Below are 57,671 nucleotides of genomic sequence, written 5' to 3'. Positions count from 1 at the left end.
GCCGAAGAAAACAGAGAAACCCATAAAAAGTTAGCATTAACAAAAGAAAATGTTACCTATAACGAAATAAATTCTGTACATGGTCATGATGCATTTTTAATCGAATATGATCAACTACAGAAAATAATAGAACCTATATTCAATAAAGATTATAGTGCAAAAAAGATGAAAGTAATAAAGTTTGGTGGCAAATCTTTAGCCAACGGAAAAGGATTGCAAAACACCATAGAAATTATTTTAGACAAACATAAAAAAGGCGAAAAGTTTACGGTAGTTGTTTCTGCTAGAGGAACTACAACCAACGATTTGGAGGCTATTTTAGAAAAAGCGGCTAAAAAAGAAGCGTATAAAACAACTTTAGATGCTTTAAAAGCTTATCAACAAGAACCAAGTAAAAAAGTAGATTTTAGTAAAGAATTTAAAACCTTAGAAACTATTTTCGAGGGTGTTTCTTTATTAGGAGATTATAGTAATAAAATTAAAGATGAAGTTTTAGCACAAGGCGAATTATTATCAACAAAATTAGTTGCTAGTTTACTTGAAGAAAAGGGTGTTGTAGCAAAATTTGCAGATACCAGAAATTTAATTATTACCGATGAAAACTTTGGTAATGCACAACCTATTCATGCCTTATCTTCAGAAAATATAATTGCATATTTTAACGAAAATACTAAACCTGTACACATTCTTTCAGGTTTTATTGCATCTAATGAAAAAGGAGAAACCACAACTTTAGGAAGAAATGGCAGCAATTATACTGCTGCTTTAATTGCCAATTATTTAGATGCAGATGAGTTACAAAACTACACGCATGTAAGTGGAATTTTTACTGCAAATCCTGATTTAGTGGCTGATGCTAAAAAAATAGAAAAATTATCTTTCTCAGAAGCCAATGAATTGGCAAATTTTGGAGCAACTATTTTACATGCAAAAACCATTATTCCGTTATTAGAAAAAAATATCAATCTACGTATTTTAAACACTTTTCAAAAAGAAGATAAAGGCACCTTAATTACTGCAGAATCCTCCGAAAAAGGAATCAATTCTATCTCTACAATTAACAATGTTTCTTTGTTAAATTTCGAAGGAAGAGGTTTGTTAGGTAAAGTAGGTGTAGATGCACGTATTTTTAAAGCTTTAAGCGAAAAAAATATAAGTGTAAGCATCATTTCTCAAGGTTCTTCAGAAAGAGGAATTGGTTTAATAATTGACGGAAATCGAGCAAATGAAGCTGTTTTAGCACTGGAAAGAGAATTTGAAAACGATTTTTATGCGCAAGATGTAAACCAGATTTCTATTGTTGACGATGTTGCAGTAATTTCTATAATTGGGCAAGATTTAAGTGAGTTTCATTTACCATACAATGCCTTAATTAAAAACCAAATCACTCCTGTATTATTCAATAATACAGTTACCGGTAAAAATGTGAGTTTGGTAGTTAAAAAAACCGAATTGCACAAAGCAGTAAACGTAATTCATGGACAAGTTTTTGGAGTCGCAAAAAAAGTAAATATTGCCATTTTTGGGAAAGGTTTAGTTGGTGGTACTCTAATACATCAAATTATAGAAAATGCACCTTCTGTTTTAGAGCGTAGAAAAATTCAATTAAATGTTTTTGCAGTGGCAAATTCTAAAAAAATATTGCTAGAAAAAAATGGTGTTACCAAAAATTGGGAACAAGATTTAGAAGAAAAAGGCGAAGATACAACTAATGTAAATGATATTATAGAGTTTGTAAAAACACATCATTTTGAAAATTTAATTGCGGTAGATAATACGGCAAGTGTTTCATTTGTAGAAAATTATATTCCGTTAATAGAAGCCGGTTTCGATTTGGTTTCTTGTAACAAAATTGCCAATACACTGTCTTTTGATTTTTACAAAGAAATACGTTCTAAATTAAAAGAATATAAAAAACAATATCTATACGAAACCAATGTTGGTGCAGGTTTACCTTTAATTGATACCATTCGTTTATTACATGAATCTGGAGAAAATATCACAAAAATTAGAGGAGTTTTTTCTGGAAGTTTAAGCTATTTATTCAATACCTTTTCTGAACAAGATGTTTCTTTTTCAAAAGTTTTAAAAGACGCAATCGAAGCTGGTTTTACAGAACCAGACCCAAGAGAAGATTTAGGGGGTAATGATGTAGCTAGAAAATTATTAATTTTAGCGAGAGAATTAGAATTAGAAAATGAGTTTGAGGATGTGAATATTAACAATTTAATTCCAGAAAATTTAAGAGAAGGTACGGTTGATTATTTTTTATCTAATTTAGAATTGATGAACGAAGAATATCAACAGCTAAAAGAAAATCAACAAGAAAACTACGTTTTACGTTACATTGGAGAGTTAAGTGGAGATTTATCAAAAGAAACAGGAAACTTAGATGTAAAATTGGTTTCTGTTTCTAAAAATTCACCTTTAGGCTCTTTAAAAGGTTCAGACGCAATCTTCGAGATTTATACAGAATCTTATGGAGAGCAACCAATTGTAATACAAGGAGCAGGAGCAGGAAATAAAGTAACAGCAAGAGGCGTTTTTGGTGATATTTTAAGATTGGCAAAACATAATAATTAGTTTTTTATTGATGGTTTTTCGTGGTTAGTTAGCACCAAAATCCAACAACCAACAACTAACAACCAATAACGAACAACGAACAACCAAAATGTACAAACATTTCGAAACAGAAGCCATAAGAATTCAAACAGAAAGAAGTCAGTTTTCAGAGCATTCTACACCTTTATATGTAACCTCTAGTTTTGTTTTTAACGATGCAGAAGAAATGAGGGCTTCTTTTGCAGAAGAAAAAGAACGTAATTTATATAGTAGGTTTACAAATCCAAATACCACTGAGTTTGTAGATAAAATTGTACACATGGAAGGTGCAGAAGCTGGTTATGCTTTTGCAACAGGCATGTCTGCAATTTTCACTTCATTTGCTGCCTTATTAAATGCAGGAGATCATGTGGTTTCTTGTAGATCTGTATTTGGTTCTACACATTCTATGTTTACCAAATTTTTACCAAAATGGAATATAGAAACTTCTTATTTTAAAGTAAACGAGGTAGATTTGGTAGAAAGTTTAATTCAGCCAAACACCAAAATTTTATACATAGAAACACCTACAAACCCTGCTGTTGATATTTTAGATTTAGAATTGATTGGTAAAATTGCTAAAAAACATAATTTAATTTTTATTGTTGATAATTGTTTTGCAACACCTTACATACAACAACCTATTAAGTTTGGTGCAGATTTGGTAATTCACTCTGCTACTAAATTAATTGATGGGCAAGGTCGTGTATTAGGGGGTGTTACAGTGGGGTCCAAAGATTTAATGCAAGAAATTTATTTGTTTGCAAGAAATACTGGGCCAGCAATGTCTCCTTTTAATGCTTGGGTTTTGTCTAAAAGTCTAGAAACGTTGGCTATTAGAGTAGAAAAACATTCTGAAAATGCGCTGAAAGTTGCACAGTTTTTAGAGGAAAATGAGCATGTAGAATTAGTAAAATATCCTTTTTTAAAATCTCATCCGCAATATGAAATTGCAAAAAAACAAATGAAAATAGGAGGTAACATTGTAGCTTTTGAACTAAAAGGAGGTATAGAAGCAGGTAGAAAATTTTTAAACCATATTAAAATGTGTTCTTTATCTGCAAATTTGGGTGATACTAGAACTATTGTTACGCATCCATCATCTACAACGCATGGGAGATTGTCTGAAAAAGACAGGTTAGAAGTAGGTATTACAAAAGGTTTGGTTAGGGTTTCTGTAGGTTTAGAAAATATTGTAGATATTATTGCAGATTTAGAACAAGCACTAAATGCGTAAATAATTAAATTTGCGTATTTTTGAAATATGCTTTCTAAAAAAACAAAATACGGTATTAAAGCACTTACTTTTTTGGTAAAACAAGAAAATAAAGTGCCTGTGCAAATTGCTACCATATCTAAAAATGAAAATATCTCCTTAAAATTTTTAGAAAGTATTTTACTTACTCTTAAAAAAAACGGAATTTTAGGCTCTAAAAAAGGAAAAGGTGGTGGCTACTATTTACTAAAAGATGCCTCAGAAATTCAAATGACTACCATAATGCGTGTATTAGAAGGTCCAATTTCTATGGTGCCTTGTGTGAGTCTAAATTTTTATGAAAAATGTGATGATTGCCCAGACGAAAACACCTGTGCAGTGCATAAATTAATGTTGCAAGTAAGAGACAATACATTGCAAATCTTTAGAAACACCTCTTTGGCAGATTTATGCCAGTGATAATCCCATAGTTCTACTTTTTTATTCTTTAACTTTTAGTTTATTCATTTTTATATTAATAATAAAACCTTCTTATTTTTATTAATCTATTAAATCTATAGGGTAATAAGAAAATAATTTAATTTTATACCTATAAGTTCCATTTTATAAAGTATGTTTGTAATCCCTACTAAAACAGTAGGGTTATTTGAATTGTTTATTAAATATTTATGATTTTAGATCAAATGATTTTTAGTAAAAAAACACAAAGCAAAGGTTTTGAAGAGGTTAGGGTCTCCGAAAAACCTTTGCGTAGTGTTATAAAAGCATTAAGTTGGAGACTTATAGGGACTCTAGATACCTTGGTGGTTTCCTATATTTTAACAGGAGAAATTGCACTAGCAACTTCTATTGCTTCTATAGATTTTTTAACAAAATTGGTGTTGTACTTTTTTCATGAACGAATTTGGAATAAAATAAAATGGGGAAAATAATGAACTTGAATATTGAAGAAATTAATGATTTTTTATCTGATAAAAATCCTTTAGATATTGTAAAATGGGCAGTTTCAATAGCAGAAAATCCTTTAATTACAACCAATTTCAGACCTTATGAAGTAGCTATTTTAAATGCAGTAACAGAAGTAAAAAAAGATATTAAGGTAATTTGGTGCGATACAGGTTATAATACTGTACAAACTTATAGACATGCAGAAGAGCTTATCGAAAAATTGAATTTAAACATCCATTTATTTGTGCCTAAGCAAACTGTGGCCCATAGAAATGTGGTGTTAGGAGTTCCATCTATAGATGATAAAAAACATGCACTGTTTACAAAACAAGTAAAATTAGAACCATTTTCTAGAGCAATGAAAGAACATCAACCAGATGTTTGGTTTACCAACTTAAGAAAAGGGCAAACCGCTTTTAGAGACAGTATCAATATTGTATCGAAAAGTAATGATGGTGTTCTAAAAATAAGCCCATTTTATCATTGGACAGACAAAGATTTAGACACATATTTAGAGCAATACAATTTGCCAAATGAGTTCAAATATTTTGATCCTACAAAAGTAGAAAGTAACAGAGAATGTGGTTTGCATATCTAAAATACACAATTATGAATCAAAGAACATTACAGGCAGATGCTTTAGAGAGCGAAGCTATTTATATATTAAGAGAAGTCGTTGCGCAATTTGAAAAACCTGTTTTATTATTTTCTGGAGGAAAAGATAGTATTACGTTAGTAAGACTAGCCCAAAAAGCATTTTATCCAGCTAAAATTCCGTTTCCATTAATGCACATAGATACAGGTCATAATTTTCCTGAAACGATAAAATTTAGAGACGATTTAGTTAAAGAATTAGGCGTTGAATTAATTGTAAGAAACGTACAAGATAATATCGATTCTGGGAGAGTAAAAGAAGAAACGGGTAGATACGCAAGTAGAAATATTTTACAAACAGAAACCTTGTTAGATGCTATAGAAGAATTCGGTTTTGATGCTTGTATAGGTGGTGCAAGAAGAGATGAAGAAAAAGCAAGAGCCAAAGAACGTATCTTTTCTGTTAGAGATGATTTTGGTCAATGGGATGAAAAAAATCAACGTCCCGAATTGTTTGACATGTTAAACGGAAAAATAGATTTAGGGCAAAATGTTCGTGTTTTTCCAATTTCAAATTGGACAGAATTAGACGTTTGGTCTTATATCCAAAAAGAGAATATCGAAATTCCGTCTATCTATTTTGCACACAAGAGAAAAACCTTTTTAAGAGATGGTTTTATTTGGTCGGCAGATGATGATGTGGTGTACAGAGATAAAGAAGAAGAGGTAGTAGAAAGAATGGTTCGTTTTAGAACGGTTGGTGATATGAGCTGTACAGCAGCAGTATTATCTCATGCAGTAGATATCCATAAAGTAGTAGAAGAAATTAGAGATTCCTCCATTTCAGAAAGAGGTGCAAGAATAGACGATAAACGCTCTGAAGCTGCAATGGAAAAGCGCAAACAACAAGGGTATTTTTAAAAGCCCCCTCAATCCCCCAAAGGGGGAAGTCAGCAAGTTTGAAAACAAAAAAATATTAATTATCAATAAAAAGTAGCATTTTTCACAAGAATGTTCCTTCCCCAAGTCTGCATTGAGCGCAGTCGAAATGGGAAGGTTAGGATTTAATTATGAATAGCAATAAAACACAAACAAACTCAACTCCTTCTCCTTTGGGGAAGGTTGGGTTGGGGCACTTAAAAATAGCAACAGCAGGTAGTGTAGATGATGGTAAAAGTACCTTAATTGGGCGTTTATTATTTGATACAAAATCCTTAACAGACGATAAATTAGAAGCTATTGAAGAGAAAAGCAAACAACGTGGTTTCGATTATTTAGATTTTTCTTTAGCAACAGATGGTTTAGTTGCAGAACGTGAGCAAGGTATTACCATTGATGTTGCACATATTTATTTTTCTACAAAAAAGAAAAGTTTCATTATTGCAGATGCTCCAGGGCATATAGAATACACAAGAAATATGGTTACTGGTGCTTCTACAGCACAAGCTTCTATTGTTTTAATTGATGCAAGAAATGGAGTTGTAGAACAAACGTATCGTCACTTTTTTATCAATAATTTATTACGCATAAAAGATGTTGTAATTGCCATTAATAAAATGGATTTGGTAGATTTTTCTGTAGAAAAATACAATATTATAAAAGGAGAAATCGAATATTTAGCAAGTAAAAGCGAATATAAAAATCAGAACTTGACGTTTATTCCTTTATCTGCCTTAAAAGGCGATAATGTTGTAGAAAAATCAGAAAATATGCCTTGGTACAAAGGCGAAACATTGTTAAATCATTTAGAAAAATTAGATGCAGAAGATATAAATGATGTTTCTCAAACACGTTTTCCTGTTCAAACAGTAATTAGACCAAAAACAGAAGAACATCACGATTTTAGAGGCTATGCAGGAAAAATATATGGTGGCGATTTTGAAATTGGCGATAAAGTAGCTGTATTACCATCGCAAACAACATCAACCATAAAAAGTATACATTTTTTTAATGAAGAATTCGCCAAAGCAAAAAGTGGAAGTTCTGTAACCATCACTTTAGATGATCATGTAAATATAAGTAGAGGAGATATGTTGGTAAAAGTAGATGAAGAACCTACCATTACAAAACAACTAGATGCAACCATTTGTTGGATGGATAAAGAACCTTTACAAGCATCGCAAAAATATTATATCAAGCATGGTGTAAATGATGCACAAGCAAAAATCACCCAATTACATAGCATCATAAAAACAGATTTTTCTGGAAAATTAGAAAAACCATCAGCGTTAGAATTAAACCAAATAGGTGATGTTCAATTAAAGTTAAGTAAACCATTATCGGTAGATGCTTACAATCAAAATAAATCTAATGGAGCGTTTATTTTAATCAATCCAAAAACAAACAATACAGTTGGTGTTGGTTTTATAAAGTAGAAAAACGACGAGTTTGGTAGTTAGAAGATGTAAAATGTTTTTTAAATCTTAGCTATCAACATTTAAACACAAACAAATGCAAAGTTTTAGAACAGAAATAGAAAATCCAGTTGTAGAAAAAGATATTATTGAATTGGCAGATAAAATTGCTGCATTTAATAACCTACAAATTGATGAAGAAAAATTTAGAAGTTTACGTTTAGCAAGAGGTGTATATGGTCAGCGTCAGCAAGGTGTTCAAATGATTCGTATCAAATTACCTTATGGTAAAGTAAAAAGCAATCAATTAAAAAGAATAGCAGAGGTTTCAGATGAATATTCTAGAGGAAGATTGCACATTACAACTCGTCAAGATATTCAAATTCACTATGTAGATCTAAATAGAACGCCACAACTTTGGGCAGAATTAGAAAGAGATAAAGTAACTTTAAGAGAAGCTTGTGGTAATACTGTAAGAAACGTAACCGCTTCAGAAACAGCAGGTATAGATGTAAATGAGCCCTTTGATGTTTCTCCCTATGCAGATGCGCTTTTTAGATTCTTTTTAAGAAATCCAATTTGTCAAGAAATGGGAAGAAAATTTAAAGTTTCTTTTTCGTCTTCAGATCAAGATACAGGTCTTTCTTACATGCACGATTTAGGTTTTATTGCTAAAACAGAAGCTGGTGTTCGTGGTTTTAAAGTAATGCTTGGTGGTGGCTTAGGATCTCAGCCAAGACATGCAGATTTGTTTTATGATTTTTTACCAAGTGATAAAATAATTCCTTTAATGGAAGGTGTTTTAAGAATTTTTGATAGATATGGAGAACGTAAAAGTAGAGCCAAAGCTAGGATGAAATTTTTAATAAAAGATATTGGTTTAGATAGCTTTAAAGAATTGGTAGAGAAAGAGCAAACAGCAATTGAATTTAAATCTGTACCAATTGATGCAGATGCTTATGAAAGCTCAAAACCTGTTGATATAAAAGAAATACCAAAAGTAGAAATTAAAAATCATCAAGCTTTTGAAACTTGGAAATTAACCAATGTAATTCCTCAAAAACAAAAAGGATATATTGCTATTGGTATAAAAGTTTTATTAGGCGATTTTTATACAGACAAAGCAAGGTTATTAGCAGATTTAGTTGAAAATTATGCAGCAGGAGAAATTAGATTATCTCTCCGTCAAAATATTTTAATTCCTTTTGTAAAAGAAGAGTTAGTTCCTTTTTTTTATCAAGAACTAGAAAAGTTAAATTTTGTAGAAGCAGGTTATAATAAAGCAGTAGATATTACGGCTTGTCCAGGCACCGATACTTGTAATTTGGGTATTGCAAGCAGTACAGGTATTGCAGCAGAATTAGAAAGAGTTATAGCTGCAGATTATCCTCAATATTTAAAAAACGAAGATTTAATCATTAAAATTAGTGGCTGTATGAATGCTTGTGGCCAGCATAATATGGCAAATATTGGCTTTCAAGGTATGTCTGTACGCACCCCAGAAAAGTTAGTAGCGCCAGCTTTACAAGTACTTTTAGGAGGTGGTAATTTAGGTGATGGAAATGGAATTTTTGCAGATAAAGTTGTAAAAGTGCCAAGTAGAAGAGGTCCAGAAGCTCTACGCAGAATTTTAAATGATTTTGAAGTAAATTCTAATGGAAATAAGTTTGTTGATTATTACAAAATAAAAGGCGAACGTTATTTTTATGATTTATTGAATGATTTACAAGATGTTACCAATCTAACCCAAGAAGATTTTATTGACTGGGGAACCAATGAAGAATATGTTAAGCAAATCGGAATTGGAGAATGTGCTGGTGTTGTTATCGATTTAATAGCAACTTTATTTTTAGAAAGTGAAGAGAAAATTGAAAAAGCAAAAGAAGCTTTTGTAAACAACGTATATTCAAGCGCTATTTATCATACTTACAGTTCTTTGGTAAACTCTGCAAAGGCATTGTTATTAGCAGAAAATACCAAAACAAATTCGCAAGCAAATATTATTAAATTGTTTGATGAGTATTTTATTGACACTAAAAAAATTGATATAGGAACTTCATTTTCTGAATTTATTTATCAGATTCATAAATACGCTCCAAAAGAAGAGTTTGCAAAAAAATATATAAAAGATGCTGAATATTTTTTACAACAAGTAAGAACTTTTAGAGAAAACGAAACAGCAGTCAACGAAACTATAAATTAGGAGGTATGATTTTTAAAAATCCAAAATTAACGGTAGTTGGAGCTGGTCCTGGAGATGTAGATCTAATCACATTAAAAGCCATAAAAACTTTAAAAAATGCAGATGTTGTTTTGTATGATGCTTTGGTAAACGAAGAATTATTAGACCATATCAACCCAAAAGCAGAAATTATTTTTGTGGGAAAACGCAGAGGTTGTTACAGATATCAGCAAGAGCAAATTAACGATTTAATTGTAGCCAGAGCAAAAACACATGGGCATGTTGTTCGTTTAAAAGGTGGAGACCCATTTATTTTTGGACGTGGAGCAGAAGAAATGGAGTTCGCAGCAAGTTTTGGCATAGAAACAGCTATGGTTCCAGGTATTTCATCTTCTTTAGCAGTGCCTGCATATCAAAATATACCTTTAACAAAAAGAGGAAATGCAGAAAGTTTTTGGGTAATTACAGGCACAACAAAAGACCATAAATTGTCTAATGATGTTGCGATAGCAGCAAAATCAAACGCAACTGTAGTGGTTTTAATGGGAATGGGAAAATTGCCAGAAATCATCAAATTATTTCAACAAGAACATAAAAATAATTTACCAGTAGCAATTATTCAAAATGGAACAAGAGATAACGAAAAAATCGGAGTTGGCACGGTAGATACCATTTTAGATGTGGTAAAAAAACAAAAATTAAGCAATCCTGCAATTATTGTTTTGGGTGAAGTTGTGAATCACAGGCAAATATTAGCAAATGTTCAACAAGAACATCAAAAAGCACTAATTGCTTAATTTTTTGTAATGGAAAGAAACAATTTATATCCTATTTTCTTAAAAACTAAAAACCTGCAAATATTAATTGTTGGTGGTGGCTTTGTTGCTGAAGAAAAATTAACGTTTTTACTAAAATCGAGTCCTAATGCGAATGTAACAATGGTTTCGCCAATGTTTAGAGAAGGTACAAAAACCTTAGCTAAAACAGGAAATGTAAAAATAATTCAAAAAAAATATAGCAAGCGATTTTTAAAAGGAAAACATATTGTTGTAGCAACTACAGATATTCCTGCCATTAATCAAAATGTTTACAAACATTGTAGAAAGCGCAGTATTTTAGTAAATGTAGCAGATAACCCGCCTTTTTGCGATTTTTATATGGGAGGTATTGTAACCAAAGGGAACGTAAAAGTGGCAATTTCTACCAACGGAAAATCGCCAACAACAGCCAAAAGATTACGCCAGTTTTTTGAAGAAGTAATTCCAGAAAATATAGACGATTTAGTAAAAAATTTAAATGAATATAGAAAAACCATCAAAGGAAATTTTGAGGAAAAAGTAGAAAAGTTAAACGAGTTTACAAAAAGTTTAGTAGAAAAAAAATAGAAATATTGAGACCTTTCAGTTTTTTAAAATTTGAAAGTTCTAAAAAAAGTAAATTATGATACAAACAGATATCCTAATTATTGGAGCAGGACCAACAGGTTTATTTACCGTTTTTGAAGCAGGTTTATTAAAATTAAAATGTCATTTAATAGATGCATTGCCACAACCTGGTGGGCAGTGTTCAGAAATTTATCCTAAAAAACCTATTTATGATATACCTGCATACCCAGAAATTTTAGCAGGAGATTTAACAAAAAATCTATTAGAACAAATCAAGCAGTTTGAACCTGGATTTACATTAGGAGAAAGAGCAGAAACTATAGACAAACAAGAAGATGGTACTTTTATTGTAACTACAAATAAAGGTACAAAACATCATGCAAAAGTGGTGGCTATTGCTGGTGGTTTAGGTTCTTTTGAACCAAGAAAACCCTTGTTAGAAAATATTGCAAAGTTTGAAGATTTTGGAGTTGAGTATATTATAAAAGAACCAGAATTTTACAGAAATAAAAGAGTCGTAATTTCTGGTGGAGGAGATTCTGCTTTAGATTGGGCAATCTTCTTATCAGATGTTGCTTCAGAAGTAACTTTAATTCACAGAAGAAATGAATTTAGAGGCGCTTTAGACTCTGTAGAGAAAGTACAAGAATTAAAAAACTTAGGTAAAATAAACTTGATAACGCCAGCAGAAGTTAAAGCTATATTAGGTACAGAAAAAGTATCAGGTGTGGTTGTAGAAAAAAAGGGCGAAGACGCTTTTATGATTGATACAGATCATTTTATTCCACTTTTTGGCTTATCTCCAAAACTAGGTCCTATAGGAAACTGGGGTTTAGAAATCGAGAAAAATGCCATTAAAGTTAATAATGCTTTAGATTATCAAACTAATATTCCAGGTATTTATGCCATAGGAGATGTAAATACCTATCCTGGAAAATTAAAGTTAATTCTTTGCGGATTTCACGAAGCAACCCTAATGTGTCAAAGTGCTTATAAACGTATTTTTCCAGATAAAAAATATGTAATGAAATATACTACTGTAGGTGGTGTAGATGGTTTTGACGGAACAAGAAAAGAAGCGCCAAAAGCAGTTGTAAAAGCCATCAATTAAATTTTTAGAAGCTATTTCTAGCTTTCTACTATATTTTTTATTTTTGTTACATGCGTATAAAAGAATCTTAAAAATAAAGAATAAAAATATCAACAGATATTTGAAATATTTCAATGTGGGCTAAATTTGCTTAAAAGTCATTGCTTTCTTTCAACAAATAATCAATCTATATTGTTAGGTTTCTGTAACTTTGCAAAAAGGTAACAGTTATCATAGCTAACTATAAAAACTATTAACTAGGCAGATGCAAGACATCAATATAAAAATAACAGATAGAAATGGCGTAACACATGATATAGTTGCACCAACAGACATGGCAATGAACTTAATGGAAGTTGTTCGTTCTTACGAATTGGCAGAAGAAGGGACCATTGGTATTTGTGGTGGAATGGCAATGTGTGCATCTTGCCAATGTTATGTGAAATCAGACCACAAATTACCAGAAGTTAGCGATGATGAAGACGCGATGTTAGCAGAAGCATTTCATGTAGAAGATAACAGTAGACTAGGTTGTCAAATTCAAATAACCCCAGAAATTAACGGTTTAGAAGTAGAGTTAGCACCAGAATCATAAGTTTTATGAAAGAAATAAAAGAAAAAGTTCAAGTAATAAATTATAGTATGTGTTTAAGAGACGCTGTAGAAGTTTTTACAAAACAACTTTTAAATTGTTTGTTTGATAAGGTTTATCAAAAAGAGAATGTTGTAAAAACTAAAAATAAATTCTTTAAAATTTTAGAGAGATTAGAGGTAGATAATGAAAACTGTTCCTGGTTGGCCTTTGAAAATACATTTCCTAAAATTAGAAAAAAATTAGATTTAGATGCGCAAGCTGCTGTAAATAGAGATCCAGCCGCAAAAAGTTTACAAGAAATTTATTTAGCATATCCAGGGTTTTACGCAATTGCAGTGTATAGATTAAGCAATCAGTTATTAAAACAAAAAATCCCTGTTTTACCTAGAATGATGAGCGAGTTTGCACACAGTACAACAGGTACAGACATTCATCCAGGTGCAGAAATTGGCAAATCTTTTTTTATAGATCATGCAACTGGTATTGTTATCGGAGAAACTACAATAATAAAAAACAATGTAACCATTTTTCAAGGGGTAACTTTAGGCGGAATCCAAGTTAAAAAAAATATGGCATCTACCAAAAGACATCCAACCATAGAAAACAATGTTGTCATTTATGCAAATGCTACAATTTTAGGTGGTGATGTAGTTATTGGAGAAAACTCTGTAATTGGAGCCAATGTATGTGTAACTGAATCAATTTCAAAAGATTCGGTAGTTACAGTTCAAGCAGAAAATAAAATCTTTCAAAGAAAATAAATCACATGAAAACAAAAAGTATCATAGATTTTGTAGGAAATACACCTTTGGTGGAAGCTCAAAATATTTTTAAAAAAGAAGGAGTTACACTTTTACTAAAACTAGAAGGTAACAATCCAGGAGGAAGTGTTAAAGATAGAGCTGCCTATAATATGATTTCTGAAGCTTTGAAAAGAAATAATATTAAAAAAGGCGATACTTTAGTAGAAGCAACCAGTGGTAACACAGGGATTGCTTTGGCTTTAATGGCAAAAGTTTTAGGTGTAAATATGGTATTGGTAATGCCCGAAAACTCAACTATAGAAAGAGTAAAAACCATGCGTGCTTATGGTGCAAAAGTGCATTTAACACCACAAAAACTAGGTATGGAAGGTTCTATAGATTTTGCTTTAGAGTTAAAATATAAAAAAGGGTATTTTAGATTAAATCAGTTTGATAATACAGATAATTCTAAAGCACATTATAAAACTACAGGCCCAGAAATTTGGAGAGATACAGAAGGTAAAGTAACACATTTTGTTGCTGCAATGGGTACCACAGGAACTATAATGGGAGTTTCAGATTTTTTAAAAGAAAAAAATAAAAATATTACCATTGTAGGAGCACAACCTAAAGATGGTGCCAAAATCCCAGGAATTAGAAAATGGCCAGAAGAATACTTACCTGCTATTTTTAATAAAAATAAAGTAGATCAAGTTATTGGAGTAAGTGAGCAAGAAGCTATTACTATGACCAAAAGATTGGCAACAGAAGAAGGTATTTTTGCAGGTATGAGTAGTGGAGGTTCTATAGCAACAGCCATAAAAGTAGCTGAAAAATTAGATAAAGGTGTCGTAGTTGCCATTGTATGCGATAGAGGAGATCGTTATCTATCATCTTCACTTTTCGAATAAGTATTTTTTTAAAGTATAATATTCTTTAAATAAAAAAATAATCCTTTTATTTGTACTATCGTTCATAATCTTATTGATTTACGTTATCATGAAAGGCAGAGGGATTAGACCCAATGAAGCCTTGGCAACCTCTCACTTTTGAGAAAGGTGCTACATTCTACCTGTATTGAACTTGTTTCAGTAACCTATAAAAAGGGACAGATAACAGCGAAAAAATTACCTTTCCTGATGACATACATTGATAAAAATATCAGAAAATGTCAAACATTTACAAAGAATTACAAAAAAGAATTTTAGTTTTAGATGGTGCAATGGGTACCATGTTGCAAGCCTATAAATTTACAGAAGAAGATTTTAGAGGAAAACGCTTTATAGACTACCCAACACCATTGCAAGGTAACAACGATTTGTTGTCTATTACTCAACCAGAAGCTATTAAAACTATCCATGGTAAATATTTTGAAGCTGGTGCTGATATAGTAGAAACCAATACATTTTCTGGAACAACCATAGCAATGGCAGATTATCAAATGGAAGATTTAGTATATGAACTAAACTATCAATCAGCAAAAATTGCGAAAGAAGTAGCAGAAGAATTTACAAAAAAAGAACCACAAAAACCACGTTTTGTAGCAGGTTCTATTGGGCCTACAAATAGAACAGCAAGCATGTCTCCAGATGTAAATGATCCCGGTTATAGAGCGGTTACTTTTAACGAATTAAGAATTGCTTATAAACAACAAGTAGAAGCTTTATTAGATGGCGGAGCAGATTTATTATTAGTAGAAACTGTATTTGATACCTTAAATGCAAAAGCAGCTTTATTTGCAATAGAAGAAGTAAAAGACGAAAGAAATATAGAAGTTCCAACCATGTTAAGCGGCACCATTACAGATGCTTCAGGTAGAACTTTATCAGGGCAAACAGCAGAAGCTTTTTTAATTTCTGTTTCCCATATACCATTATTATCTGTGGGTTTTAATTGTGCTTTGGGAGCCAATTTATTACAACCTCATTTAGAGGCAATTGCTAATAAAACAAACTTTGCAATTTCTGCTCATCCCAATGCAGGTTTGCCAAATGCTTTTGGTGAATATGATGAAACTCCAGAAGAAATGGGCGAGCAAATAGAAGAATATTTAAAGAAAAATTTAATTAATATTATTGGTGGTTGTTGTGGTACATCTCCAGAACATATAAAAGTGATCGCAAATATTGCCAAAAAGTATCAACCTAGAAAATTAGTTATTGGTTAGTGGTTATTGGTTTTTGGTTGACGCCAAAATACCATAAAATATAAACTTACAACCAAAAACCATTTAATAATATGAATTATAGAGATTTAGACGTTTGGAAATATTCCAGAGAACTTGTAAAAAAAGTATATCTTCTAACAAAAAAATTTCCAAAAGAAGAAATATATGGATTAACAAATCAAATTAGAAGATCTGTGGTTTCTGTCCCTTCTAATATCGCAGAAGGCATTGGAAGACTTTCAAACAAAGAAACAATTCATTTTTTATACATCGCTAAAGATTCTTTACAAGAAGTTGAAACACAATTGTATTTATCTTTTATTTAGATTATATGTCAAAGGAAGATTTAAAAATTATTTTAGAAAAAGTGATTTCATGCAAGAAATTATTAAATGGTTTTATTAATTATTATAAAAAATTATAAGTATGAGTGAGACCAACAACCAACAACCAATAACTATTAACCAAAAACGTTACATGAAATTGTCTGGATTAGAACCACTAGTTCTAACCGAGAACAGCAATTTTATAAACGTTGGAGAACGAACAAATGTCGCAGGTTCTCGTAAGTTTTTACGTTTAATTAAAGAAGAAAAATTTGACGAGGCTCTTGATATTGCAAGGCATCAAGTAGATGGTGGTGCACAAATTATCGATATTAACTTTGATGACGGCTTAATTGATGGAAAACAAGCCATGGTTCGTTTCTTAAATTTAATTGCAGCAGAACCAGATATTTGTAGAGTACCAATAATGATTGATAGTTCCAAGTGGGAAATCATAGAAGCTGGACTGCAAGTGGTACAAGGAAAATGTGTGGTAAACTCCATTTCTTTAAAAGAAGGAGAAGAAAAATTTATTTGGGAGGCCACTCAAATAAAACGTTATGGAGCAGCCGTAATTGTAATGGCTTTTGACGAAGTTGGGCAAGCAGATAATTACCAAAGACGCATCGAAATTGCCAAACGTTCTTATGATATTTTAGTTAATAAAGTAAATTTTGCATCCGAAGATATTATTTTCGATTTAAATATTTTTCCTGTAGCAACAGGTATGGATGAACACAAAAGAAATGCAATCGATTTTATACAAGCAACAAAGTGGGTAAGAGAAAATTTACCCAATGTTTCTGTAAGTGGTGGTGTAAGTAACGTATCATTTTCGTTTAGAGGAAATAATGGTGTTCGTGAAGCAATGCACTCTGTGTTTTTATATCATGCTATAAAAAACGGAATGAATATGGGTATTGTAAACCCTGCTTTGTTAGAGGTTTATGATGATATTCCAAAAGATTTATTAGAACATGTAGAAGACGTAATTTTAGACAGAAGAGAAGATGCCACAGAACGTCTTTTAGATTTTGCAGAAACTGTAAAAGGGTCTAAAAAAGAAGCTGGTGCAGATTTATCTTGGAGAGAAAATACATTGCAAGAAAAAATTACACATGCCTTAGTAAAAGGTATTGACGCTTTTATTATAGAAGATGTAGAACAAGCAAGACAAGAAGCTGAGGCACCTATCGAAGTCATAGAAGGTCATTTAATGATTGGTATGAATGTAGTAGGTGATTTATTTGGAGCAGGAAAAATGTTTTTGCCTCAAGTAGTAAAATCTGCAAGAGTGATGAAAAAAGCTGTTGCGTATCTAAATCCATTTATTGAAGCTGAAAAATCTGATAAATCAGAACCCGTTGGTAAAATTTTAATGGCAACTGTGAAAGGGGATGTGCATGATATTGGTAAAAATATTGTGAGTGTTGTTTTGGCTTGTAATAATTACGAAATTGTAGACTTAGGTGTGATGGTTCCACCAGAAAAAATTATACAAACAGCTATAGATGAAAGAGTAGATGCTATTGGTTTAAGTGGTTTGATAACACCATCTTTAGATGAAATGGTGTATCTAGCAAAAGAAATGCAACGTCAAAATTTTGAAGTTCCTCTATTAATTGGTGGTGCAACTACTTCTAAAGCACATACAGCAGTAAAAATAGATACACAATACAAAAATGCCGTAGTGCATGTTAATGATGCCTCAAGAGCCGTAACAGTTGTAGGAGATTTATTAAACAAAAAATCGAGCCATTTATATACTGCAAAATTGAAAAAAGATTATGACGAATTTAGAACCAAGTTTTTAAAACGTGGGAAAGAAAAATCATATATTTCCATTGAAGCTGCCAGAAAACGTAAGTATAAAATAGATTGGGAAACCACAGAAATAAAAAAGCCAAACGAACTTGGAATTCAAACCTTAGAACAACTAAGTTTAAAAGAATTGTTGCCCTTTATAGATTGGAGTCCGTTTTTTAGAAGTTGGGATTTACATGGTAAATACCCAGCTATTTTAACAGACAATTTGGTTGGCGAACAAGCCACAGAATTGTTTAACGATGCTCAAAAAATGTTGCAAGAAATTATAGCAAAACAATTGCTAAAACCCAAAGCAATATTTGGCTTGTTTGAAGCAAACTCAATTAACCATGATGATATTTCTGTTCATAAAAAAGGCAAAGAAATTGCCGTTTTTAGAACTTTAAGACAACAACTTAAAAAAAGAGAAGGAATCCCTAATTTAGCATTAGCCGATTTTATTGCACCAAAAGAAACAAAAAAAACAGATTATATTGGTACATTTTGTGTAGCTATTTTTGGCGCACAAGAATTGGCCAACAGTTACAAAGCAAAAGAAGACGATTACAATGCAATTATGGCGCAAGCTATAGCTGATAGGCTTGCAGAAGCTTTTGCAGAATATTTACACAAACAAATAAGAATAAAACATTGGGGGTATGCTATAGATGAAGCTTTAACCAATGAAGATTTAATAAAAGAAAATTACAAAGGTATTCGACCTGCACCAGGTTATCCTGCATGTCCAGATCATTTAGAAAAAGAAATAATTTGGAAGTTACTAGATGTAGAAAATCAAATAGGAGTTAGCTTAACAGAAAGTTTAGCCATGTGGCCAGCAGCAGCAGTTTCTGGATATTACTTTGCTAACAAAGAATCCAAATATTTTGGTTTGGGTAAAATTACAGAAGATCAAGTAACCGATTTTGCAACAAGAAAAGGAATTACATTAGAAAAAGCGAAAAAATGGTTGCATCCTAATTTGGCAGAAGAATAGTTTTTTTAGACCTTACAGGCTTTTAAAGCAAGAGTGAGTTTTGCTTTAGCGATTGAAATGGCATCCTTTTTGGCTGTCAGTTAGAGTGAATTTTGAGGAACGAAAAATTTGTAACGAGAACAAAGCAAAAAAGATATAATGTAAAGCGCGACCTTTAGGGAACGCCCAAAAAATAAGTTTAGCGTTAAAAGTTTAGGGTGTTTAAACCAAAAACGAATAACCAAAAACGAATAACTAATTAAAATGAAAATTACAGACCACATTAAAAATGCAAACGGAAAAACATTGTTTTCCTTTGAAATTATTCCACCTAAAAAAGGAAATAATATACAAGAATTATATAATAATATAGATCCTTTAATGGAGTTTAATCCGCCATTTATAGATGTAACCACTTCTAGAGAGGAGTATGTGTATGTAGAAAAATCGGGTTTATTAGACAGAAAACTAACTAGAATGCGCCCAGGAACTTTAGGTATCTGTGCAGCCATAAAACATAAGTACGAGGTAGATACAGTGCCACATGTACTTTGTGGAGGTTTTACCAAAGAAGAAACCGAATATTTGTTAGTAGACTGTCAATTTTTAGGTATAAATAATGTAATGGCATTAAGAGGAGATGCTATGAGTCATCAAAAATATTTTTCGCCATCCAAAGGGGGGCACGAATATGCCTCTCAATTAGTAGCTCAAATACAAGATTTAAATGGTGGTAAATATTTGCACGATGTTGTAGAACCAGAAAACGCTGCCGATTTTTGCATTGGTGTTGCTGGTTATCCAGAAAAACACTTAGAAGCGCCCTCTTTACAAACCGATTTAAAACGCCTAAAAGAAAAGGTAGATGCAGGTGCAGATTATGTGGTTACACAAATGTTTTTCGACAATAAAAAGTATTTCGAGTTTGTAGAAGCCGCAAAACAAATTGGTATAAATGTGCCTATTATACCAGGAATTAAGCCCTTGGCTGTAAAACGTCATCTACAAATTTTACCACAAGTATTTAGAATCGATTTGCCAGAAACTTTAATAAACGAAGTTTCTAAATGCAAAACCAATAAAGATGTGCGCCAAGTAGGTGTAGAGTTTGCCATTGCTCAATCTAAAGAGTTGTTGGCAGCAGGTGTGCCAGTATTGCACTATTATTCTATGGGAAAATCGTCTAACATAAAAGAAATTGCGAAACAAGTTTTTTAGGGCGTGCCCTTTTTTGTTTTAAAATTTTGCAAGGCAAAACGAAAACAAAAAACGTCAGGCTTTCGGCACTCGCTTTGCACAAAAAAGTGCAAGAGCTCAAACAAAGCCTCAATCCTTCACGCACATACTTGAAAAAGCTATTGCATATAGAAACCATTGATAGTTTTATCAATAGAAATAATTTAAGCAAAATAAAAAGGCAAATAATTTAATTACTTTTGTATATCAAATTAATAACAATCAATTTTAAAAACATATAAAATGGCATTAGAAATAACAGACGCAACTTTTGAAGAAGTAGTATTAAAATCAGACAAACCAGTATTAGTAGATTTTTGGGCAGCTTGGTGTGGGCCATGCAGAATGGTAGGACCCATTGTAGACGAAATACATGCAGAATACGATGGTAAAGCAGTTGTAGGTAAAGTAGATGTAGATGCCAACCAAGAATTTGCTGCAAAATACGGAGTAAGAAACATACCAACAGTTTTAGTGTTTAAAAACGGAGAAGTTGTAGATAAACAAGTAGGTGTTGCTCCAAAAAAAACATATACAGATAAAATAGAAGCTGCGTTATAGTAGAGTAGCAATATTTTTTATGATCTTAAAAAGGTTTGGCTAACGCTAAACCTTTTTTTATTTTAGTAAAATTCAATTTTTAAAAGTAACAAAAGCTATTTTGTAATAATATTTAGACAATAGTACAGATTATAACCCTATTTTTAAAGAAACTATAGCAAACTACAGATCATTTAAAAAGAGTATTAGAAACTAAAAAGTAAGTATGAATTTATCTAAAATAAAATCTTCTGAAATTAAAAACCTAAACATGTTAGCAAAAAGTGTGGTAGAAGGTTTTATAACAGGTATACATAAAAGTCCATTTCATGGTTTTTCTGTAGAGTTTTCTGAGCACAAACTTTATAATAAAGGCGAAAGTACACGTCATATAGATTGGAAATTGTATGCGAAAACAGAAAAGTTATATACTAAAAAATACGAAGAAGAAACTAATTTGCGATGTCATATTATTATAGATAATTCTGCATCTATGCATTACCCCATTGTAAAAAAGCAAACATTAGCTTCTTTAAATAAGGTGGGTTTTTCTGCGGTAGCGGCAGCCTCTTTAATGGAAATCTTAAAGCGTCAAAGAGATGCTGTTGGTTTAAGCATTTATTCAGATTTATATGAATATTACGCACCCGAAAAAGGGAGTGAACGTCATAGAAAGATGTTAATTCATCAATTAGAACAATTATTAGTGTCAACATCTACCAAGACTACAGAAACGTATAAATATTTGCATGAAATTGCAGAAAAAATTCACAGGCGTTCATTAATTTTTCTGTTTACTGATATGTTTCAAACAACCAAAGAAAACGAGGCGCTTTTTGAAGCTTTACGTCATTTAAAATACAACAAACACGAGGTGGTTTTATTTCATACGTTTGATGGTAAAACAGAACTAAACTTTAATTTTGATAATTCACCCAAGAAATTTATCGATTTAGAAACCGGAGAAGAAATAAATGTTTACGCAGAAAATGTTAAAGAAAAATACAGGGAAATTGTAGGAAATTATTTTAAAGATTTGAAAAATAAATGTTTACAGTATCAAATAGATTATGTTCCTGTAGATATTAATGCAGGTTTTAATGATGTATTGACAAAATATTTAATTAGTAGAAAAAAAATTAGATAATAATTCATTTTTTTATTTGCAGATATTAAAATCTATTATATATTTGCATCCGCTATAAGCAACGGTTTGGTAGTTCAGCTGGTTAGAATACCTGCCTGTCACGCAGGGGGTCGCGGGTTCGAGTCCCGTCCAGACCGCTTTTTTAGAAGATAAACCCTTAAGGTTCAACACTTTAAGGGTTTTTTAATACCCGATAGGGATAGTTGTAGGGACAAAGTGACTGAAAATCACTACCTTTACATCATGGGTAGTTTATTTCTCACATATCTTATTAAGAAAAAGGAAAACAAGTTATTCCCCCATTTTACCTACGTTTCCAACAATAAAAAGACAAAAATATTTAGTGGTGTTAATTGTGAAGTATCTGATTGGAATAGGGATAAGAAACAAGTTAGAAGGAGTGATAAAGATTACAAGAAAAAGAACCTTCAAATTGATGTTTTAAGAACCAAATTAGAAGCCCTTATAAATCGATACAAGAACAACGATGAATTACTCTCAACGGAACAACTTAAACTTGAGTTAAAAAAGAGGGAAAAAGTAAAACAATCTTCAAGTATATCTTCATTACCAGCATATTCTTTGATAAAGAATTGGTTAGAAGATTATATGAGTAATGAACTAATCTTAAAAGGAACACGAAGAAAAACAAAATCATTAACAACTGATGTGCTTGATTTCATAATGGTAAGAGAGAAAGAACACGATACACTCTTGATTGATGATTTGAATGAAGAATTTTCGAGAGATTTAATGGTTTGGTTATTTGATAAAGATTTGGCTCCAAGTTCAGTTGAAAAAAGATTTGTAGTTCTTAATCAGTTTTGTAAGTGGTATAGTAGAATTTCCAAAGAATATTTTAGAATTGAAAAACCAAAAGAATTACAAAAATCAGTTTCAATCGGAAGAGGTGAGGATAAACCATTCTTAAAGAACGATGAATTACAAAAGGTATATAATTTCAAATCATTCAATTTCTTAATTCCAATCACAAAAAAAGGGCATGTAGAATGGGTGGAAAATAAAGAATACCATAAATACCTTAAACTCAAAGGAGATACAAAAACAAATGATAAAGATGGTGTTGTAGAACTCATCTTTGATAAAACTAAATATGGTTTACAAACATATACCACCTATGAAGTATATAAGGATTTATTTGTTTTCTTGTGTAGTGTAGGTTGTAGATATAGTGATGGAATAAAAATGAAACTTGATAATTTCTATCATGGGGAAAGAAGTTCAACCTCAACTATAAAAGATGGTGTAGAGGGTTTTTTTAAGTATTATCAGAAAAAAACTAAAACAGATGCCATTCCAAGAGTAAATGAGGTAAGTTTTGAGATTTACAAAAAGTATAGTAGAGGTAAATCAAAGAATGATTACCTCTTCCCTTTAACAGGAGATGGAAATTTTATTAGTGATGTAAAATTTAATAAGCACATAAAAAAAATATGTAAGATTATTGGTTTGAATAGAACTTTTGTAGATAGAGAAATTGGAATAGGAGGGAAAGAAAAATCAAGGAAAGTTGAGAAATTACACCAAGTAATTTCCTCTCACGTTGGAAGGAGAACCTTTATTTATAATATGGTAATGGATGGGAACTTTACAAATAATGAACTTATGACGATGACTGGCCATAAAAAAACAGATGTTTTCCAATCTTACTTTAAGTTAAAAGAAGAGATTCATAAAAAACCAAATACTCCATTCTTAAAACTTCACACCAATATTATACAGAGTGATGATGAGGTAGAAAAATTAAATGTGGATGGTTTTACAAAGCCAGAGAAAACTCTAAAACAAAAATTAGAGGAATTGGATTCAGTTAAGGATATGATTACTAAAAACGAATATGATAAAATGAGGAGTAATTTACTTAAAAATCCTTTCTAACTCATCAATTCAGTAAACTCAAATGGAGATACAATTGGTTGTTCCTCCAATCCTTTAACGAACTCTTCCCCTTGTTTCTTCTCCATTTTCTCAATACCTACAACCTTTCTAACCTTCCTCACAGAATGGTAGTGTAAATCACAAAGTTTAGCAACATCACAATTCTTCATACTTGGGTTTTCTCTCAAAACTTTAATTGCCTTTTGGATTTTAGGTTTGTTAATCCATTTTTCCATCTTCTCTTTACCTCTCACCTTATCGTTTTGTTTATATACTCCCATTTCTTTAGCTCTTTTAATTCCAAGAGCTTGTTTCTCTCTTCGTTCCCAATAATTTAGTTCTGCAAAACAACCTTGTAGATAAATCAAAAAGTTAATCGTTGGTGTTTCAACATACTCAACAACTCCATTCACATCTTTCTCAACCAAACTCCTTACACCAAGGTTCTCAATAACTAAACAAACATTGTTCTCATGTAAAAATGAAATGATTTCTGTTAAATCCTTAACGGAACGAGATATTCTATCAACTGAATAACAGATAATTTCCTTTACCCTTCCTTCTAAAATCATTTGTTTGATTAGTTTTCCTTTCTCTCTTTCAAATAAGCCAACTTTGTATCCACTAATTTTTTCTTCAATTACATGAATACCATTTTTTTCATCATCTTCCTTGATGTACTTATCAGTTGTTTGTTCAAAAGTGGAAACACGAACGTATCGAATTACTAATTTTTTACTCATATCGTTTATATTATTAAGATATACACAAATATACCCCTTTTTTATACAAAAAACAAGTCAAAACCCCCATTTTACTGGGATAATCATACATTTTCTTCCTATAAAAAAAACTATACCCCTATTTTATACAAAAGTGTAACCGAGAAACACTTTTCATCTCCAAACCCACCCAATTTTCTAAAACCCACCAAATGGGGGAGGGTTAAATGTAACTGAAAACTTTTAAAAAAGGTGAATAGTGAAATCGGAGTAAAAAATATCGAGGTTGAAATTTTTTACTACGGGAAGTTGATACAGTAATTACCCTTGCCAATAAAAATGAAATTCTTTATCTTTACGATAATGAAAATTGTGAATATAGAAAATAGAGATGTTTGGAGAGATGATTTACTTGATGGTGGAACTAAATGTAGATTTATCAAACCATATATTGAAAGGAGGTTAGAAAACTTTGATGATTTTATTTATGCTTCACCGAGAGTTGGATATGGTCAATTTGCTCTTTCTGTTGTTTGTAATGAATTAGGTTGTAAATCCACCATTTTCGTTCCAAAGGGAAACATTACACCAATTACTCAGAGGTGTATAGATTTAGGGAGTAAAATCGTTCAAGTTCCTATGGGATATTTATCTAACCTCCACCATAAATCAAAGAGATATAATGAAGAGAAGATCAACTCACATCTACTCCCTTTTGGTTTTGATTGTGATGAGATAATACAAGATGGCATTGATATTCTCAATTCCCTTCATACATGGAAGGATTATGATGAGGTTTGGTCTGTGATTTCAAGTGGAGTTCTTTCTCGTATTCTACAAGGTGTATTTACAAAAAGTAAAATAATCGGTGTAAGAATAGGTCATAATACAACAGAGAAAGAACAAGGAAGGGCACACCTCAAACTATCCCCATATAAGTTTGAGAAACCTTGTAAGAAAAATGAATTACCTCCTTTTCCATCGAATCATCATTACGATAGTAAAGGTTGGAAACCATTTGTAGAACAATCAAAATCTAATTCTTTGTTTTGGAATTGTGGAGGAAGTTAAATTATGGATAGAAGAGAATTTTCAAAGAGAAAGAAACTGATGGAGGAGAAGGTGAAACTCAAATTGATTGAGAAATACCCTCATATACATCAGTTATATAAAAGTGGTGAATTAACCTTGAAAAAAGCTTATGATGCCTCCCAAAGTGAAATGTTAGGGGTTGAAACTTTCAAATCTAAGGGGACAAAAACATATATCACCCACTCAACACGAATAGAAAAAGAAGAAAAAACCTCAACAAATATGATTCCCTTTGGTAGAAATCCTATTGGAGAGAACCCAAAGTATAATATTACTTTTGATGAGGTGAATAAGATGGATTACAATGAGTTTAAGGAGTTTATTCTATCTGTAAGAGGATTTCTATTGGAACTATGGGATAATCACAACATACCTCCTTATATCGGAAAAGATAAAAAAGGGATAATTGATGATATTGAAAAGTTGATTGAGTTTGATGTTGAACGAATGTGGAAGAAAGGTGATGATATATATGAATATATAATCTCAAATAATTTCCACTATGGTTCATCTTGTAATCAGTTCCAACCATCACTCCATAAAACTCGGGTTAGCTCTGTGAGTATGTATGATATAATCAAAGAACCTTCATTAGAATTAAAGTTTGTAAGAACCTTCACAAGAAATCTCAAACAAGATAAAATGTATATGATTTCGAAGATGATGAAATCTAAACATGATTATAAAAGTTTAGATAAGAAGAAGTTTGGTTTAATGATACATTCAGTAAAAAAGAAAGATGAGATTTCATTTACTAAAAAAGAGATAGAAAAATTAAGAAATGAAGGGGTTATAGAGTATTACCATATTAAAAACATTAGTAGTGAGTTGGAAGGCTCAACTTATTTCCATCTCCGTTATTTTAAGAGAAATGAAAAAATAACTAAACATATAATACATACTCTTCGTGTTGGTTTTAGTAATACACCAACCAATCTCTCTCCATTAGTATCGAGATATTTGTATGAAAAATATTTACCTAAAAGTGGAGGAATTGTATTTGACCCATGTAGTGGTTGGGGTGGTAGATTGATGGGTTCTATATGTAGTTCAAAGAACATTCAATATATCGGATGTGATGTGAACTCAAATATATTTGAATCTCGTTCATATGAGAGAATTGGTGAATTCATTGAAGAAGAAATTGGTAGGAAATCAAATTATAAGGTTCATCAAATCAGTTCAACAAGATTTAATGAAACCGATGATTATAAACAACATATAGGAAAGGTTGATTTACTATTTACCTCACCACCTTATTTTAACCAAGAAAAATATTCCACAGATAAAGAACAATCATATAATCTTTATCCTTCATACAAAGAATGGATAAATGGATACATTAGGGAAACTTTCCAAATTGGTTATGATTTGTTAAAACCAAATGGAGTTCTTCTTTTGAATATTGCTGATACAAAAGAACTTCCACTTGAATTGGATACTCTTGGGGTTTTAGAAGAGATTGGGTTTGAGTTTCAGTATGAGATTGGAATGAAAATGCAGAAATACCATGGATTGAATATAGAAAAGATATATAACCGATATTACGATGAAGATGGTGGGAAGTATGTGAAGGTTGAACCAATTTTAAAATTCATAAAAAACTAAATTTAGTTTATGTCGAAAAGAATGTCACTTGAAGAATTTATTGAAAAATCAAATATTAAACACAAAAATAAATTTGATTATTCAATCACAGAACAATTTAAAAGTCAAAGGGATAAGGTTTTTATAAAATGTCCCATCCATGGAAAGATTGAAGTAAATGTACATAACCATTTACAAGGAAGTGATTGTATGGATTGTAGTGGAAATACTAAAAGAAACACAAAATCCTTTCTCATAGAATTAGACAGTAAGGGGTTCTTATTCAAAGACCATGATTACTCATTAGTAGATTATAAAAACACCAACACAAAAGTTATTTTAATTGATAAAAAGTTTAACACTAAACACTTCATAACCCCTAAAGAACTTCTTAAAGGAAAGAGATGTTCATCATCAAATTTAATGGATGGATACTTAAATTTTGAAGATGCGAGAGAATTTGTGTGGAATTTAAATTTAAAAAATGAAAGGGAATGGAGAAAATATTATAAAACAGAAAATAGACCTTGGAATATTACCACCACTCCATCCAAAAAATATAAAGATAAAGGTTGGGTTTCCATGAGTGATTGGTTAGGAACTAAAAAAGGTTGGGATGGTAAACATCTTGATTTCGAAAAAGCTCGTGAGATTGTAAGAAATGAGAATCTTAAATCTCAAAATGAATGGTATGATTACATAAAAAGTAAAAAACCACATTATATTCCTTCAAACCCTCAATTTGTTTATAAAGAAAAATGGAAATCACTTCCTGATTGGATTGGAACAAACGAAGGTTGGGAAGGATACCAATGGAAAAGTTACGAAGAATCTAAAAAGTTTATCCATAGTTTAAATTTAAAGAATACAGATGAATGGGATGATTATACTTCAAAAAACAAATTACCCAAAGGAATACCGTCCTATCCGAATAGAATTTATAAAGAATTTGGATTCAGTATGGGAGATTGGTTGGGTACTGGGAATGTTTCTAATCGTGATAAAGAGTTTTATTCATTTAAAGAAGGTAGAGAATTCGTTCATCAATTAGGTTTAAAAAGTAGTACTGAATGGAAAAAATATACTAAATCCGATAAGTACGATAAAATGATTCCAAAAGCACCCCATATGACTTACAAAGAGTTTGTAAGTATGGGTGATTGGTTAGGTTATATTGGAGATGGTTCACATCAATGGACAAGAGAATATATTCTTGATTTCATTAATAACATTAAGGATGAACTTATTAAACTTGATTCAATAGAGTTAATTACAATAATCAACTCCAATAATTTAGCAAAGAAAATTAAAGATTTAGGATTTTTAGAAGATTTAGTTTCCTCCAAATCAAATACAGTTCAAAGGGAAAATGTAGTTTCAAAAATTCAAAAACATATTAGTGATTTAGTTGGTAATTCAGATGAAGAAGAAATAGTTGAAGAAGAAATTATAGAAAATGTATTTGAAGAAGAATTAAAAGAGGGAGATGATACTTTTTATGATAGTGTTGAGGAGGTTGAAGAATTAGCTGATTTCAAACCCCTTGAAGAATTAAAGTTTTATGATAACAAACTAATCACATCATCTCTTGATGATGAAAATATAGATTTCCTATTAAAAAATCAACTCAAAAAACTTTGGAATAGTGTTCTTAATAACGAAATCTCAGTTGATGAAATTATAAAAGAGGATGGAGGTAAAAACTTTAAATTAATAAAGGATAATTTTATTAATGAATATGAAGAAGTTCTAAAAATAATCCCTCCTCAAGATTATGTTTTCAAATACTCACCAAATTTGATGCAAAAACTTGTTACATACAGAATGAAACAAGAAAAATTGTATGGTAATTGGAGTGGAACAGGTGCAGGAAAAACTTTATCATCAATTTTTTGTGGGAGATATCTTAATCTTAAAAACACAATCATCATTTGTAATAATTCAACAATAAGTGGGTGGGTAAATTCAATTCACGAATATTTTGATAACTCTAAAGTTTATACTAAAACACAACTTAATGATAATGATGTTAAACCAAATAAATACCAAATAACTCACAAGTATAATATCAATCTCCAAAAGGATAGATATAATTATATAGTTCTCAACTATGAGACGTTTCAATTAGAGGATGGAGAGTTTATAGTATCAGAATTACTCAAAAGAAATACTATTGATTATATAATCTTAGATGAGGTTCAAAATGTTAAACAACGAAGTGAGAAGGATGAATCTTCCAGAAGGAGTGTAATTAATAAATTAATTATTCATTCCAAAAATGAAAATCCGAACCTCCATTTAATGGTAATGAGTGCAACTCCAGTAATTAATAACCTCGTAGAACCTAAAAAGTTAATAGAACTAATTAGTGGTGAAGTTCATGAAGAATTAGAAACAAAAAGTAGTATCAGTAATGGTATTGAAATGTATAAATCTTTAACAAGATTTGGTATTAGATATAAACCTAAATATGGTATATCGGTAAATGAGAACTTAATTCAAGTCAATGGTGATGGATTAACTGATGAATTAAAAAAAGTTCCCAAAGGTTCTCCAATAGGATTTGAGAAAGTTTTGATTAACACTAAACTTGAATCAATCAAACAATACCTCAAAAAAGGAACTCTCATTTATTCACATTATGTGACTGATTTGGTTAGTGAAATTGGAGAATTTGTTGGTGAACTTGGATTTACCTATGGTTTTTACATAGGAGAAGATAAAGAAGGTTTAAGAAGGTTTAAAAATCAAGAGATAGATATTTTGATAGGTTCTGCACCGATTGGAACTGGGGTTGATGGAATTCAATATGTATGTAATACTCTAATTCCATTAATACTACCTTGGACTAGTTCTGAATACGAACAACTTCTAGGAAGGATTAATAGACAAGGTTCAAATTTTGATAATGTTAATGTATACATACCCCAAGTAGTAGTTTCTCGTGGTGAAAAGGAATGGAGTTGGGATAAAAGAAGATACAATATCATAAAGTTTAAATCCACACTTGCAGATTTATCAATGGATGGAATCATACCTAAAGAACTTTCTCCTCCAAAATCAACATTAGTAAAACAGGCACAGAAAGAACTGGAAGAATGGATTGATAGAATTTCAGAGAATGATATTCTAACAATTGATAGAGAAGAAATTAAGATTCCTCTTAATCCAAAACAGATTGAGTACAAAAGGACGGAATTAGGAGACTTCTCTAAGTTAAATAAAAACTGGAGTGTTTCAAACTCTAAAACTATTAAAGAAAGATTAAAAAAAGATAAATCTGAATGGAATTATTATCATACACTTTACAGAGAAAAAAGGAAAGGTTGGAGTGAAATACCCTACATAGAGATTTCAAAAAAAATTAAAGATAGAAGTGATTGGATTGTTGCAGATTTAGGATGTGGTGAAAATCTTTTATCTAAAGAAATAACAAACAAAGTTTATCCATTTGATTATGTCGGAATTGATGAATCCGTTATTGAATGTGATATATCAGATATTCCATTAGAAAACAATAAAGTAGATGTTAGTGTTTTTTGTTTATCTCTGATGGGTTCTAATTACAAGGAATACCTTCAAGAAGGATATAGAATACTAAAACCCTATGGAAGTATGTTTGTTGTTGAACCTCAAAAAAAATGGGAAAACAATTCCGATAAACTAATTTCAGAATTAGAATTAATTGGGTTAAAAGTAGTTGATTCATATACCTCCAGTAGGTTTTTGTATATTCAATGTTTAAAACTAAAATAAATGAGAGTTTTTGTATTAAGAGCAGATTATGGGAGATACACTGATGTATTTAAAAAACAAAGTTATATTGGAATAGGTTGGTTTGAGGAAATTAATCCTATTGAAAATAATTGGGATTTGTTAGATAAGGGTTTTTTAAAAGAAAAATATAGAGAAAAATACCCTAATGATGTTGATATGAGAGTAAATCAAAATGTTGGACAAATATTTAGATTTATAAATGATATCAAGATTGGTGATATAATAATTTCTCCACATAACACAAATGAATTAATAATAGGTAAAGTAGTTGGAGATTTATATTTTGAGTCAGATAATACTTCTCCATATCCTTGGAGGAAAAAAGTAGAATGGTTTAAAAGTGATTTTAATAGACATAGTTTTTCACAACCTCTTCAAAACACATTACGAGCAACTTTAACTTGTTTTGAGGTAAAACAAAGGGATGAGGTTTTTGAGTTTTTAGGTTTTGGAAGTTCAAAAAAGATTGAAAAAGAAATAAAATTTGATTCAAAATCTGTTTATGATTCAATTAGAAATAAATTCCTTGAACTTAACCCAACCGAATTCGAACAATTGGTTTCATATCTATTGAGAACACTTGGTTTTGAACCCACACAAGAAATAGGAAAAGTTGGTGATGGGGGTATTGATTTTGAGGGTGTATTAGATGTAAATGGGATTGCATCGATAAATCTCCAAGTACAAGTTAAGAGATACGATAATAGTTCTATTGGTGAAAAGGAGATAAGAAGTTTCAGAGGAGCACTGAAACAAGATTTTCAAGGGTGTTTTATAACTCTATCAAAATTTCAGAAAAAAGCAATTATAAGTTCCTCAAAAGAAGGTTACAAAGGAATTCAGTTAATTGATGGAACTAAGTTTATCGAATTATTTATACAACAATATGAAGAAATCATTGATGTAATTCAAAGTGATGATAATGATGAATTATTAGATAAACTTCAATTCAAAAAATCATTGTTACCAATTTAAAAAGTGTAACCGAGAAACATTTTTTATAATTAATATAATTGTTCAAAATCTGAAATAACATCTCATATGATTAGTAGGTTAATAGAAACCGAAGATGGAGTTTAGTAAATATTAATCAAACAATCCAAACATATCTAACATGAAGTAAACAAGGAATAAATTAATACCAATCATTATCCATTTAATTACCGAATAAGATTCTGATAAACTATTCAAAAATTTAAACAAGAAATAACCAGTTACAAATATGAGAACTGATTTAAACCATCCATATTGAAAACCCATTGGAATACAAAAAATAGCAAGAAAGACTGTTGGTAGAAATGAAAAAGTACTATCTGAAGATTCATAAATATTTCCGTAAGGATGTTCACCTCTCGATTCGTAACCTATTTGACAAGCATTACAATATTGATAAACATTTAATTGTGATTTTCTTCTACAACCCAAACACACTCCAAAAGAACTCATAATTCAGTACTTCAATTATGTAAAAATAAGAAAAAATAGTTTAATAATAATTTTGAAAAAGTGATGATAATGATGAATTATTAGATAAACTTCAATTCAAAAAATCATTGTTACCAATTTAAAAAGTGTAACCGAGAAACATTTTTTATAATTAATATAATTGTTCAAAATCTGAAATAACATCTCATATGATTAGTAGGTTAATAGAAACCGAAGATGGAGTTTAGTAAATATTAATCAAACAATCCAAACATATCTAACATGAAGTAAACAAGGAATAAATTAATACCAATCATTATCCATTTAATTACCGAATAAGATTCTGATAAACTATTCAAAAATTTAAACAAGAAATAACCAGTTACAAATATGAGAACTGATTTAAACCATCCATATTGAAAACCCATTGGAATACAAAAAATAGCAAGAAAGACTGTTGGTAGAAATGAAAAAGTACTATCTGAAGATTCATAAATATTTCCGTAAGGATGTTCACCTCTCGATTCGTAACCTATTTGACAAGCATTACAATATTGATAAACATTTAATTGTGATTTTCTTCTACAACCCAAACACACTCCAAAAGAACTCATAATTCAGTACTTCAATTATGTAAAAATAAGAAAAAATAGTTTAATAATAATTTTGAAAAAGTGATGATAATGATGAATTATTAGATAAACTTCAATTCAAAAAATCATTGTTACCAATTTAAAAAGTGTAACCGAGAAACACTTTTTATCTTTTGTAAACTTCATCCACGATAGAAATTACATCATGGAATGATAATTTATCTTTACTATTCTCAACCATTTTTTTGATTTCATATTTTAACCTTGATTTTACCTCACCATCATCACCAATTGTTTTAATCATTCTAAATGCAGATTTTAATGATATCTCACCACTTAACACAGAATTGAGTAATTCTTCATCATTACTTTCTTCTATTTTCTTCAATCTATCATCATTAACATTAGAAATACCAACTTCTTTATGTAAATACTCTCTTAGTTTTAGAGAACCCATAAGTTCTTTTCTTTTTTTGAGAGGTAAAGATTTCATTTGAGATTTTAAGGTTCTGTATTCGTTGATTTTTTCAATTAAACTCTTTTCTCTGTGCCTGTTTGATTGTATTAACTCAATAATTTCTAACTCATCAACAGATTTATAGATTATATCAATTGTATCTATTCCCAATCTTTTGATTGTGTTATATCTTCTGTGGCCAGAAATCAATTGATTGGTTTTTTCATTCACCAAACATGGTTCTAACTGCCCATAAAGTTGGATGGAACTCTCCAAATCTTCATCTTCTTTTGTGTGTTTAGATGAATAGATTTGATAATTAATTGGATTTTCTTTGATTGATTCTATCGGAACTCTTAAAATCTCTCCTATTTGTTTTTTTTTATCTTCCATATAATCGTAAAAGTAATGAAATGGATACTATCACTAAAATTTATTTAAAACCCCTTAAAATCGTTAGTATCATTTACAGAATTTGATATTTTTTTACAATTTTTTATCGTTTGGGATATTTTTCCATATTTATAATTGTGGAACATCAACATAATGTTCCTATTCCTTTACCATTTTCTTGGTAAGAAACCAATCAACGATGGGTACGAGTGGGTAAGTACAACCAAGTTTGGCTCATAAGAGTATGTTTAGGTGTTCGTTGAGGAATGAAACTCATTAGAGTTTTTCTATCGGTGGATAGGGTGTGAATGGTTATACTAATCAGAACAGATTCTTAATGGGGAGTAAAATCCCTTTTAAGGGAGAAGTGTTCCCAATTACCAAATCAGTAACAAAGAAAAAATATATAAAAAGAAATTTCAACCTCGTTTAAAAAGAATTATCACTAAAGAAAAAATACCAAATCGATTCAGAAATATATATTTAAAACATGGTAAGAGTATCGAGATTGGAGTATTGAGAAATCTAAAGAAGAATTATTAAAAGTATTTTCAAATGATAATAACAATAGGAAAGATGAGGTTGAAACAAGTTGATGGTTCATCAATAGATGATATAACCTTCAAGGATATAGATAAAGATAAAGAATATTCTTTTGATGAGTATATGGAATTAATTGAAAAATAATTATGCAAAGAAAAATGAATGAAATAGAAGGTTTCACTTTTGATGGAATTATCCAATTGAGTGAGAATAAATGGGGAAAAAAGTACACCATGGGAATAATGGATATACTCTATCTCCACCACTTACAATCTCGTGGGATTTGTGGAAAAAGAATTGAGGATATGAAAACTTATTTAATGAGAGAGGGTTATAGTAGTAACGAAACTCTATCAATGATAAAAAGATACAGTCTCGTTAAGAATGATTTATTTGAATACACTACTAAAACTCAATCAATGATGGATAGGATGAAAGAGTATGGGAATACTAAAACAATAACCTCTTGGGAACAAGTAGATAATCTCCATTTGGGAATTGTGGAAGAAGATAAAGGTTGGAAGGTGATCGATATATCACAAGGAACTGAAAAACTAATTGCAAGGATAAATGAGGGGGTGTATTGGATAGATACACACCTCAACCCAAACCAAATGAATTATATAACTAAAACAGCAAAGATGTTGAAACAAACATCAATAGGAGGAATACTATGATAAGAGTAGAAACCAAACATTTATTTAGTGAGGGGGTTTCTCCACATATCAAATCACTAATATTAAAAACAAGAGCGGGGATAGTTCTTAATGAGAATGAAAAGAAAAAACTGAATAGATTTAATGAGAGTGTGAGTATGAAAGAAATACCGAAAAACAGAAAGGGAGTTGTTCCTCCAAACTATATACCTCAACCTAATGAAGATGAATTAGAGGATATGATAGATTTAGATGAAATCCTACGAGAGATGGGTTATGGAGATGATGAGGACACAGATGATTTATCTGTTTTAGATAAAGAAACATTAAGAGATTTTATTAAGAAAGAAGTTAGAAATCACTACGAAGAGATGTTAAAAGACGATGAGGATTTCGATTTTAATGAAATCATAGAAAATATATTAAAAATGGATTATTAAGATGAGAGTAAAGTTTTCTTCTACAAAAATCACTAATTCAAGTGTAAAAGTTGATAAATACTTAAATGTCATTTACGAATTAAAAGATGAATTAGAACAAAGAGATGTAGTAATAGAGTTGTTGGAAGATATAGGAAATTGGAGAGTTTGTTTAGATGAAATTGAGTTATCATTAAAATCTCAACATCTATCAAATGAGAACTATTATGAAATAGATAATGAAAATAAAGACCTAATAATTTACTAGTACGAAACGAAAATGGAACAAATACTCATGAAGATTGGCATAAATACAGAATTACTAAACCAAGAACAAATACATACAAGAGAACAAACATTAGATATTTTGGGTATATCCCCAAAAACATTATGGAAATATGAAAATCAAAACCTCATCAAGGGAACTAGGTTTAAATCTAAAAAATACTATACTTCCAATGATATAATTGAGTTTGTTAAATCACAATTCAATCTACCAGAAAAGAATACATGGGAAACAATGTGGGAATAAAATCAATCTTTCAATATGATTTTTTTCAGTGGATCAGATTTGATTTTAAATTCTTCTTCATTAATTACAGTCAAATCCAATAGTTCCTTTAATTCTTTTAATTTTATTTTTGCTTCATCTTTTGAAATACCTTTATGTTTATTAACCTCCTTACTTCCAGAAACAACAATTTCTACCCCTAGAGAATTTTTAAAAGTCCCACCTTTTTCAGAAAAATCTCTAAAATAAGAAATTGGTTGAGACTTGGTTATGAAACTCGTTTTTAATTGTAGAGATTTTAACTCTTTGATTGTTCTCTTTAGTTTTTCACCACTTAATTTTGGTAATGAAATTAATAATTTTTCATATTTCTTATCATTAATTTTTTCGTTCTTTTTTCTTTGTTTTTCAACTTTTAATAAGTCATTCACTTTTTTATTTTGTTCATACAAATGTGTTCCTGGTGTATTTACTTCCTTGTTAACCTTTTCAAGATACCTATTGGCAGTATTTTCTTTTATACCATCAAATACATTTCCAACAAAATTTGATAAAAAATTTGTTCCGTGTGATTTTTTTTTTTTCATTTTTAAAAATATTTTATTCAAATATAATACTTTTTAATTAGAATTAAATAGTTAAATAATACGGAATATATCAAAATCGTATATTTATATATATTGATAGATAATTCAATTAATAATAGATATAACTAATCTATAACCAATTACCAATATATCACCAGAACTCATAATAGTTTGGATTTAGAAGAGGATGTTAATTTTATTTAAGCATCCTTTTTTTATTGTAAAAAAACCTATTATGTTAGTTTTTAGAGTGTTATATTTGTATCATCGGTTCGGTAATAACTGAATATCCCTACAAAAGGGATAATATTTATCCCTACAATAGGGATAACATAAAATAAATAATGTTGTAACTAATTTATAATTAATACATTAAAAATATAAAATACATCGGTTTGGTTCCCGTCCAGACCGCAAAAAGCATCTCATTTATGAGATGCTTTTTTTGTTTTAGTATGTTACCCCAACCAACCTTCTCTGTCTAAACTTCTATATTGTATGGCTTCTGCAATATGGTCTGGAGAAATATCGTTTTCATTAGCTAAATCTGCTATAGTTCTTGCTACTTTTAAAATTCTGTCATAAGCTCTTGCAGAAAGATTTAATTTTTCCATGGCTGTTTTTAAAAGCGTTTTACTTTCTTTAGATAATTTACAAAATCCTCTAATTTGTTTTACGCTCATTTGTGCGTTATAATGCATGTTTTCTAATGTTTTAAATCGTTCTGATTGTATTTCTCTTGCAGCTGTAACTCTTTTTCTAATTTCTACAGAAGATTCTCCTCTTCTTTCTTCAGAAAGTTTATCAAATGGTACTGGTGTAACTTCTATGTGAATATCAATTCTATCTAACAACGGGCCAGATATTTTACTTAAATAACGCTGCATTTCTTGTGGAGTAGAAGTCATTGGGCTATTTGGGTCATTAAAAAATCCAGAAGGACTTGGATTCATACTAGCTACCAACATAAAACTACATGGATAAGTTACTGTAAATTTTGCTCTAGAAATGGTAACATCTCTATCTTCTAATGGTTGACGCATTACTTCTAAAACATCTCTTTTAAATTCTGGTAATTCATCTAAAAACAAAACACCATTGTGAGAAAGTGATATTTCTCCTGGTTTTGGATATTGGCCTCCACCTACAAGCGCAACATTTGAAATTGTGTGATGTGGGCTTCTAAAAGGTCTTTGGTATAGTAAACCTTCGTTTTTAGTTTTACCAACCACAGAATGTATTTTTGTAGTTTCTAAAGCTTCATGCAAAGTCATTGGTGGTAATATAGAAGGCAATCGTTTTGCCAGCATTGTTTTTCCAGATCCTGGAGGTCCAATTAAAATAATATTATGACCACCAGCTGCTGCAATTTCCATACATCGTTTTATAGATTCTTGGCCTTTTACATCAGAAAAATCAAATTCTGGGAAATCGATATTTTTGTAAAACTCTGCTCTTGTATCAACAATGGTAGGCGCAATCTTTTTATCACCATTAAAATGATTAATAACTTCTAAGATATTATCTACTCCTAAAACTTCTAAATTGTCTACAATAGCAGCTTCTTTGGCATTTTCTTTAGGTAAAATTAAATGCTTAAATCCTTCTTCTCTCGCCTTTATGGCAATAGGCAAAGCGCCTCTTATAGGTTGTAAACTTCCGTCTAAAGAAAGTTCTCCCATAATTACATAATCATCAATATGGGTAGATTTTATTTGGTTGGAGGCCGAAAGAATTCCTACAGCCAAGGTTAAATCGTAAGAGGCACCTTCCTTTCTGATATCTGCAGGAGCCATATTAATAATAATTTTTTTACCCGGAAGTTTATAGTTGTTGTTATTGAGCGCTGCAGAAATACGGTACGAACTTTCACTAACCGCTTTGTCTGGTAAACCGACTAAGTGGTAACCAATTCCTTTGTCAATATTTACTTCAACAGTAATTGTAGTAGCTTCTATACCAAAAACGGCAGAACCATAGACTTTAACAAGCATATTTTTTTTTCTAAAGATAAAAAAATAATTGGGAATCTAAATTTCTCCGTAAATCACTAAAAAAACAAAAAAAGACAGATTACCTCTAAGTTTAGAGATCATCTGTCTTTGAAATTATTTAGATTATTAAAGTAAAACTAACTTTTAAGCAGAATTTCTACTCGCGTTAATATTACCAAATAAAGAACGCATTACCATTTTTTCGTAGGTTTCTATTTTTTCTTGATTTCCATCTATCTTTTGCAAATCTTGAATTTGTTTTAAAGCAAACTGTTGTATTGTTAATAAAGGCAATACAATTTGTTCTCTAATTTCTATTGATGCTTTTCCAATAGGGAAGTTTTCCATCAATTCTTTATGACCAGTAAGCTTTAAAAGTAATCTCTTTGTAGTTTTATATTCTTTATAAATTAATTTCCAGAAATCTCCAAAAACAGGGTCTTCTGCCATATATGCTGTTAAACCAAAGAAAGATTTAGTTAAACTCATCATACTGTTTTCTAACAATGTTTTAAAGAAATCTGAAGCATTGTAAAAGTCTACAATTTCATCAAAACGCCCTGCATCTTCGTATTTTTTTAATGCTGTTCCTACTCCAAAAAAACCGGGTACATTTTGTTTTAATTGACTCCAACTACCCACAAATGGGATGGCTCTTAATGCAGAAAAATCTAGTGTATCAGAAGAAGCACGTTTGCTTGGTCTACTTCCAATATTTGTTTTAGCATAATATTTTAACGTACTCATTTGTTCTAAATACGGTAAAAATTGCGGATGATTTTTAAAATCTACATAGGTTTGGTAACTGGTAGAGGCCATATCTTCTATCAACTCTCTATGTTTATCATTAAGTTGGTCTTTGGTAAAAACTTCATTTTTTATACCAGAACTAACTAGTTGTTCTAAATTGTATTGAGATGAGGTTTGGGTACCAAAATTAGAACTTATGGTTTGTCCTTGTATGGTTAATTGTATTTCTTTATCCTCAATAGTTGGTCCTAAAGAAGCATAAAACTGATGCGTTTTACCACCACCTCTTGCTGGTGGTCCTCCACGTCCGTCAAAGAAAATTACCTCAATGTCAAACTCTCTAGAAACCTTTGTTAAAGCTTCTTTGGCTTTAAAAATCCCCCAGTTAGCCATTAGGTAACCACCATCTTTGGTTCCATCAGAAAAACCAAGCATTATGGTTTGTTTATTTTTTCTTTTTTCTAGGTGATACCTGTAACTTCTATTAGAATACAGCGTTCTCATTACATCTTCTGCATTTCTTAAATCTTCTACAGTCTCAAAAAGAGGAATTACATCTACAGGTAATTCGTTTTCGAAACCACATAAATTTAACATGGCAAAAGTTTGCATTACGTTTAATGCAGTTTGGTTATTACTAATAATATAACGATTTGCACCACGTTCTCCATTTCTTTTCTGAATCTCTTTAAGGGCATACATAGATTCAATCGTTTTTACAGAAATATCGTCTGTAAGTATTTTTGGGTCTATGTTTCCTTTTACAACTGCCAAAATTTTAATTTGTTCAGCTTCAGATAAATGTTCAAAATTTTCAGGAAAAGTAGTATCGCCAATGGCTTGTAAATCTTTTACAATTTGGGTAAAGGCTTTATGATGCACTCTACTATCTTGTCTGATATCTAATGTAGCAAAATGGAAACCAAATATTCTAACTTTATTTATAAAATCATCTAACTCTTCTAAAAATAAAGATTGATGTTTAGTTTCTATAATTTTTCTAGCATTTGCTAGTTCTTCTAATAATATTTTTTGAGAAAAGTTAACCTTAGTATAGCTTCTAACAACGTGCTTATAAAGACGCTTTTCTATTCTTGCAAAAATTTCTTGAACACCATCAAACGTAAAACGTCTTTTTAGTTTTCTAACATCTCTGTAGTAATTTCTTAAGATAGTTTGTCTTAATCTTTCAGCAACATTTAATGTAATTTCTGTAGTTACAAATGGGTTTCCATCTCTATCTCCACCTGGCCAAAAACCAAGATCTATAATTTCGTTATCAATAGGGTTTCCATCATATATATTACTTTGAATATAATTGTAAATTTTTGGTACAGAGTGATAAAATACATGTTCTAAATACCAAATTAAGCTTACAGCTTCATCAAAAGGAGATGGTTTTTCTTTTTTATAAAATGGTGTTTTACCTAATTGTGCTAATAATCTTTTTATAAGAATTAAATCATCATTTTGTATCGCTTTATCTAAATCTGTAATAATACCTAAAACGGAACCTGGATAAAATTGTGTTGGGTGTGCAGTTAATACAATACGCACCTTAAACTCTTCTAAATAAGCTTTTAATTCTTCTTTTTTATTTCTAATAATAGAAATTTCTTTAGAGTTCCTAAGGGTACCAATACCATCCATATTATTTACTTCAGAAAAAGCAGCATCTTCTATAGCATCAAAAAGAACTACTTGACGTTCTATATACTGTATAAAATGGAAAAGCATGTCTGTTTTCTCTTTCTCTGTAGGGTTTTCTAAGTATTTTGTGAAGAAAGAATTTATAATTTCTGTTGGATTTTTTCCTTCTTCGAAACCTTTTTTACATAATTCATGAAACAGCGGTAACAATACACCTGTATTGCTTATAGAATCGAAAGGTAGCGTTGTAAATACACTGTTGTAAATTTGGTATTTAGACAATACGTTTTCGTTAAAACGAGATAATTTTGGTAGTCCAGACATACATATAAAATTTTATGTAGTAAAGCTACAAAAAAGCCTTGTTACAGAACTTAGTTTTTTGCTAATAATTAACCTATTATTTACGAAAACGATATAAATGTTGAGTGATTTTTATAAAAATCTAAAAAAGTGTCTGTGTTACTTTTATTAGAAACTTTTATTGTTTAATATAACACAAAATCATCCGATAGAAAAAATTACTGTGAGGAATTTTTTAATAAGTTCCTTTATTTTTTAAAATTTTCTAAGCCTTTTTGTAACCAATTTTTATACGTTTCTGTATCTGTGTATTGTTGTGGTGTGTTTAAAATTTCTAACTCTGAATTCATTAAAACATAATAAGGTTGTGAGGCGTTTTTAAAGTTTACAATTTGAAATGTAGCCCACTTATCACCAAAGGTTTTTATTTTTTTTATTTGTCCATTTGCTTTCTTAAAATCGAATTGCGCAGCCTTTGGTAATTCTTTTTCATTATCATCTACGTATAAAGAAATAAGAATATAATCATTTTGCAAAATATTATATACTGTTGGGTTGCTCCAAACATTTTCTTCCATTTTTCTGCAATTTACGCAAGCCCAACCTGTAAAATCTAATAAAATAGGTTTGTTGCTTAATTTGGCGGCTTGTAAACCTTTATCAAAATCTTTATAACAATTTAAGCCTAAAGGACACTCTGATTCTTGTTGATAAATACTATAAAATTGAGGTGGAGGAAAGCCACTTAATGCATTTAAATTCCAAGTAGGTGTTTTAAACGTACCAGGAACTAAATAAATAACAAAAGCAATTACTAAAACACCAAAAGAAACTCTAGAAAACGATAATTTTTTTATTGGTGAATCGTGTGGAAATTTTATTTTGCCTAAAATATATAAAGCCAATCCTAAGAAAATAACAATCCAAATACCAATAAAAATTTCTCTTTTTAAAATTTCCCAATGCCCAACTAAATCTGAGTTTGATAAAAACTTAAAAGCAAAAGCCAATTCTAAAAAGCCCAAAACTACTTTGGTGGTGTTAAGCCAGCCACCAGATTTTGGTAACGATTTTAACAGGTTAGGAAACAAGGCAAATAAAGCAAAAGGTAAAGCGAGTGCTACACCAAAACCGGTCATACCCGCAGAAAGCTGGCTTGCAGGATTGCCAACAGTACTTAAAGAACCTGCTAAAAGAGATCCTAAAATTGGTCCTGTACAAGAAAAAGAAATGATGGCTAAAGTTAATGCCATAAAAAAGGTTCCTACAATTCCGCCAACACTAGAGGCAGAATCCATTTTATTGCCCCAAGAACTTGGTAATGTAATTTCGTAGTAGCCAAAAAATGAAAAAGCAAAAAATACTAGAATGGCAAAAAAGAAAATATTTAACCAAATATTGGTAGAAATGGTATTTAAAATATTAGGATCTAAGCCATCAATTAAATGAAAAGGCACGCTTAATAAAATATAAATTACTACAATAAATACCCCATACAAAATAGCGTTAAAAATACCTTTTCTTTTGTTTTTACTTTGTTTTGTAAAAAAAGAAACCGTTAAAGGAATCATAGGAAATACACATGGTGTTAATAAAGCTAACAACCCACCCACAAAACCTAATAAAAAGATACTAATTAAAGAGCTATCCGTTTCTGAATTGTTTGTATTCTGCTTTAATAAGGATGTGTTTTTTAAATCTAATTTTAAATTTTTAGTTAATTGTTTACTCTTATCATCTAAAACAACAATTTCTTTTTCAAGTTTTTTTCCTGATAAAGAAAATGTAAATAATTCTTCTATTTGTATACAAGCTTCTTTACAAACTTGCCCATAAACTTGTAATGAAACAGTGGATAGACTTGTATCTGTAATTTTTATTTTTTGAGTTAAGATAGCAACATCACTAAAGAAAATTTCTTCTTTTTCCCATACCTCAGAATATTCTTTATGGGTTTTACTTTCTATAGCTTTACCAACCAATTCGTAACCAGTTTTACCTTCTGGAATTAAAATTTCTAAAGGTTGAGAGGCTCCATCTGGATTGTATTGAGAATACAAATGCCAATCTTGTAAAAGGTTTGCTGTGAAAACAATATTGTATTCAGTATTAGAAATTTTATTGATAGTACTTTGCCAAACAGCAGGACTTTCTTCGGTTTGCGAAAAACTTATAAGTGTAAAAAGTAAAATAAAAAGAGAAAAAATTTTCTTCATAATTTGCTATGCATTAAAGGTTTAAACTATTTAAAGTTTCTACTAATTTTTTGTTTGATGGTCTTGGTGCATTGGCGCTAATAATTTTACCTTCTGCATCTAACAAAATAAAACGCGGAATTCCCTTAATCATATAATCTTGTACAAATTGGGATTTCCAAGCATTTTCTGCTAATAATTGGATTCCACCCAACTCTCTATCTACAATCATTTTTTTCCACTTATCATAAGCATCTTCTGTGTCAATAGAAACACTTACAAATTTTATGTTTTTATTATGAAATTCTTTTTCTACTTTCTTTAAAGATGGTATTTCTGCAATACAAGGACCACACCAAGTTGCCCAAACATCTATATAAACATAGCTTCCTTTTAAATCTTCTAAAGACATTTTACCACCTGCATTGTTTTCGTAGTCTGTAAATTTTGGAGAAGGACTTCCCTTTGCCAAAGATTTTAGTTTCTTATAATCTGCAGCAATTTTTGTGTTATTTTCTTCATCTGTAGAGTTTTTAGAAAATAATTTGTAATATTCTTCTAAATTATCTGTGTAGGTAATGCCATATCTAGCATCATCATACAATAATTTGTTTTTTATTTTTTGATTATTTAATTCTGATACCACTTTTAAATAGGTAATATCTCTAGAGATTGTTGAGTCTTGTTTAACCAAAACACTTGTTTTATCTCTTAATTTAGAACTTACAATATCTCTATAAAATTTAGAGTTTAAAAAATCTTTTTCATTTTCTAAGTCCAAACCTTTTAAATCATCAAGAAAATTTTCTGATGGTTCAAAAGCTCTATTTTTTGAATAGTAACCATGGTAAGTTTTATAATTGTTCAGCGTAGCTAAATATTCATAATTTATACTGTTTTTCTCCATATTAGAAAAATCTTCTGAAATGCCATCTGTTTTAAAAAGTAAATCTTCTTCTGCCGTTTTTATTTTTAAAATATGTTCTTTAAACGCAGCTTCATCTTTTAAAAACATTTCTTTTTGATCTCCCATTAACTCTTTAGAAAGTTTTCCTTTTGCAAGTAAATAGTTGTTAATAGCACTTAGGCTTCCTGTAATTTGTAGAGTAGAATCTTTTTTAGTGGCATTATAGCTAATATTTGATTTACTGCCATTTGGCGCATAAAGTTCAATTAAATTATTGTCTTGCCTTAAAACAAAAAAATTGCTATCCATTTTTAAAGTATCTACAAAAGTACCATCTTCGGCTAAAGAAATATCAACTTTTTTACTTGTATCATATTGGCTAAATAGGGTTAGTTTTTTTGTTTTTACATTTTCTATTTTACCAGAAATAATTGCATAGTTTATCGGTTTTTCTTGCTGGCAAGAAATCATTGCTACGATTGCTACCAAAAGGCATATTTTTTTCATAAATTAGTAATGTTGATTCATTTTTGGAAGGTACAAAATCTTACTTGTTTAGCATAATTTTTAAACTAGTCTCCGGGCTTTTGCTTAAAAAACGATTGTCTTGTCTTTTGTTGATAACCCAAATAATGTCGTTATTATTGTTGCAAAGCAACCAAATTTGTTGTTTTTCTATGAGTGATAATTTTTCGTCCTTAAAATATTTACTTAATTTCTTTTTCCCTTCCATTCCAGAAGGGTAAAAATAATCGCCATTTTGCCACTTTCTTACAATTAAAGGGAATTTTAGTTTTGTTTTATCAACAAAAATGCTGTTTTTAGTATCTGTTGATTTTTCAATATTTTTCTCAAAAATCATGTGAATGGGTTTTAAAATTTCAGATTGATTTTCTTCAATTTTAAATATTGATTTTGATATAAACGAAAAATCTCTTTCAGATAAAATCAATTTACTTCTGTCTTTTAATAAAACATGAGTTTTAGAAAAAATTTGTTTACCAGATTGTGCAGCAAGTAAATGGTACACATCATTCCACTCTGTAAAATTGTAGTGTTTTAAAAGTTGATACAAATAAGCTTTTGGGTTAGATAACTTTTGGATTTTTGAAACATCTAAATGTAAAATCCCATTTTTTTTGCTAATAATTTCTTTAGAAACCTCAGTAATTTTATCTTCAACAATTTGTTGACTTTCTTTTAGGTTTTCTAATGTTTTAGAAAAACTGTCTAATAAATAAGGGTTTATTTCCTTTAAAACTGGCGCAATTTTATGTCTAATTTTATTGCGAACATATTTGGTAGCAGCATTGCTTTTGTCTTCTCTCCAAGAAATTTTATTTTTTTTCGCAAATGCGATGATTTCTTCTCTAGAAAAAGGTAATAGCGGGCGTACAATATTTTCGTTCACTACAGGTATTCCTGTAAAACCATCTAAACCAGAGCCTCTTGTTAAGTTAATTAAAAAGGTTTCTAAATTATCATCTGCATGATGTGCTGTTAATACAAAATCAAACAGGTCTTTATTAATTAATTCTTGAAACCATTGATAACGCAACTCTCTTGCTGCTAATTGTATAGAACCAATGGGTTCTATAGTAAAATGAATGGTTCGTGTTTTTAGTTTTAGTTTTTCACCTAAATCAATTACAAATTTTTCGTCTAAATCGCTCTCTTCTTCACGTAAGTGAAAGTTACAATGTGCTAAAGAAATATTGAAATTTAAACGAGTTAAAAGGTGTGTTAATACTACAGAATCTACGCCGCCAGAAATGGCAATTAATAGTTTTTTATCCTTTAAAAAAGGAAGATTTTTAGCAATATGATTTTTAAGTTTTTCTTGCATCTGTTGCTCAAAAGTACTGAATAATTTAGAAATTATTATAGTTTGTATTTAGCAAGATTTCATAGGTTTTTAAAACCTGTGAGGTCTATTTTTGACTTTTCTTATTTAACCAAATTCTTATTTCTTTTCTTAAAGACATTTCTGGTTTTGCTAAAGGAATTGTTTTACCAAATTGTTTACTTCTGTTAAATTTAGAAAACGCAATTCTTAGTTGTTTCCATTCAGTTGGATATATTTTTAAAAAAGCATTAAACATATTTTGCTCATTGGGTTTTTCTTCTAAACTTTCTAAAGTTTTTTGGAATAGCTCTTCTTTGTTGGGTATCATAGAATTTATTTAGAGTTTGACAACACATGTTTCATAGCTTTTGCTTTTAACAAACACTCTTCATATTCTTTTTCTGCTGATGATTTTATGGTAATAGCACTTCCCACAGAATAAGAAATATACTTTTCTTCTTCGTTATATAAAATGCTTCTTATTACAACATTAAAATCGAAATCTCCCTTTGGAGTAAAATAACCAATTGTACCAGAATACAAGCCACGTTTGGTTTCTTCTAGGTTTTCTATAATATTCATGGCAGAAACTTTGGGTGCACCTGTCATACTTCCCATTGGAAACGTACTTTTAATAATTTCTACAGGATGTATGTTTTCTTCCACTTGAGAAACTACTGTAGATATCATTTGATGCACTTGTTTAAAAGGATACACTTTGCACAATTCTTCTACTTTTACAGTTCCCATTTTTGCAGTTTTAGACAAATCATTTCTTACCAAATCTACAATCATTACATTTTCTGCACGCTCTTTTTCGTCTTTTTGTAAATCTGATGCAATTTTCTCATCATCAACTTTACTAATTAACCTTTTTGCAGTGCCTTTTATAGGTTGAGAAATTACTTTGGTTCCTTCTTTTTTAATATATCTTTCAGGTGATGAGCACAATGCGTATTGATGCTCCAATTTTAGAAAACAAGCAAATGGAGGTGCCGCAATATTATTAAGTTGTTGATAAGTTTCTACAGGATTTATAGTGGCGTTTTCAGCATAAAACTCCTGACAAAAATTAGCTTCATAAATATCTCCTTTTTGTATGTGGTCTAATATTTCATGTATCTTTTTATGGTATTGATCCTTATGAATTCTAAGTTTTATTTTGATATCTGAGTTTTCGATATTATCTTGTTGAACACAGTTGAAATCAAGATTTTTAATTTCTTCAAAATCAGTTTCAATCTCATTATCAACCATATTCAAATACTTAAATTCTATGTTATTACCACGAATAAAAATTAGTTTTTGAGGTTGAAAAAAATACAAGTCTGCAAAGTCTAAACCGTCAAAATTTTTAGATGAAATTTGCTCTATATCATTTTTTACATCATAAGAAATGTAGCCAAAAATATAGTCATTGGTCATGCTTTGGTATTCCTTTAATTTATCAAAAGCATTGTCATAGTCGGTTTTTATTGCGGTAAATTCTTCTACTGCTAAAGCAGCATCAAAGTTGCTGTATTGTTGGTGATAATTATTAGCATCTAGCCAAAGAGCAGTATCAAATTGTTGAGACCAAATTAATAAATATTCTTTAAAATCAGCAATATTATCAACAGAAAAAGTACGGTTAGTTCTTTGCATAGTAATGGGTAAAAATACAAATCTTATTGGTTACAAAACAATATTTTTAAAGTAGATTAAAATGTTTTTCCGAGTGTGAATTGAATAGGAACTGCAACTCCAGAATTTTGCGGAAAAATATTTCCATTAGAATAATGTATAATTCTAAGTTCTGCATTGTAACTTCTTTTTTTCCAAAGAAAATACCTAATCCTATGGTGTCTTGAAACGTTGTTTTTGGCCCAGTATTTAAATTATCTAGATTTTTTTAGTAAGTAATGTAGGCCCAATTATAGCGTAATTTGCGTAAATATTAAAACCAATTTTTCTAGAAAAATAATTTTTAGAAAAAGTGTCTGTTTTGTAGCCATCAATTAAATTATCATTTGTAAAAGGTTAAAAAATACCCCCAAAGTTTACGGTGTAATAAAAATTTTCTAAAAATTTAGAGGCTTGTGTTTTAGGGCTTTTATGTTCTTGACATTGAAGTAAAGTATAAAAGAATAAAAGAAAAAAATAGATAGGAATTTTTTCATTTTCTAAATGTAAGAAACTTTATCAAAACAAAAAGCAACCAAAAAATGGTTGCTTTTAAAATAGTTATAAAAATGCGTTTTAGGCATTTAAAGGTTTGCCATCCCAAGCAGCTTTTGCAGCTTCTTTTACAGCCTCAGAATAGGTTGGATGTCCATGACAAATTCTTGCCAAATCTTCTGCAGAGGCTCTATATTCCATAGCTACAGCAGCTTCCATAATTAAATCTGCAACTCTAGCACCTACCATATGAACTCCTAAAATTTCGTCTGTATTTTTATCTGCTAAAACTTTTACAAAACCATCAATATCTCCACTTGCACGAGATCTACCCAAAGCTCTCATCGAAAATTTACCAGATTTGTAGTCAATTTTTGACTCTTTTAATTCGTCTTCAGTTTTACCAACTGCAGCAACTTCTGGCCAAGTGTAAACAATGCCAGGAATTAAGTTATAATCTATATGTGGCTTTTCACCAGCTAAATATTCTGCAACAACAACGCCTTCTTCTTCAGCTTTGTGTGCTAACATTGCACCTTTAACAACATCGCCAATGGCGTAAATATTAGAAACGTTGGTTTGTAAATGATTGTTTACAGAAACCTGACCACGTTCATTAACTTCTACACCTACTTTTTCTAAACCTAAACCTTCGGTATATGCTTTTCTACCAACAGCAACTAAACAATAATCTCCCGTAAAAGTTACTTCTTCTCCTTTTTTATTGTTTGCTTTTACAATTATTTCGTCACCTTTTCTTTCTACAGCTGTAACACCGTGGCTTACGTTGAATTTAATACCTTGTTTCTTTAACACTTTTTGTAATTCCTTTGAAACATCAGCATCCATAGTTGGTGTAATTTTTGGAGCATACTCTACCACAGTTACATTTGCACCTAGGCGTTTGTACACAGAGCCTAACTCTAGGCCAATTACACCACCACCAATAACAATTAAATGTTTTGGTACTTCTGGTAATTTTAAAGCTTCTGTTGATGTAATAATACGTTCTTTATCAATTTCGATAAATGGTAAAGTTGCTGGTTTAGAGCCTGTTGCGATAATAATATTAGTACCTTCTATTATTTCAGATGAACCATCATTTTTAGTGATTTTTACATGCGTTTTATCTTCAAAAGAACCCAAACCTTCAAAAACATCGATGTTATTTTTGTCCATCAAATATTTGATTCCTCCTGTTGTAGTTTCTACAACTTTGGCTTTTCTTTCTACCATTTTACCAAAATCAAAACTTGGTTTTTCTACAGAAATACCATGTTCTTCAAAATGATGAATAGCATCGTAATAATGATGCGAAGAGTCTAATAATGCTTTAGATGGAATGCAACCAACATTTAAACAGGTTCCACCAAGAGTGGCGTATTTTTCTATAATTGCTACTTTTTTACCTAATTGTGATGCTCTAACAGCAGAAATATATCCACCAGGTCCTGAGCCAATTACAATAATATCGTATTTCATGAGTACTTTTTTTTGCGTATTCTGTAACCTTTTGGTTCGTTTTTTAATAATAGTTGACAAAAATACGGATATTTTCACAGAATAAAGTAAGAATTTAGTAGTTTTACAGTATAAATTATCCTTAAAATTTACCAATGAAAATTATAAAAAAAATACTCGTTTTTCTTTTAGTTGTTTTACTGATAGCTCAATTTTTTGGTCCAGAAAAAAATGATGGAGATATTGCTACTGTAAACACATTTTTAGTGGAAACAAATCCGCCAGCAGATGTAAAAAAAATATTAGAAACTACTTGTTTTGATTGCCATTCTGCAAAAACAAGATATCCTTGGTATGATAAAATTACTCCTATAAATTATTGGTTAGATGAGCATGTAAAAGATGGAAAAAAACATTTAAACTTTTCTACATGGAGTGAGTATTCTTTAAAAAGAAAAGAACATAAAATGGACGAGTTATATGAAGAAGTTGAAAAAGGAGAAATGCCTTTAAATTCTTATACTTGGACACACTCTGAAGCAAATTTAACAGAAAAGCAAATTGCAGCTGTTGTAGCTTGGGGTAAAAAAGTACAAGCAGATTACAAGCAACAAATGTCTGTTAAATAGGTGCAAAAACAAACTGTTTTAATTATTGGTACAGTTTGGGTAGAGCCCAATTCTTCTGCAGCAGGAAAACGAATGTTGCAGTTAATTCATCAATTTTTAAAAAGAGCTGATAAGATAATTTTTGCAGCTACTTCTTTAAAAAGTGAAAAAGCAATAGACTTAACTTCTTTGGGAGTTAAAGAGGTTACCATACAATTGAATCATACTTCTTTTGATGACTTTATAAAAGAATTGCAACCTAATATTGTGTTGTTTGATAGGTTTATGACCGAAGAACAATTTGGTTGGCGAGTTGCAGAATACTGTCCCAAAGCACTTAGAATTTTAGATACAGAAGATTTACATTGTTTGCGAAAAACAAGAGAGTTTTGTGTAAAGAATAAAATTAATTTTACTAAAGATGAGTTGTTGAAACAAGATATTACCAAAAGAGAAATCGCGTCTATTTTACGATGCGATTTGTCTTTAATAATTTCGACTTTCGAAATGGATTTATTAAAAAATCTCTTTAAAATTGATGAAGCTATTGTAATGTATTTACCCTTTTTGTTTGATGAGATTAGCAAACATCAACAAGAAAAATGGAAAAACTTTGGTGATAGACAGCACTTTATATTTATAGGAAACTTTTTTCATAAACCCAATGTAAATGCTGTTTTAACCTTAAAAAAAGAAGTTTGGTTTCGTATTAAAAAACAAATTCCTAATGCAGAGTTACACATTTATGGTGCTTATATAAATCAACAAATACAAGATTTGCACAACCAAAAAGAAGGCTTTTTAATTAAAGGATTTGCAAAAGATGCAAACCAAGTAGTAAAAAATGCAAAAGTAGTTTTAGCGCCTTTAAATTTTGGAGCAGGTATTAAAGGTAAATTAACAGAAGCAATGCTTTGTGGTACACCAAGTGTTACTACAAAAATAGGTGCAGAAGGGATGCATAACAATCTACCTTGGAATGGCTTTATAGAGGACAATTTTACAGAATTTTCAAACAAAGCAGTTCAGCTATATACAGATAAAAATATCTGGGAAACTTCTCAAAAAAACGGAATTGATATTATAAATACCATTTACGGTAAAGAAAAACATGGGAAACTATTTTTTGATAAAATTGATACAATTCAACAAAACTTAGAAACACATAGAATTTGTAATTTTATGGGGTCTGTTTTACAACATCAAACTTTGCAAGCAACCAAATACATGAGTAAATGGATTGAAGAAAAGAATAAATAATTTACAGACACATTTATCAGAACCAAACGGCCTGTAAAACTGCTTACTGAGAATTGCCAACGGGCTATAATCTAAAGGTAAAGAATTTGCTGAGCATAAAGAAATAGCAAGAGAATTTTAAATAAACAAATGATTTACAACAACTTATATTATTAAAGAAAAAGCAATCTTGAAAAACAGAGTTGTATAAATCAGAACATTTTTTCAAAGAAAACAGAATTAAACAAGAGAAATTATTTTGTTACTAATAATCCTGCTCTTTTTAAAAGTGCATCTGGCTTAGGCTCTTTTCCTCTAAATTGTTTATATAAATCCATCGGGTTAATGGTGCCTCCTTTAGATAAAACTGTTTCTTTAAATTTTGTAGCAACTTCTTTGCTAAAAATTCCTTTTTCTAAGAAAAACTCAAAAGCATCTGCATCTAACACTTCTGCCCACTTGTAAGAGTAGTATCCAGAAGAATATCCTCCTTGAAAAATATGAGAAAATGAAGTACTCATGCAATTTTCTGCAACATCAGGATATAATTTTGTGTTGGCAAAAGCATCAATTTCAAACTCTTTTACAGAGTTGATTTCAGATGGGTTTTCACTATGCCATTTCATGTCTAATAAGCCAAAACTTAATTGGCGTAAGGTTTGCATTCCTTCATGAAAACTTGCAGATTCTTTAATTTTTGTAATGTATTTCATAGGAATTACTTCTCCAGTCTCGTAATGTTTAGCAAACAACTCTAAAGCCTCTTTTTCGTAACACCAATTTTCTAAAATCTGACTTGGTAATTCTACAAAATCCCAAGAAACAGAGGTACCAGATAAACTATTATAAGTTGTATTTGCTAATATGCCATGTAATGCATGCCCAAACTCGTGAAACAAAGTAGTTACCTCGTTAAAAGTTAGTAATGATGGTTTGGTTGGTGTAGTTTTTGTAAAATTACACACGATAGAAACATGAGGTCTTTCGTTTACACCATTTTTAATTTGTTGCGATTTATAAGATGTCATCCACGCTCCATTGCGTTTTCCTTTTCTTGGGTGAAAATCTGCATAGAAAATAGCAATAAAAATCCCTTGGGTATCTGTTACCTTGTAAGTTTTAACATCTTTATGATATTTATCGATATTAAAAACTTCTTCAAATTGTAAATCGTACAAACGATTTGCAATTTCAAAAACACCATCAATTACATTTTCTAATTTAAAGTAAGGTTTTAATATTTCTTGGTCTAAATCAAAAATTTCTTTTTTTAATTTTTCTGAATAATAAGCACCATCCCATTTTTGCAGTTGGTCGATTCCGTCTAATTTTTTAGCGTATTTTTCTAAATTTTCGAATTCTTTTTTTGCAGCAGGTTTTGCTTTTTCAAGCAGCTCGTTAGAAAAGGAAATTACTTTTTCTGGGTTTTCTGCCATTCTTTCTTCTAAAACAAAATGTGCATGGGTTTTATAGCCCAATAAATTGGCTCTTTTATGACGTAGTTTTACAATTTTTAAAACAATTTTTTCATTGTTGTTTTTGTTGTTTTGGAATGCTTTTTTTCCTGCAGCAATTACTATTTTTTTACGCAATTCTCTATTATCTGCATAGGTCATAAAAGGGATGTAACTTGGGTAATCTAAAGTAAAAATCCAACCTTCTTTCCCTTTTTCAGAGGCTAATTGCTTTGCCGCTTCTTTAGCAGACTCTGGTAACCCAGAAACATCATTTTCATTCGTTAAGTGCAACTCAAAAGCATTGGTTTCTGCCAACACATTTTCGCCAAACTGTAAAGACAATTTAGAAAGTTTTGAATCTATTTCTCTTAAAGTATTTTTGTCAGCATCTTTTAAGTTAGCACCATTTCTAGCAAAACCTTTGTATTGTTTTTCTAATAGCATGGTTTGTTCTGCATTTAAATCTAAATTTTTTAGGTTATCAAAAACAGTTTTTACTTTTTTAAAAAGCCCCTCGTTTAAAGTAATGTCATTTTTAAAATCACTTAACCAAGGTGAAACTTCTTGTGCTATTTTCTGAATTTGATCATTGGTTTCTGCTGCGTTTAAATTGAAAAAAATATTTGTAATTCGGTTTAGTTTTTCGCCAGCAAAGTCTAAAGCTACAGTTGTGTTTTTAAATGTTGGTTTATCTGTATTGTTTACAATTTCATCAATTTCTGCTTTAGCAATGTTGATGGCTTTTTTAATAGCAGGTTTGTAATGTTTTTCTTCAATTTTAGAGAAAGGCGCTGTATTAAAATCTTGTAAAAGTGGATTCATGTGTTGTTTTAAGTTTAAAATTTAATCATCAAAATTTATTTTTTGAATCGTAAATCTTTGATAATTAATATAAAAATAGGATGCCACAAATTAACAAATATACATTTGAGAACTTGTGGCATAAAAATAAGAAATAAGTAGTTGAATTTATTGTTTTTGAAAGCTATTTTTTGACTCTTTCAGAGGCTTTTTCTACCTTTAATTTTAAACCTTCTTTGTAAGCAATAATTTTATCTAACACGCATTTGTCTGAAGCTCCAATAATTTGTGCAGCTAAAATACCTGCATTTTTAGCGCCATCTAAAGCAACAGTTGCTACGGGTACACCACCAGGCATTTGCAAAATAGACAATACAGAATCCCAACCATCTATAGAATTTCTGCTTTTTACAGGTACACCAATAATAGGCAAAGGACTCATACTTGCCACCATTCCTGGTAAATGCGCAGCACCACCCGCGCCTGCAATAATTACTGTAATACCTCTTTTATGGGCATTTTTAGAGTAGTCTACTAATTTTTCTGGAGTTCTGTGTGCAGATACAATATCTACTTCTATCTGAATATCAAAACTCTCTAAAATGTCTATTGCCTCTTGCATTATTGGAAGATCAGAATCGCTTCCCATTATAATTCCTACCATTTTTCGTTTATTTTGTAGTTATCAATTTTATTGATAATTATTATCTAACAATTGTTTATTGTTTACTAATTACTTTAATTGTTTCTTTTACCTTTTGTGCAATCTCTCTGGCTTTGTCAATATCTTTATTTACAATGGTTACATGCCCCATTTTTCTAAAAGGACGTGTTTCTTTTTTTCCGTATATATGGGGTGTAACACCTTCAATTTTTAAAATATCTTCAATTTTTTCGTAAACAACATCACCAGAAAAACCTTCTTCACCCACTAAATTCACCATAATTCCTGCTACTTTACTTTCTGTATTTCCTAAAGGTAGGTTTAAAATACTACGTAAATGTTGTTCAAATTGATTGGTATAGCTAGCTTCAATAGAATAGTGACCAGAGTTATGTGGTCTTGGTGCGACTTCGTTTACTAAAATATCATCTTTTTTAGTTTGAAACATTTCTACAGCTAATAAACCAACAAAATCTAACTTGCTAACTACTTTTAAAGCAATTTCTCTTGCTTTTTCTGCCACTTTAAAGTCTATTCTTGCAGGGCAAATTACATATTCTACTTGGTTTGCTTCTGGATGAAACTCCATTTCTACAACAGGATAGGTGTTTGTTTCTCCATCAGCATTTCTAGCTACAATTACAGCCAATTCATTTTTAAACGGAATTAACTTTTCTGTAATACACTCAACATTTGGTAGGCTTTCTAAATCTTCAATATTTCTAACAATTTTAACACCATTTCCATCATAACCAAAACGTGCAGCTTTCCATACAAAAGGAAAATCGATGATATTGTTTTCGTAAGAATGCTTTAACTCTTCTAAATAAGCGTAGTGAGAAAAATCTGCTGTAGGTATTTGGTTGTCTATATAAAAATTTTTCTGCCTTGCTTTGCTTTGTATAACTCGTAAATCTTTTGGTTTAGGATAAATGGTTAGCCCTTCTTCTTCTAACTTATCTAAAGCATCTAAATTTACATTTTCTATTTCTATAGTTAATACATCTACAGTTTTACCAAAATTGTAAACAGCATCAAAATCTAATAAATTACCAACCACAAATTTGTTACAAATTTCTGCACAAGGTGCATTTGTACTGCTATCTAAAATGGTTGTGTAAATATCTAGTTTTTGCGTTTCTGCAAGCAGCATTCTACCTAATTGACCACCACCAAGAATGCCTAATTTAAAATCTGAAGAAAAATAGTTTTTCACGATAAATATGTGTTGTGTTTCCACAAAAATACATAACTCTAACTAACTATTCTATAAAATTAATTTGTTATTTGTATAGCGTTGTTACCAACAGGTGTAACATTGTACATTAACATACTACAACCTTCTTCTCCTATAACTCTGCCACCTTCTAAATAATTGTATTTTTTTTCATGACAAGGACAAGTTATTGTTGGTAAATTAGAAATATCTAAAGGAGAATTACAAGTTCTAAGAGGACATTCTAAATCAAAAGCAATATAATTAGAAGATGAGTTTCTAATGATGTGAATTAATCTTCCATTTATGGTATTGGTAGTGCTACCACCATTTACAATTAGGTCTTGATAAACAGGAAGCCTAAATTCTATAACTTCAGATACAAAAACACCTCTAAAACAATCGTTTATGGTAGTATTATCTTCGCAAGAAAAAAGCGATAAAAACAACAAGCAAATAAGTGCTTTTTTAATCATAATTGGTTTCCTTTCTTTTAAAACGATGGCAAGTTACAAATATTTTGTACATTTGTTATAATCTCATTCCTGTGAAGGCAATGAGATTTTTAAATTTAAATCCCTAGTAAGTAGTGGTTTAGAAAAATATAAAAATTACCTTATAATTTATTTAAGGTAAAAAAGAATTAAAATCAAAAAATTATGAGTGATATATCATATTATTCTCCAGAAGGTTTAAAAAAACTGAAAGATGAGTTAGTTCAATTAGAGCAAGTAGAAAGACCTAGAGTTACACAAGAAATTGCAGATGCAAGAGATAAAGGAGATTTAAGTGAAAATGCAGAGTATCATGCTGCAAAAGAAGAGCAGTCTCATTTAGAAACAAAAATTGCAAAACTAAAAAATGTAATAGCAAATGCACGTATTTTAGATGAAAGTCAACTAGACACCTCTAAAATATTAATCCACTCTAATGTAGTTATAAAAAATACTGCAAACGGTATGGAGCTTAAATATAGATTGGTAGCAGATTCTGAAACCGATGTAAGAAACGGAAAATTGTCTGTAAACTCGCCAATTGGAAAAGGTTTATTAGGTAAAAAAGTAGGTGAAATTGCAGAAATTAAAGTGCCTAGTGGCATTATGAAATTTGAAATTGTAGAGATTTCTAGGTAATTTTTTTAAGAAGCTATTTCCTGCTTTCCATTATATCTTTTTATACTGAAACGAGTTCAGCATAAAAAGGATGCCATTTCAATCAGGGCTAAACTAGTTTGTAAATTATAGTCTTTATTCAAACGAAGAGCATTTTAAAATTATAAATTTGAATTCTTTCTTATATTTACTAAAAAACCAACGATGAGTATTTTTTCAAAGATTATTAGCGGAGAATTGCCAAGCTATAAAGTAGCAGAAAATAACGATTTTTTTGCTTTTTTAGACATCAATCCCAATGCAAAAGGCCACACTTTAGTGGTGCCCAAAAAAGAAGAAAATAAAATTTTCGATTTGTCTAGAAACGAATATGCTAGCTTAATGGACTTTTCTTACAGCGTAGCAAAAGCCTTAGAAAAAACAATTGATTGTAAAAGAATTGGCATGTCTGTAATTGGTTTAGAAGTACCACATGTGCATGTACATTTAATTCCTTTAAATAGTATAGAAGATGCGCAATTTACTAAAAAAGTATCTTTAACAAATAATGAATTTGTTGATTTGGCCAATGATATTGCTGCAAATTTTGAGTAAGTTGAAACGTTGACAATTCAAATACTATTAACCTGAGTTCGATTAATATTTAGATAGATTTTATTAGTAAAGAAGATAGATTTTTAGTAAATTAAGGCTCTGAATATCAATTTATTAATCTAAAAATCTATCTATGATAATCTACTCTAA

At 30.3% G+C, this 57,671-nt stretch carries 50 protein-coding genes, 1 tRNA gene and 1 riboswitch (1 of these 52 running past the window's edge); of the genes, 34 read left to right on the top strand and 17 right to left on the bottom strand.

What is annotated here, in order from left to right; genetic code table 11:
- The 22 genes from thrA to AC2D6T_RS07725 form a co-directional block, all read left to right on the top strand.
- Positions 1 to 2,583, top strand: partial view of a bifunctional aspartate kinase/homoserine dehydrogenase I gene (thrA, locus tag AC2D6T_RS07830; RefSeq protein ID WP_484681102.1) — the 3' portion only. Its footprint begins 819 nt before the window's first position; only the last 2,583 of its 3,402 coding nucleotides appear in the window; its start codon lies beyond the left edge, outside the window; the stop codon is at positions 2,581 to 2,583.
- A gap of 88 nt (positions 2,584 to 2,671) precedes the next feature.
- A complete protein-coding gene (locus AC2D6T_RS07825) occupies positions 2,672 to 3,838 on the top strand; it encodes a trans-sulfuration enzyme family protein (RefSeq protein ID WP_484681101.1) in 1,167 nt (388 codons plus the stop codon).
- Between the two features lie 27 nt (positions 3,839 to 3,865).
- A complete protein-coding gene (locus AC2D6T_RS07820) occupies positions 3,866 to 4,276 on the top strand; it encodes an RrF2 family transcriptional regulator (RefSeq protein ID WP_298947176.1) in 411 nt (136 codons plus the stop codon).
- A gap of 209 nt (positions 4,277 to 4,485) precedes the next feature.
- Entirely contained in the window at positions 4,486 to 4,749 is a 264-nt protein-coding gene (locus AC2D6T_RS07815; RefSeq protein ID WP_484681100.1) for a DUF2061 domain-containing protein, read from the top strand.
- The gene (locus AC2D6T_RS07810) at positions 4,749 to 5,363 is read left to right on the top strand and encodes a phosphoadenosine phosphosulfate reductase domain-containing protein (protein WP_484681099.1); all 615 of its coding nucleotides are present in this window, start codon (positions 4,749 to 4,751) and stop codon (positions 5,361 to 5,363) included. The genes AC2D6T_RS07815 and AC2D6T_RS07810 overlap by 1 nt, the downstream gene beginning before the upstream one ends.
- Before the next feature lie 11 nt (positions 5,364 to 5,374).
- On the top strand, positions 5,375 to 6,280 hold the full coding sequence (gene cysD / locus AC2D6T_RS07805; RefSeq protein ID WP_298947170.1) for a sulfate adenylyltransferase subunit CysD: 906 nt from the start codon (positions 5,375 to 5,377) through the stop codon (positions 6,278 to 6,280).
- 206 nt (positions 6,281 to 6,486) lie between these two features.
- Positions 6,487 to 7,734, top strand: coding sequence for a sulfate adenylyltransferase subunit 1 (locus AC2D6T_RS07800; protein WP_484681178.1), 1,248 nt, complete (start codon positions 6,487 to 6,489; stop codon positions 7,732 to 7,734).
- Positions 7,735 to 7,810: 76 nt separating this feature from the next.
- Complete coding sequence (locus tag AC2D6T_RS07795; protein ID WP_484681098.1) at positions 7,811 to 9,916, top strand: HEPN domain-containing protein; 2,106 nt, start codon at positions 7,811 to 7,813, stop codon at positions 9,914 to 9,916.
- A 5-nt stretch (positions 9,917 to 9,921) separates the two neighbouring features.
- Positions 9,922 to 10,692, top strand: a complete 771-nt coding sequence (gene cobA, locus AC2D6T_RS07790; RefSeq protein WP_484681097.1) for a uroporphyrinogen-III C-methyltransferase — start codon at positions 9,922 to 9,924, stop codon at positions 10,690 to 10,692.
- Positions 10,693 to 10,701: 9 nt separating this feature from the next.
- Positions 10,702 to 11,280, top strand: a complete 579-nt coding sequence (locus AC2D6T_RS07785; RefSeq protein ID WP_298947166.1) for a precorrin-2 dehydrogenase/sirohydrochlorin ferrochelatase family protein — start codon at positions 10,702 to 10,704, stop codon at positions 11,278 to 11,280.
- Between the two features lie 55 nt (positions 11,281 to 11,335).
- Positions 11,336 to 12,391 carry an NAD(P)/FAD-dependent oxidoreductase gene (locus AC2D6T_RS07780; protein WP_484681096.1) on the top strand — a complete coding sequence of 352 codons (1,056 nt, stop codon included), beginning with the start codon at positions 11,336 to 11,338 and terminating at the stop codon, positions 12,389 to 12,391.
- 244 nt (positions 12,392 to 12,635) lie between these two features.
- Positions 12,636 to 12,965, top strand: coding sequence for a 2Fe-2S iron-sulfur cluster-binding protein (locus AC2D6T_RS07775; RefSeq protein WP_484681095.1), 330 nt, complete (start codon positions 12,636 to 12,638; stop codon positions 12,963 to 12,965).
- 5 nt (positions 12,966 to 12,970) lie between these two features.
- Complete coding sequence (gene epsC, locus AC2D6T_RS07770) at positions 12,971 to 13,726, top strand: serine O-acetyltransferase EpsC (RefSeq protein WP_484681094.1); 756 nt, start codon at positions 12,971 to 12,973, stop codon at positions 13,724 to 13,726.
- Positions 13,727 to 13,731: 5 nt separating this feature from the next.
- A complete protein-coding gene (gene cysM, locus AC2D6T_RS07765; RefSeq protein ID WP_298947162.1) occupies positions 13,732 to 14,619 on the top strand; it encodes a cysteine synthase CysM in 888 nt (295 codons plus the stop codon).
- A gap of 80 nt (positions 14,620 to 14,699) precedes the next feature.
- Positions 14,700 to 14,827, top strand: a riboswitch (SAM riboswitch).
- Between the two features lie 49 nt (positions 14,828 to 14,876).
- Positions 14,877 to 15,875 carry a homocysteine S-methyltransferase family protein gene (locus tag AC2D6T_RS07760; RefSeq protein ID WP_298947160.1) on the top strand — a complete coding sequence of 333 codons (999 nt, stop codon included), beginning with the start codon at positions 14,877 to 14,879 and terminating at the stop codon, positions 15,873 to 15,875.
- Positions 15,876 to 15,946: 71 nt separating this feature from the next.
- Positions 15,947 to 16,201 carry a four helix bundle protein gene (locus AC2D6T_RS07755; protein WP_484681093.1) on the top strand — a complete coding sequence of 85 codons (255 nt, stop codon included), beginning with the start codon at positions 15,947 to 15,949 and terminating at the stop codon, positions 16,199 to 16,201.
- Between the two features lie 100 nt (positions 16,202 to 16,301).
- Complete coding sequence (metH, locus tag AC2D6T_RS07750) at positions 16,302 to 19,004, top strand: methionine synthase (RefSeq protein WP_484681092.1); 2,703 nt, start codon at positions 16,302 to 16,304, stop codon at positions 19,002 to 19,004.
- Between the two features lie 243 nt (positions 19,005 to 19,247).
- Positions 19,248 to 20,201, top strand: a complete 954-nt coding sequence (gene metF, locus AC2D6T_RS07745) for a methylenetetrahydrofolate reductase [NAD(P)H] (RefSeq protein WP_484681091.1) — start codon at positions 19,248 to 19,250, stop codon at positions 20,199 to 20,201.
- A gap of 261 nt (positions 20,202 to 20,462) precedes the next feature.
- A complete protein-coding gene (gene trxA / locus AC2D6T_RS07740; protein ID WP_298947157.1) occupies positions 20,463 to 20,780 on the top strand; it encodes a thioredoxin in 318 nt (105 codons plus the stop codon).
- 205 nt (positions 20,781 to 20,985) lie between these two features.
- Complete coding sequence (locus AC2D6T_RS07735; RefSeq protein ID WP_484681090.1) at positions 20,986 to 21,906, top strand: DUF58 domain-containing protein; 921 nt, start codon at positions 20,986 to 20,988, stop codon at positions 21,904 to 21,906.
- Between the two features lie 63 nt (positions 21,907 to 21,969).
- Positions 21,970 to 22,043 (top strand) — tRNA-Asp (locus AC2D6T_RS07730).
- A gap of 79 nt (positions 22,044 to 22,122) precedes the next feature.
- Positions 22,123 to 23,805, top strand: coding sequence for a hypothetical protein (locus AC2D6T_RS07725; protein ID WP_484681089.1), 1,683 nt, complete (start codon positions 22,123 to 22,125; stop codon positions 23,803 to 23,805).
- On the opposite strand, the gene AC2D6T_RS07720 is transcribed toward AC2D6T_RS07725, so the two are convergent.
- Complete coding sequence (locus AC2D6T_RS07720; RefSeq protein ID WP_484681088.1) at positions 23,802 to 24,548, bottom strand: recombinase family protein; 747 nt, start codon at positions 24,546 to 24,548, stop codon at positions 23,802 to 23,804. The two genes, AC2D6T_RS07725 and AC2D6T_RS07720, sit on opposite strands and share 4 nt — an antisense overlap.
- A gap of 318 nt (positions 24,549 to 24,866) precedes the next feature.
- Here AC2D6T_RS07720 and AC2D6T_RS07715 point away from each other — a divergent pair, with 318 nt between their 5' ends.
- Genes AC2D6T_RS07715 through AC2D6T_RS07700 form a run of 4 tightly spaced genes read left to right on the top strand, consistent with a single transcriptional unit; the run spans position 24,867 to position 31,958 of the window.
- The gene (locus tag AC2D6T_RS07715; RefSeq protein ID WP_484681087.1) at positions 24,867 to 25,598 is read left to right on the top strand and encodes a hypothetical protein; all 732 of its coding nucleotides are present in this window, start codon (positions 24,867 to 24,869) and stop codon (positions 25,596 to 25,598) included.
- 3 nt (positions 25,599 to 25,601) lie between these two features.
- Positions 25,602 to 27,227: a DNA methyltransferase gene (locus tag AC2D6T_RS07710; RefSeq protein ID WP_484681086.1), complete on the top strand. Its 1,626-nt coding sequence runs from the start codon at positions 25,602 to 25,604 to the stop codon at positions 27,225 to 27,227.
- A 21-nt stretch (positions 27,228 to 27,248) separates the two neighbouring features.
- Positions 27,249 to 30,962 (top strand): SNF2-related protein, encoded by a 3,714-nt coding sequence (locus AC2D6T_RS07705; protein ID WP_484681085.1) that lies wholly within the window; start codon positions 27,249 to 27,251, stop codon positions 30,960 to 30,962.
- Entirely contained in the window at positions 30,963 to 31,958 is a 996-nt protein-coding gene (locus tag AC2D6T_RS07700) for a restriction endonuclease (protein ID WP_484681084.1), read from the top strand.
- A 111-nt stretch (positions 31,959 to 32,069) separates the two neighbouring features.
- Here the strand turns inward: AC2D6T_RS07700 and AC2D6T_RS07695 are convergent, their stop codons facing one another.
- The 3 genes from AC2D6T_RS07695 to AC2D6T_RS07685 all read right to left on the bottom strand — a co-directional run bounded on the left by AC2D6T_RS07695 (position 32,070) and on the right by AC2D6T_RS07685 (position 33,851).
- Positions 32,070 to 32,429: a hypothetical protein gene (locus AC2D6T_RS07695; RefSeq protein WP_484681083.1), complete on the bottom strand. Its 360-nt coding sequence runs from the start codon at positions 32,427 to 32,429 to the stop codon at positions 32,070 to 32,072.
- A 233-nt stretch (positions 32,430 to 32,662) separates the two neighbouring features.
- Positions 32,663 to 33,022 (bottom strand): hypothetical protein, encoded by a 360-nt coding sequence (locus tag AC2D6T_RS07690; RefSeq protein ID WP_484681083.1) that lies wholly within the window; start codon positions 33,020 to 33,022, stop codon positions 32,663 to 32,665.
- A gap of 145 nt (positions 33,023 to 33,167) precedes the next feature.
- Positions 33,168 to 33,851, bottom strand: coding sequence for a ParB/RepB/Spo0J family partition protein (locus AC2D6T_RS07685; RefSeq protein WP_484681082.1), 684 nt, complete (start codon positions 33,849 to 33,851; stop codon positions 33,168 to 33,170).
- Positions 33,852 to 34,552: 701 nt separating this feature from the next.
- Between AC2D6T_RS07685 and AC2D6T_RS07680 the strand changes: the two genes are divergently transcribed.
- From AC2D6T_RS07680 to AC2D6T_RS07665, 4 genes are all read left to right on the top strand, one after another.
- Complete coding sequence (locus AC2D6T_RS07680) at positions 34,553 to 35,071, top strand: hypothetical protein (protein ID WP_484681081.1); 519 nt, start codon at positions 34,553 to 34,555, stop codon at positions 35,069 to 35,071.
- Between the two features lie 137 nt (positions 35,072 to 35,208).
- Positions 35,209 to 35,490 (top strand): hypothetical protein, encoded by a 282-nt coding sequence (locus AC2D6T_RS07675; protein ID WP_484681080.1) that lies wholly within the window; start codon positions 35,209 to 35,211, stop codon positions 35,488 to 35,490.
- A gap of 1 nt (position 35,491) precedes the next feature.
- Positions 35,492 to 35,737: a hypothetical protein gene (locus AC2D6T_RS07670; protein WP_484681079.1), complete on the top strand. Its 246-nt coding sequence runs from the start codon at positions 35,492 to 35,494 to the stop codon at positions 35,735 to 35,737.
- 27 nt (positions 35,738 to 35,764) lie between these two features.
- Positions 35,765 to 36,001, top strand: a complete 237-nt coding sequence (locus AC2D6T_RS07665) for a hypothetical protein (protein ID WP_484681078.1) — start codon at positions 35,765 to 35,767, stop codon at positions 35,999 to 36,001.
- Between the two features lie 2 nt (positions 36,002 to 36,003).
- Here AC2D6T_RS07665 and AC2D6T_RS07660 read toward each other — a convergent pair whose 3' ends face one another.
- The 9 genes from AC2D6T_RS07660 to lpdA all read right to left on the bottom strand — a co-directional run bounded on the left by AC2D6T_RS07660 (position 36,004) and on the right by lpdA (position 49,851).
- Positions 36,004 to 36,567 carry a hypothetical protein gene (locus AC2D6T_RS07660; RefSeq protein WP_484681077.1) on the bottom strand — a complete coding sequence of 188 codons (564 nt, stop codon included), beginning with the start codon at positions 36,565 to 36,567 and terminating at the stop codon, positions 36,004 to 36,006.
- Positions 36,568 to 37,025: 458 nt separating this feature from the next.
- A complete protein-coding gene (locus tag AC2D6T_RS07655) occupies positions 37,026 to 38,561 on the bottom strand; it encodes a YifB family Mg chelatase-like AAA ATPase (protein WP_484681076.1) in 1,536 nt (511 codons plus the stop codon).
- Between the two features lie 144 nt (positions 38,562 to 38,705).
- Positions 38,706 to 41,285: a phosphoenolpyruvate carboxylase gene (locus AC2D6T_RS07650; RefSeq protein WP_484681075.1), complete on the bottom strand. Its 2,580-nt coding sequence runs from the start codon at positions 41,283 to 41,285 to the stop codon at positions 38,706 to 38,708.
- A 227-nt stretch (positions 41,286 to 41,512) separates the two neighbouring features.
- Positions 41,513 to 43,480, bottom strand: coding sequence for a protein-disulfide reductase DsbD family protein (locus tag AC2D6T_RS07645; RefSeq protein ID WP_484681074.1), 1,968 nt, complete (start codon positions 43,478 to 43,480; stop codon positions 41,513 to 41,515).
- 13 nt (positions 43,481 to 43,493) lie between these two features.
- Complete coding sequence (locus tag AC2D6T_RS07640; protein WP_484681073.1) at positions 43,494 to 44,873, bottom strand: TlpA family protein disulfide reductase; 1,380 nt, start codon at positions 44,871 to 44,873, stop codon at positions 43,494 to 43,496.
- A gap of 40 nt (positions 44,874 to 44,913) precedes the next feature.
- Complete coding sequence (gene tilS, locus AC2D6T_RS07635) at positions 44,914 to 46,212, bottom strand: tRNA lysidine(34) synthetase TilS (RefSeq protein ID WP_484681072.1); 1,299 nt, start codon at positions 46,210 to 46,212, stop codon at positions 44,914 to 44,916.
- Between the two features lie 85 nt (positions 46,213 to 46,297).
- The gene (locus AC2D6T_RS07630; RefSeq protein WP_484681071.1) at positions 46,298 to 46,540 is read right to left on the bottom strand and encodes a hypothetical protein; all 243 of its coding nucleotides are present in this window, start codon (positions 46,538 to 46,540) and stop codon (positions 46,298 to 46,300) included.
- A gap of 5 nt (positions 46,541 to 46,545) precedes the next feature.
- The gene (locus tag AC2D6T_RS07625) at positions 46,546 to 47,856 is read right to left on the bottom strand and encodes an anthranilate synthase component I family protein (RefSeq protein ID WP_484681070.1); all 1,311 of its coding nucleotides are present in this window, start codon (positions 47,854 to 47,856) and stop codon (positions 46,546 to 46,548) included.
- A gap of 594 nt (positions 47,857 to 48,450) precedes the next feature.
- On the bottom strand, positions 48,451 to 49,851 hold the full coding sequence (lpdA, locus tag AC2D6T_RS07620; protein ID WP_484681069.1) for a dihydrolipoyl dehydrogenase: 1,401 nt from the start codon (positions 49,849 to 49,851) through the stop codon (positions 48,451 to 48,453).
- Between the two features lie 134 nt (positions 49,852 to 49,985).
- Here lpdA and AC2D6T_RS07615 point away from each other — a divergent pair, with 134 nt between their 5' ends.
- Positions 49,986 to 50,459 carry a heme-binding domain-containing protein gene (locus AC2D6T_RS07615; protein ID WP_484681068.1) on the top strand — a complete coding sequence of 158 codons (474 nt, stop codon included), beginning with the start codon at positions 49,986 to 49,988 and terminating at the stop codon, positions 50,457 to 50,459.
- A complete protein-coding gene (locus AC2D6T_RS07610; protein WP_484681067.1) occupies positions 50,460 to 51,698 on the top strand; it encodes a glycosyltransferase in 1,239 nt (412 codons plus the stop codon).
- 233 nt (positions 51,699 to 51,931) lie between these two features.
- On the opposite strand, the gene AC2D6T_RS07605 is transcribed toward AC2D6T_RS07610, so the two are convergent.
- From AC2D6T_RS07605 to AC2D6T_RS07590, 4 genes are all read right to left on the bottom strand, one after another.
- Entirely contained in the window at positions 51,932 to 53,956 is a 2,025-nt protein-coding gene (locus AC2D6T_RS07605) for a M3 family metallopeptidase (protein ID WP_484681066.1), read from the bottom strand.
- 163 nt (positions 53,957 to 54,119) lie between these two features.
- The gene (gene purE, locus AC2D6T_RS07600) at positions 54,120 to 54,599 is read right to left on the bottom strand and encodes a 5-(carboxyamino)imidazole ribonucleotide mutase (RefSeq protein ID WP_438989244.1); all 480 of its coding nucleotides are present in this window, start codon (positions 54,597 to 54,599) and stop codon (positions 54,120 to 54,122) included.
- A gap of 55 nt (positions 54,600 to 54,654) precedes the next feature.
- Positions 54,655 to 55,815: a 5-(carboxyamino)imidazole ribonucleotide synthase gene (locus AC2D6T_RS07595; RefSeq protein WP_484681065.1), complete on the bottom strand. Its 1,161-nt coding sequence runs from the start codon at positions 55,813 to 55,815 to the stop codon at positions 54,655 to 54,657.
- A gap of 59 nt (positions 55,816 to 55,874) precedes the next feature.
- Positions 55,875 to 56,291, bottom strand: a complete 417-nt coding sequence (locus AC2D6T_RS07590; RefSeq protein ID WP_484681064.1) for a Rieske 2Fe-2S domain-containing protein — start codon at positions 56,289 to 56,291, stop codon at positions 55,875 to 55,877.
- A gap of 183 nt (positions 56,292 to 56,474) precedes the next feature.
- Between AC2D6T_RS07590 and greA the strand changes: the two genes are divergently transcribed.
- Both greA and AC2D6T_RS07580 read left to right on the top strand, forming a co-directional pair.
- Positions 56,475 to 56,948 carry a transcription elongation factor GreA gene (gene greA, locus AC2D6T_RS07585; protein ID WP_298947128.1) on the top strand — a complete coding sequence of 158 codons (474 nt, stop codon included), beginning with the start codon at positions 56,475 to 56,477 and terminating at the stop codon, positions 56,946 to 56,948.
- A 183-nt stretch (positions 56,949 to 57,131) separates the two neighbouring features.
- Positions 57,132 to 57,521, top strand: a complete 390-nt coding sequence (locus tag AC2D6T_RS07580) for an HIT family protein (RefSeq protein WP_438989241.1) — start codon at positions 57,132 to 57,134, stop codon at positions 57,519 to 57,521.
- The last annotated feature ends 150 nt before the right edge of the window (positions 57,522 to 57,671 follow it).

This window comes from Polaribacter sp. YIW18, assembly GCF_057219325.1.
This window is presented reverse-complemented; position numbering and strand designations above follow the sequence as displayed.

What these genes read in the sequence shown, in the direction of transcription:
- metF (WP_484681091.1), top strand. Translation starts at nt 19,248, where the DNA reads ATGAAAATTACAGACCACATTAAAAATGCAAACGGAAAAACATTGTTT.
- purE (WP_438989244.1), bottom strand. Translation starts at nt 54,599, where the DNA reads ATGGTAGGAATTATAATGGGAAGCGATTCTGATCTTCCAATAATGCAA.
- AC2D6T_RS07645 (WP_484681074.1), bottom strand. Translation starts at nt 43,480, where the DNA reads ATGAAGAAAATTTTTTCTCTTTTTATTTTACTTTTTACACTTATAAGT.
- AC2D6T_RS07795 (WP_484681098.1), top strand. Translation starts at nt 7,811, where the DNA reads ATGCAAAGTTTTAGAACAGAAATAGAAAATCCAGTTGTAGAAAAAGAT.
- AC2D6T_RS07755 (WP_484681093.1), top strand. Translation starts at nt 15,947, where the DNA reads ATGAATTATAGAGATTTAGACGTTTGGAAATATTCCAGAGAACTTGTA.
- AC2D6T_RS07615 (WP_484681068.1), top strand. Translation starts at nt 49,986, where the DNA reads ATGAAAATTATAAAAAAAATACTCGTTTTTCTTTTAGTTGTTTTACTG.
- greA (WP_298947128.1), top strand. Translation starts at nt 56,475, where the DNA reads ATGAGTGATATATCATATTATTCTCCAGAAGGTTTAAAAAAACTGAAA.
- AC2D6T_RS07785 (WP_298947166.1), top strand. Translation starts at nt 10,702, where the DNA reads ATGGAAAGAAACAATTTATATCCTATTTTCTTAAAAACTAAAAACCTG.
- cysD (WP_298947170.1), top strand. Translation starts at nt 5,375, where the DNA reads ATGAATCAAAGAACATTACAGGCAGATGCTTTAGAGAGCGAAGCTATT.
- trxA (WP_298947157.1), top strand. Translation starts at nt 20,463, where the DNA reads ATGGCATTAGAAATAACAGACGCAACTTTTGAAGAAGTAGTATTAAAA.
- AC2D6T_RS07715 (WP_484681087.1), top strand. Translation starts at nt 24,867, where the DNA reads ATGAAATTCTTTATCTTTACGATAATGAAAATTGTGAATATAGAAAAT.
- AC2D6T_RS07820 (WP_298947176.1), top strand. Translation starts at nt 3,866, where the DNA reads ATGCTTTCTAAAAAAACAAAATACGGTATTAAAGCACTTACTTTTTTG.
- AC2D6T_RS07640 (WP_484681073.1), bottom strand. Translation starts at nt 44,873, where the DNA reads ATGAAAAAAATATGCCTTTTGGTAGCAATCGTAGCAATGATTTCTTGC.
- AC2D6T_RS07825 (WP_484681101.1), top strand. Translation starts at nt 2,672, where the DNA reads ATGTACAAACATTTCGAAACAGAAGCCATAAGAATTCAAACAGAAAGA.
- AC2D6T_RS07605 (WP_484681066.1), bottom strand. Translation starts at nt 53,956, where the DNA reads ATGAATCCACTTTTACAAGATTTTAATACAGCGCCTTTCTCTAAAATT.
- AC2D6T_RS07660 (WP_484681077.1), bottom strand. Translation starts at nt 36,567, where the DNA reads ATGAAAAAAAAAAAATCACACGGAACAAATTTTTTATCAAATTTTGTT.
- AC2D6T_RS07675 (WP_484681080.1), top strand. Translation starts at nt 35,209, where the DNA reads ATGAAAGAAATACCGAAAAACAGAAAGGGAGTTGTTCCTCCAAACTAT.
- AC2D6T_RS07760 (WP_298947160.1), top strand. Translation starts at nt 14,877, where the DNA reads ATGTCAAACATTTACAAAGAATTACAAAAAAGAATTTTAGTTTTAGAT.
- AC2D6T_RS07695 (WP_484681083.1), bottom strand. Translation starts at nt 32,429, where the DNA reads ATGAGTTCTTTTGGAGTGTGTTTGGGTTGTAGAAGAAAATCACAATTA.
- AC2D6T_RS07670 (WP_484681079.1), top strand. Translation starts at nt 35,492, where the DNA reads ATGAGAGTAAAGTTTTCTTCTACAAAAATCACTAATTCAAGTGTAAAA.
- AC2D6T_RS07780 (WP_484681096.1), top strand. Translation starts at nt 11,336, where the DNA reads ATGATACAAACAGATATCCTAATTATTGGAGCAGGACCAACAGGTTTA.
- AC2D6T_RS07590 (WP_484681064.1), bottom strand. Translation starts at nt 56,291, where the DNA reads ATGATTAAAAAAGCACTTATTTGCTTGTTGTTTTTATCGCTTTTTTCT.
- AC2D6T_RS07630 (WP_484681071.1), bottom strand. Translation starts at nt 46,540, where the DNA reads ATGATACCCAACAAAGAAGAGCTATTCCAAAAAACTTTAGAAAGTTTA.
- AC2D6T_RS07705 (WP_484681085.1), top strand. Translation starts at nt 27,249, where the DNA reads ATGTCACTTGAAGAATTTATTGAAAAATCAAATATTAAACACAAAAAT.
- cobA (WP_484681097.1), top strand. Translation starts at nt 9,922, where the DNA reads ATGATTTTTAAAAATCCAAAATTAACGGTAGTTGGAGCTGGTCCTGGA.
- AC2D6T_RS07720 (WP_484681088.1), bottom strand. Translation starts at nt 24,548, where the DNA reads ATGAGTAAAAAATTAGTAATTCGATACGTTCGTGTTTCCACTTTTGAA.
- AC2D6T_RS07625 (WP_484681070.1), bottom strand. Translation starts at nt 47,856, where the DNA reads ATGCAAAGAACTAACCGTACTTTTTCTGTTGATAATATTGCTGATTTT.
- lpdA (WP_484681069.1), bottom strand. Translation starts at nt 49,851, where the DNA reads ATGAAATACGATATTATTGTAATTGGCTCAGGACCTGGTGGATATATT.
- metH (WP_484681092.1), top strand. Translation starts at nt 16,302, where the DNA reads ATGAGTGAGACCAACAACCAACAACCAATAACTATTAACCAAAAACGT.
- AC2D6T_RS07655 (WP_484681076.1), bottom strand. Translation starts at nt 38,561, where the DNA reads ATGCTTGTTAAAGTCTATGGTTCTGCCGTTTTTGGTATAGAAGCTACT.
- AC2D6T_RS07580 (WP_438989241.1), top strand. Translation starts at nt 57,132, where the DNA reads ATGAGTATTTTTTCAAAGATTATTAGCGGAGAATTGCCAAGCTATAAA.
- AC2D6T_RS07735 (WP_484681090.1), top strand. Translation starts at nt 20,986, where the DNA reads ATGAATTTATCTAAAATAAAATCTTCTGAAATTAAAAACCTAAACATG.
- AC2D6T_RS07700 (WP_484681084.1), top strand. Translation starts at nt 30,963, where the DNA reads ATGAGAGTTTTTGTATTAAGAGCAGATTATGGGAGATACACTGATGTA.
- AC2D6T_RS07665 (WP_484681078.1), top strand. Translation starts at nt 35,765, where the DNA reads ATGAAGATTGGCATAAATACAGAATTACTAAACCAAGAACAAATACAT.
- cysM (WP_298947162.1), top strand. Translation starts at nt 13,732, where the DNA reads ATGAAAACAAAAAGTATCATAGATTTTGTAGGAAATACACCTTTGGTG.
- AC2D6T_RS07810 (WP_484681099.1), top strand. Translation starts at nt 4,749, where the DNA reads ATGAACTTGAATATTGAAGAAATTAATGATTTTTTATCTGATAAAAAT.
- AC2D6T_RS07775 (WP_484681095.1), top strand. Translation starts at nt 12,636, where the DNA reads ATGCAAGACATCAATATAAAAATAACAGATAGAAATGGCGTAACACAT.
- AC2D6T_RS07815 (WP_484681100.1), top strand. Translation starts at nt 4,486, where the DNA reads ATGATTTTAGATCAAATGATTTTTAGTAAAAAAACACAAAGCAAAGGT.
- AC2D6T_RS07710 (WP_484681086.1), top strand. Translation starts at nt 25,602, where the DNA reads ATGGATAGAAGAGAATTTTCAAAGAGAAAGAAACTGATGGAGGAGAAG.
- AC2D6T_RS07650 (WP_484681075.1), bottom strand. Translation starts at nt 41,285, where the DNA reads ATGTCTGGACTACCAAAATTATCTCGTTTTAACGAAAACGTATTGTCT.
- tilS (WP_484681072.1), bottom strand. Translation starts at nt 46,212, where the DNA reads ATGCAAGAAAAACTTAAAAATCATATTGCTAAAAATCTTCCTTTTTTA.
- AC2D6T_RS07685 (WP_484681082.1), bottom strand. Translation starts at nt 33,851, where the DNA reads ATGGAAGATAAAAAAAAACAAATAGGAGAGATTTTAAGAGTTCCGATA.
- AC2D6T_RS07680 (WP_484681081.1), top strand. Translation starts at nt 34,553, where the DNA reads ATGAATGAAATAGAAGGTTTCACTTTTGATGGAATTATCCAATTGAGT.
- epsC (WP_484681094.1), top strand. Translation starts at nt 12,971, where the DNA reads ATGAAAGAAATAAAAGAAAAAGTTCAAGTAATAAATTATAGTATGTGT.
- AC2D6T_RS07690 (WP_484681083.1), bottom strand. Translation starts at nt 33,022, where the DNA reads ATGAGTTCTTTTGGAGTGTGTTTGGGTTGTAGAAGAAAATCACAATTA.